The 56027-nt window shown below is 70.4% G+C and carries 54 protein-coding genes and 1 pseudogene (1 of these 55 cut by a window edge); 26 read left to right on the forward strand and 29 right to left on the reverse strand.

All coding sequences use genetic code 11. The features are described from left to right. Nucleotides 1-160: 160 nt before the first annotated feature. Nucleotides 161-1000 carry a L,D-transpeptidase family protein gene (locus ACIBK3_RS07425; RefSeq protein ID WP_399362806.1) on the reverse strand — a complete coding sequence of 280 codons (840 nt, stop codon included), beginning with the start codon at nt 998-1000 and terminating at the stop codon, nt 161-163. Between the two features lie 280 nt (nt 1001-1280). On the opposite strand from ACIBK3_RS07425, the gene ACIBK3_RS07430 reads away from it, so the two are divergent. Next, nucleotides 1281-2861 carry a methylmalonyl-CoA mutase gene (locus tag ACIBK3_RS07430; protein WP_399362808.1) on the forward strand — a complete coding sequence of 527 codons (1581 nt, stop codon included), beginning with the start codon at nt 1281-1283 and terminating at the stop codon, nt 2859-2861. A 93-nt stretch (nt 2862-2954) separates the two neighbouring features. Next, nucleotides 2955-3536 carry a Uma2 family endonuclease gene (locus ACIBK3_RS07435; RefSeq protein WP_399362810.1) on the forward strand — a complete coding sequence of 194 codons (582 nt, stop codon included), beginning with the start codon at nt 2955-2957 and terminating at the stop codon, nt 3534-3536. A gap of 20 nt (nt 3537-3556) precedes the next feature. On the opposite strand, the gene ACIBK3_RS07440 is transcribed toward ACIBK3_RS07435, so the two are convergent. Continuing rightward, nucleotides 3557-4090: a phenolic acid decarboxylase gene (locus ACIBK3_RS07440; protein ID WP_399362812.1), complete on the reverse strand. Its 534-nt coding sequence runs from the start codon at nt 4088-4090 to the stop codon at nt 3557-3559. Between the two features lie 70 nt (nt 4091-4160). On the opposite strand from ACIBK3_RS07440, the gene ACIBK3_RS07445 reads away from it, so the two are divergent. Next, nucleotides 4161-4652, forward strand: a complete 492-nt coding sequence (locus ACIBK3_RS07445) for a MarR family winged helix-turn-helix transcriptional regulator (RefSeq protein ID WP_399362813.1) — start codon at nt 4161-4163, stop codon at nt 4650-4652. Between the two features lie 20 nt (nt 4653-4672). On the opposite strand, the gene ACIBK3_RS07450 is transcribed toward ACIBK3_RS07445, so the two are convergent. The 3 genes from ACIBK3_RS07450 to ACIBK3_RS07460 all read right to left on the reverse strand — a co-directional run bounded on the left by ACIBK3_RS07450 (nt 4673) and on the right by ACIBK3_RS07460 (nt 8446). Then, nucleotides 4673-5809 carry an acyltransferase family protein gene (locus ACIBK3_RS07450; protein ID WP_399362815.1) on the reverse strand — a complete coding sequence of 379 codons (1137 nt, stop codon included), beginning with the start codon at nt 5807-5809 and terminating at the stop codon, nt 4673-4675. A gap of 319 nt (nt 5810-6128) precedes the next feature. After that, on the reverse strand, nt 6129-7460 hold the full coding sequence (locus ACIBK3_RS07455) for an alpha-2,8-polysialyltransferase family protein (RefSeq protein ID WP_399362817.1): 1332 nt from the start codon (nt 7458-7460) through the stop codon (nt 6129-6131). Further along, nucleotides 7460-8446 (reverse strand): glycosyltransferase family 2 protein, encoded by a 987-nt coding sequence (locus ACIBK3_RS07460; protein WP_399362819.1) that lies wholly within the window; start codon nt 8444-8446, stop codon nt 7460-7462. Before ACIBK3_RS07460 ends, ACIBK3_RS07455 begins: the two co-directional genes overlap by 1 nt. A gap of 198 nt (nt 8447-8644) precedes the next feature. Between ACIBK3_RS07460 and ACIBK3_RS07465 the strand changes: the two genes are divergently transcribed. From ACIBK3_RS07465 to ACIBK3_RS07480, 4 genes are all read left to right on the forward strand, one after another. Further along, nucleotides 8645-9991, forward strand: coding sequence for a DUF6716 putative glycosyltransferase (locus tag ACIBK3_RS07465; protein ID WP_399362821.1), 1347 nt, complete (start codon nt 8645-8647; stop codon nt 9989-9991). A gap of 23 nt (nt 9992-10014) precedes the next feature. Further along, the gene (locus ACIBK3_RS07470) at nt 10015-11268 is read left to right on the forward strand and encodes a cytidylyltransferase domain-containing protein (RefSeq protein WP_399362823.1); all 1254 of its coding nucleotides are present in this window, start codon (nt 10015-10017) and stop codon (nt 11266-11268) included. A gap of 14 nt (nt 11269-11282) precedes the next feature. Continuing rightward, nucleotides 11283-12221 carry an N-acetylneuraminate synthase family protein gene (locus ACIBK3_RS07475; protein WP_399362824.1) on the forward strand — a complete coding sequence of 313 codons (939 nt, stop codon included), beginning with the start codon at nt 11283-11285 and terminating at the stop codon, nt 12219-12221. Between the two features lie 185 nt (nt 12222-12406). Next, nucleotides 12407-13495 carry a hypothetical protein gene (locus ACIBK3_RS07480; protein ID WP_399362826.1) on the forward strand — a complete coding sequence of 363 codons (1089 nt, stop codon included), beginning with the start codon at nt 12407-12409 and terminating at the stop codon, nt 13493-13495. 203 nt (nt 13496-13698) lie between these two features. On the opposite strand, the gene ACIBK3_RS07485 is transcribed toward ACIBK3_RS07480, so the two are convergent. Together ACIBK3_RS07485 and ACIBK3_RS07490 are read right to left on the reverse strand one after the other, a co-directional pair. Beyond that, nucleotides 13699-14373 (reverse strand): class I SAM-dependent methyltransferase, encoded by a 675-nt coding sequence (locus ACIBK3_RS07485; protein WP_399362828.1) that lies wholly within the window; start codon nt 14371-14373, stop codon nt 13699-13701. Nucleotides 14374-14479: 106 nt separating this feature from the next. After that, nucleotides 14480-14758 carry a hypothetical protein gene (locus ACIBK3_RS07490; protein ID WP_399362830.1) on the reverse strand — a complete coding sequence of 93 codons (279 nt, stop codon included), beginning with the start codon at nt 14756-14758 and terminating at the stop codon, nt 14480-14482. A 333-nt stretch (nt 14759-15091) separates the two neighbouring features. On the opposite strand from ACIBK3_RS07490, the gene ACIBK3_RS07495 reads away from it, so the two are divergent. From ACIBK3_RS07495 to ACIBK3_RS07530, 8 genes are all read left to right on the forward strand, one after another. Beyond that, nucleotides 15092-16345 carry a M20 family metallopeptidase gene (locus ACIBK3_RS07495; protein WP_399362832.1) on the forward strand — a complete coding sequence of 418 codons (1254 nt, stop codon included), beginning with the start codon at nt 15092-15094 and terminating at the stop codon, nt 16343-16345. Between the two features lie 395 nt (nt 16346-16740). Then, nucleotides 16741-17772, forward strand: coding sequence for a BMP family protein (locus tag ACIBK3_RS07500; RefSeq protein ID WP_399362834.1), 1032 nt, complete (start codon nt 16741-16743; stop codon nt 17770-17772). Nucleotides 17773-18167: 395 nt separating this feature from the next. After that, complete coding sequence (locus tag ACIBK3_RS07505; protein ID WP_399362835.1) at nt 18168-19217, forward strand: BMP family protein; 1050 nt, start codon at nt 18168-18170, stop codon at nt 19215-19217. Nucleotides 19218-19344: 127 nt separating this feature from the next. Beyond that, nucleotides 19345-21123 carry an ABC transporter ATP-binding protein gene (locus ACIBK3_RS07510; protein ID WP_399362837.1) on the forward strand — a complete coding sequence of 593 codons (1779 nt, stop codon included), beginning with the start codon at nt 19345-19347 and terminating at the stop codon, nt 21121-21123. Next, on the forward strand, nt 21120-22241 hold the full coding sequence (locus ACIBK3_RS07515) for an ABC transporter permease (RefSeq protein ID WP_399362838.1): 1122 nt from the start codon (nt 21120-21122) through the stop codon (nt 22239-22241). The genes ACIBK3_RS07510 and ACIBK3_RS07515 overlap by 4 nt, the downstream gene beginning before the upstream one ends. Next, on the forward strand, nt 22238-23500 hold the full coding sequence (locus tag ACIBK3_RS07520) for an ABC transporter permease (RefSeq protein WP_399362840.1): 1263 nt from the start codon (nt 22238-22240) through the stop codon (nt 23498-23500). The genes ACIBK3_RS07515 and ACIBK3_RS07520 overlap by 4 nt, the downstream gene beginning before the upstream one ends. Then, nucleotides 23497-23898, forward strand: a complete 402-nt coding sequence (locus tag ACIBK3_RS07525; protein ID WP_399362842.1) for a cytidine deaminase — start codon at nt 23497-23499, stop codon at nt 23896-23898. Before ACIBK3_RS07520 ends, ACIBK3_RS07525 begins: the two co-directional genes overlap by 4 nt. Nucleotides 23899-23988: 90 nt before the next feature. After that, nucleotides 23989-25272, forward strand: a complete 1284-nt coding sequence (locus tag ACIBK3_RS07530; RefSeq protein ID WP_399363957.1) for a thymidine phosphorylase — start codon at nt 23989-23991, stop codon at nt 25270-25272. Nucleotides 25273-25408: 136 nt separating this feature from the next. Here the strand turns inward: ACIBK3_RS07530 and ACIBK3_RS07535 are convergent, their stop codons facing one another. Then, a complete protein-coding gene (locus tag ACIBK3_RS07535; RefSeq protein WP_399362844.1) occupies nt 25409-26332 on the reverse strand; it encodes an AEC family transporter in 924 nt (307 codons plus the stop codon). Between the two features lie 248 nt (nt 26333-26580). Here ACIBK3_RS07535 and ACIBK3_RS07540 point away from each other — a divergent pair, with 248 nt between their 5' ends. Continuing rightward, the gene (locus ACIBK3_RS07540) at nt 26581-26925 is read left to right on the forward strand and encodes an STAS domain-containing protein (RefSeq protein ID WP_399362846.1); all 345 of its coding nucleotides are present in this window, start codon (nt 26581-26583) and stop codon (nt 26923-26925) included. Here the strand turns inward: ACIBK3_RS07540 and ACIBK3_RS07545 are convergent. Together ACIBK3_RS07545 and ACIBK3_RS07550 are read right to left on the reverse strand one after the other, a co-directional pair. Next, entirely contained in the window at nt 26809-27822 is a 1014-nt protein-coding gene (locus tag ACIBK3_RS07545; protein ID WP_399362848.1) for a sigma-70 family RNA polymerase sigma factor, read from the reverse strand. The two genes, ACIBK3_RS07540 and ACIBK3_RS07545, sit on opposite strands and share 117 nt — an antisense overlap. A gap of 274 nt (nt 27823-28096) precedes the next feature. Beyond that, on the reverse strand, nt 28097-29374 hold the full coding sequence (locus tag ACIBK3_RS07550; RefSeq protein WP_399362850.1) for an MFS transporter: 1278 nt from the start codon (nt 29372-29374) through the stop codon (nt 28097-28099). A gap of 63 nt (nt 29375-29437) precedes the next feature. On the opposite strand from ACIBK3_RS07550, the gene ACIBK3_RS07555 reads away from it, so the two are divergent. Beyond that, nucleotides 29438-30391 carry a LysR family transcriptional regulator gene (locus tag ACIBK3_RS07555; RefSeq protein WP_399362852.1) on the forward strand — a complete coding sequence of 318 codons (954 nt, stop codon included), beginning with the start codon at nt 29438-29440 and terminating at the stop codon, nt 30389-30391. A 174-nt stretch (nt 30392-30565) separates the two neighbouring features. Here ACIBK3_RS07555 and tnpA read toward each other — a convergent pair whose 3' ends face one another. Further along, nucleotides 30566-30994, reverse strand: coding sequence for an IS200/IS605 family transposase (gene tnpA, locus ACIBK3_RS07560; protein WP_399362854.1), 429 nt, complete (start codon nt 30992-30994; stop codon nt 30566-30568). 23 nt (nt 30995-31017) lie between these two features. Between tnpA and ACIBK3_RS07565 the strand changes: the two genes are divergently transcribed. After that, nucleotides 31018-32298, forward strand: coding sequence for an RNA-guided endonuclease InsQ/TnpB family protein (locus tag ACIBK3_RS07565; protein WP_399362856.1), 1281 nt, complete (start codon nt 31018-31020; stop codon nt 32296-32298). A gap of 34 nt (nt 32299-32332) precedes the next feature. Here ACIBK3_RS07565 and ACIBK3_RS07570 read toward each other — a convergent pair whose 3' ends face one another. Beyond that, entirely contained in the window at nt 32333-33094 is a 762-nt protein-coding gene (locus ACIBK3_RS07570) for a prolyl oligopeptidase family serine peptidase (RefSeq protein ID WP_399362858.1), read from the reverse strand. 113 nt (nt 33095-33207) lie between these two features. On the opposite strand from ACIBK3_RS07570, the gene ACIBK3_RS07575 reads away from it, so the two are divergent. Both ACIBK3_RS07575 and ACIBK3_RS07580 read left to right on the forward strand, forming a co-directional pair. Beyond that, a complete protein-coding gene (locus ACIBK3_RS07575) occupies nt 33208-34371 on the forward strand; it encodes an adenosine deaminase (RefSeq protein WP_399362860.1) in 1164 nt (387 codons plus the stop codon). Nucleotides 34372-34510: 139 nt separating this feature from the next. Continuing rightward, nucleotides 34511-34927 (forward strand): ATP-binding protein, encoded by a 417-nt coding sequence (locus ACIBK3_RS07580; RefSeq protein WP_399362862.1) that lies wholly within the window; start codon nt 34511-34513, stop codon nt 34925-34927. Nucleotides 34928-35007: 80 nt separating this feature from the next. On the opposite strand, the gene ACIBK3_RS07585 is transcribed toward ACIBK3_RS07580, so the two are convergent. The 5 genes from ACIBK3_RS07585 to afsQ1 all read right to left on the reverse strand — a co-directional run bounded on the left by ACIBK3_RS07585 (nt 35008) and on the right by afsQ1 (nt 38795). After that, nucleotides 35008-35211: a PspC domain-containing protein gene (locus ACIBK3_RS07585; protein WP_030682813.1), complete on the reverse strand. Its 204-nt coding sequence runs from the start codon at nt 35209-35211 to the stop codon at nt 35008-35010. Nucleotides 35212-35304: 93 nt separating this feature from the next. After that, complete coding sequence (locus tag ACIBK3_RS07590) at nt 35305-35856, reverse strand: VanZ family protein (protein WP_399362865.1); 552 nt, start codon at nt 35854-35856, stop codon at nt 35305-35307. A gap of 82 nt (nt 35857-35938) precedes the next feature. Next, entirely contained in the window at nt 35939-36550 is a 612-nt protein-coding gene (locus ACIBK3_RS07595; RefSeq protein ID WP_399362867.1) for a hypothetical protein, read from the reverse strand. Beyond that, a complete protein-coding gene (locus ACIBK3_RS07600; protein WP_399362869.1) occupies nt 36550-38121 on the reverse strand; it encodes an ATP-binding protein in 1572 nt (523 codons plus the stop codon). The genes ACIBK3_RS07595 and ACIBK3_RS07600 overlap by 1 nt, the downstream gene beginning before the upstream one ends. Further along, nucleotides 38118-38795, reverse strand: a complete 678-nt coding sequence (gene afsQ1, locus ACIBK3_RS07605; protein WP_399362871.1) for a two-component system response regulator AfsQ1 — start codon at nt 38793-38795, stop codon at nt 38118-38120. The genes ACIBK3_RS07600 and afsQ1 overlap by 4 nt, the downstream gene beginning before the upstream one ends. A gap of 276 nt (nt 38796-39071) precedes the next feature. On the opposite strand from afsQ1, the gene ACIBK3_RS07610 reads away from it, so the two are divergent. Beyond that, on the forward strand, nt 39072-39815 hold the full coding sequence (locus ACIBK3_RS07610; RefSeq protein WP_399362873.1) for a SigE family RNA polymerase sigma factor: 744 nt from the start codon (nt 39072-39074) through the stop codon (nt 39813-39815). 232 nt (nt 39816-40047) lie between these two features. Here ACIBK3_RS07610 and ACIBK3_RS07615 read toward each other — a convergent pair whose 3' ends face one another. Next, nucleotides 40048-40683: a uridine kinase gene (locus tag ACIBK3_RS07615; protein ID WP_399362875.1), complete on the reverse strand. Its 636-nt coding sequence runs from the start codon at nt 40681-40683 to the stop codon at nt 40048-40050. 130 nt (nt 40684-40813) lie between these two features. On the opposite strand from ACIBK3_RS07615, the pseudogene ACIBK3_RS07620 reads away from it, so the two are divergent. After that, nucleotides 40814-41020 (forward strand): annotated as a pseudogene (locus ACIBK3_RS07620) (hypothetical protein); the annotation flags it as partial. Nucleotides 41021-41141: 121 nt separating this feature from the next. Here ACIBK3_RS07620 and ACIBK3_RS07625 read toward each other — a convergent pair. Genes ACIBK3_RS07625 through deoC form a run of 3 tightly spaced genes read right to left on the reverse strand, consistent with a single transcriptional unit; the run spans nt 41142 to nt 44450 of the window. Continuing rightward, nucleotides 41142-42053 (reverse strand): aldehyde dehydrogenase family protein, encoded by a 912-nt coding sequence (locus ACIBK3_RS07625; RefSeq protein WP_399362877.1) that lies wholly within the window; start codon nt 42051-42053, stop codon nt 41142-41144. Beyond that, complete coding sequence (locus ACIBK3_RS07630) at nt 42046-43482, reverse strand: aldehyde dehydrogenase family protein (protein ID WP_399362879.1); 1437 nt, start codon at nt 43480-43482, stop codon at nt 42046-42048. The genes ACIBK3_RS07625 and ACIBK3_RS07630 overlap by 8 nt, the downstream gene beginning before the upstream one ends. A 5-nt stretch (nt 43483-43487) precedes the next feature. Next, entirely contained in the window at nt 43488-44450 is a 963-nt protein-coding gene (deoC, locus tag ACIBK3_RS07635) for a deoxyribose-phosphate aldolase (protein WP_399363959.1), read from the reverse strand. A gap of 179 nt (nt 44451-44629) precedes the next feature. Here deoC and ACIBK3_RS07640 point away from each other — a divergent pair, with 179 nt between their 5' ends. Then, nucleotides 44630-45328 (forward strand): PH domain-containing protein, encoded by a 699-nt coding sequence (locus ACIBK3_RS07640; RefSeq protein ID WP_399362881.1) that lies wholly within the window; start codon nt 44630-44632, stop codon nt 45326-45328. A 223-nt stretch (nt 45329-45551) separates the two neighbouring features. On the opposite strand, the gene ACIBK3_RS07645 is transcribed toward ACIBK3_RS07640, so the two are convergent. From ACIBK3_RS07645 to ACIBK3_RS07655, 3 genes are all read right to left on the reverse strand, one after another. Further along, on the reverse strand, nt 45552-47183 hold the full coding sequence (locus ACIBK3_RS07645; protein WP_399362883.1) for a phospho-sugar mutase: 1632 nt from the start codon (nt 47181-47183) through the stop codon (nt 45552-45554). A 407-nt stretch (nt 47184-47590) separates the two neighbouring features. Further along, complete coding sequence (locus ACIBK3_RS07650; RefSeq protein ID WP_399362885.1) at nt 47591-48415, reverse strand: purine-nucleoside phosphorylase; 825 nt, start codon at nt 48413-48415, stop codon at nt 47591-47593. Between the two features lie 105 nt (nt 48416-48520). Further along, a complete protein-coding gene (locus ACIBK3_RS07655) occupies nt 48521-48958 on the reverse strand; it encodes a gamma-glutamylcyclotransferase (RefSeq protein WP_030682781.1) in 438 nt (145 codons plus the stop codon). 109 nt (nt 48959-49067) lie between these two features. On the opposite strand from ACIBK3_RS07655, the gene ACIBK3_RS07660 reads away from it, so the two are divergent. Beyond that, nucleotides 49068-50516 (forward strand): NAD(P)H-quinone dehydrogenase, encoded by a 1449-nt coding sequence (locus ACIBK3_RS07660; RefSeq protein ID WP_399362887.1) that lies wholly within the window; start codon nt 49068-49070, stop codon nt 50514-50516. A gap of 177 nt (nt 50517-50693) precedes the next feature. Continuing rightward, nucleotides 50694-51656, forward strand: coding sequence for a DeoR/GlpR family DNA-binding transcription regulator (locus tag ACIBK3_RS07665; RefSeq protein WP_399362889.1), 963 nt, complete (start codon nt 50694-50696; stop codon nt 51654-51656). Between the two features lie 256 nt (nt 51657-51912). On the opposite strand, the gene ACIBK3_RS07670 is transcribed toward ACIBK3_RS07665, so the two are convergent. Continuing rightward, nucleotides 51913-53685, reverse strand: a complete 1773-nt coding sequence (locus tag ACIBK3_RS07670) for an acetyl/propionyl/methylcrotonyl-CoA carboxylase subunit alpha (protein ID WP_399362891.1) — start codon at nt 53683-53685, stop codon at nt 51913-51915. A gap of 376 nt (nt 53686-54061) precedes the next feature. Between ACIBK3_RS07670 and ACIBK3_RS07675 the strand changes: the two genes are divergently transcribed. Then, nucleotides 54062-54559 carry a hypothetical protein gene (locus ACIBK3_RS07675; protein WP_399362893.1) on the forward strand — a complete coding sequence of 166 codons (498 nt, stop codon included), beginning with the start codon at nt 54062-54064 and terminating at the stop codon, nt 54557-54559. Here ACIBK3_RS07675 and ACIBK3_RS07680 read toward each other — a convergent pair whose 3' ends face one another. The 4 genes from ACIBK3_RS07680 to ACIBK3_RS07695 form a co-directional block, all read right to left on the reverse strand. Continuing rightward, on the reverse strand, nt 54560-55180 hold the full coding sequence (locus ACIBK3_RS07680) for a Maf family protein (protein ID WP_399362895.1): 621 nt from the start codon (nt 55178-55180) through the stop codon (nt 54560-54562). A gap of 34 nt (nt 55181-55214) precedes the next feature. Further along, the gene (gene mmpB, locus ACIBK3_RS07685; protein ID WP_107056570.1) at nt 55215-55343 is read right to left on the reverse strand and encodes a morphogenic membrane protein MmpB; all 129 of its coding nucleotides are present in this window, start codon (nt 55341-55343) and stop codon (nt 55215-55217) included. Nucleotides 55344-55507: 164 nt separating this feature from the next. After that, nucleotides 55508-55717 (reverse strand): acyl-CoA carboxylase epsilon subunit, encoded by a 210-nt coding sequence (locus ACIBK3_RS07690; protein WP_399362897.1) that lies wholly within the window; start codon nt 55715-55717, stop codon nt 55508-55510. A 17-nt stretch (nt 55718-55734) separates the two neighbouring features. Beyond that, a protein-coding gene (locus tag ACIBK3_RS07695) for an acyl-CoA carboxylase subunit beta (protein ID WP_399362899.1) crosses the window boundary here: on the reverse strand, nt 55735-56027 show its end. It continues 1345 nt past the right edge of the window; 293 of the gene's 1638 nt are visible here — the last part of the coding sequence; its start codon lies beyond the right edge, outside the window; its stop codon occupies nt 55735-55737.

The raw sequence follows: 56027 nt of genomic DNA on the forward strand, positions 1-56027 counted from the left end.
TGCTTTGCCGGCCTGGCGGCACCCGTTATTTTGGCGCCCTAGTGTACATGCGCCTAGTAAATCGGGGGGGGGCCCCCCCCCCCCGGGGGGGGGCCCCCGGGGGGGGGGGGGGCCCGGGCCCCCGGGCCCCCCCCCCGCCCCACTTTCCTCCACTGCCGGTCTACCGGTAGACGACGACCGTGTCGCCGTTCCTCACCTGCGCGAACAGACCCGCGATCGCCGCCTCGTCCCGTACGTTGACGCAGCCGTGCGAGCCGCCGGAGTAGCCGCGGGCCGCGAAGTCGTACGAGTAGTGCACGGCCTGGCCGCCGCTGAAGAACATGGCGTACGGCATCGGGGAGTCGTAGAGCGTCGACACATGGTGGCGGGACTTCCAGTAGACGCTGAACACACCTTCGCGGGTAGGCGTGTACTGCGAGCCGAAGCGGACCGGCAGCGTCATGGCCGTGCGGCCGTCGATCATCCAGCGCAGCGTGCGGCTCGACTTGCTGATGCACAGCACCCGGCCGGTCAGACAGCGCGGATCAGGCGCGGCGGCCGGCTGGCCGCCCATCAGGTACAGCTCCCACTTTCCCGGCTCGCGCGTCATCCGCAGCAGCCGTTGCCAGGTGACGCTGTCGGTCCGCCCGGTCGCCGGCAGCCCCCGCTTGCCCTGGAACCCCTTGACCGCCTGCTCGGTCAGGTCGTCGTACGACCCCGTCGGCCCGTCGAACAGCCAGTCGACCTGCCGCAGCCGGGCCTGGAGCTCGCGGACGTCGGGCCCGCTGTCGCCCCGGGACCACAGGACGGCAGGAGCCGGGGCGGGAGCGTCGGCGGACGACGGGCCGCCGGATTTCTCGTCGGCCGGTGGCGTACGGCTGACCTCGATGCGGACCGGTGAACGGGCCTTGCCGTCCCCGTCCGGGGCCTGGAAGGTACAGCCGCACACCGTCACCAGGGCCGCCGTGCCCGCCAGGACGGCGATCAAGCCCCGCATCCCCGTCCCCGTCAGCATCCCCATCCCCGTCCCCGTCCCCGTCCTCATGCCCGCCCACCGACCCCCACCCGTCCCCCCACGTCCATCCCCTTGCCTGAGATGTTCCCCGCGAATGACGGCGCGCGAACCGCACGGCATTGTTGTGACGGGGACCGCATTCACCCTGTGAGCAAGGTCCCAGCGTGCTCCTTCCACCGGACGCACGCACCCCACTACAGTCCGTCGAAAGGGTCGGAACGTAGTGGCTGACAGCTGAAAACTGCTGGTAACTGGCGAGCAACTGCTCAGCGGGAGGCATCACACCATGGCGCGCGAGTCGGAGTCCGGGCTGCCCATCGAGCCGGTGTACGGTCCGGAGGCCCTTGAGGGCTGGGATCCCGCGGAGAAGCTCGGGGAGCCGGGGAAGTATCCCTTCACCCGGGGTGTGTATCCGTCGATGTACACGGGCCGGCCGTGGACGATGCGGCAGTACGCCGGTTTCGGTACGGCGACCGAGTCCAACGCCCGCTACAAGCAGCTGATCGCCAACGGCACGATGGGCCTGTCGGTCGCCTTCGACCTGCCGACCCAGATGGGCCACGACTCGGACGCCCCGATCTCCAGCGGCGAGGTCGGCAAGGTGGGCGTGGCGATCGACTCGATCGACGACATGCGGGTGCTGTTCGGCGGGATCCCGCTGGACAAGGTCTCCACGTCGATGACGATCAACGCCCCGGCCGCGCTGCTGCTGCTCCTGTACCAACTCGTCGCCGAGGAACAGGGCGTCAGCGCCGACCAGCTCACCGGCACGATCCAGAACGACGTGCTGAAGGAGTACATCGCGCGCGGGACGTACATCTTCCCGCCCAAGCCATCCCTGCGGCTGATCGCGGACATCTTCAAGTACTGCAAGGCCGAGATCCCGAAGTGGAACACGATCTCGATCTCCGGCTACCACATGGCGGAGGCGGGTGCCTCCCCCGCGCAGGAGATCGCGTTCACGCTCGCCGACGGCATCGAGTACGTCCGTACGGCCGTGGCCGCGGGCATGGACGTCGACGACTTCGCGCCCCGCCTGTCCTTCTTCTTCGTCGCCCGTACGACGATCCTGGAGGAGGTCGCCAAGTTCCGCGCCGCCCGCCGGATCTGGGCGAAGGTGATGCGGGAGGAGTTCGGTGCGAAGAACCCCAAGTCGCTGATGCTGCGCTTCCACACCCAGACGGCGGGCGTGCAGCTGACGGCCCAGCAGCCGGAGGTGAACCTGGTCAGGGTCGCGGTCCAGGGCCTGGCGGCGGTCCTCGGCGGCACCCAGTCCCTGCACACCAACTCCTTCGACGAGGCCATCGCGCTGCCGACGGACAAGTCGGCCCGCCTGGCTCTGCGTACGCAGCAGGTGCTGGCCTACGAGACGGACGTGACCGCGACGGTCGACCCGTTCGCCGGCTCGTACGTCATCGAGAAGATGACCGACGACGTCGAGGCGGCGGCCATCGCGCTGATGGCGAAGGTGGAGGACCTCGGCGGCGCGGTCAACGCGATCGAGCACGGCTTCCAGAAGAGCGAGATCGAGCACTCCGCGTACCGCATCGCCCAGGAGACCGACTCCGGCGAACGGGTCGTGGTCGGCGTCAACCGCTACCAGCTCGACGAGGAGGAGCCGTACGAACCCCTCCGCGTCGACCCGGCCATCGAGGCCCAGCAGGCCGAACGCCTCGCCAAGCTGCGCGCCGAGCGCGACCAGACGGCGGTGGACTCCGCCCTGGACGCCCTGAAGAAGGCGGCCGAGGGCGAGGACAACGTCCTCTACCCGATGAAGGACGCGCTTCGGGCCCGGGCGACGGTGGGCGAGGTGTGCAACGCCCTCCGCGGGGTGTGGGGGACCTACGTGCCGTCGGATGCGTTCTGAGCTGGGCGGTTACTCCGTATGAGTGATCATCGGCAGGATCCGCCTGGCCCCGGTTACGCTCGTTGCAGAGTGGGCCCCGAAAAGGAGGACGCCATGGCCGTACTGCAGCAGGAGCTGACCCTGGGCGAGGCTGCCGACCAGCTTGCCCGTGCACTGCCTGGCCACCGCGTGGAGATTCTCCAGGGGAGGCTTACTGTGACACCGCCGCCCGACGGCTCGCATGCGCTGTCGTTGACGAAGCTGGGCAGGGCGTTCGACCGGGCGGGGATCGTCGAGGCGGGGCATGAGTATGTCCAGGGTGTCGGTCTCTGGCTGCCCACGATGCCCGCGGACTTCGCGATCCCTGACTTCGCCATTGTCGACGCGGACTTCCGGGACGCCCACGTCACGAAGAACTACTACGCTCCGAACGTTTTCCGTCTGGTGGTCGAAGTGACATCGTCGAACTGGTCCGACGACCTCGGCCCCAAGGTCGAGTGCTACGCCCAGGCAGGCATCCCCGCCTACCTCATCGCCGACCGCAAGCACGGCGAGGTTCTCCTCTACACCGACCCGGCCGACGGCAAATACCCCGACCCTCAGCGATTCAAGCGAGGCCAGAGCGTCCCCGTCCCCGAGTCGGTCGGCGTCACCCTGGAACTCTCCGTCGACACCCTCCTCGACGGCGACGACTGACCAGCTCCGAACCGACGCGCTCAGTTCGTCCGGTCCGACCAGCCCTCCGGCAGGTCACCCGGGGCCACGGACACCACGTCCTCGTCGTTCTCGCCGACGTACTCGAAGAGCGTGATCCGGGCGAACTCCGGGACGACGTAGAGCGGGTAGGTCGGGCCCTCGTCGCGGTACTTGCGCATCTCGTCGAGGTGGTCGTTCTGGAAGACGACGGTGCGCTCGCCGTCGGTGCGGATCCAGTCCGGGAAGAAGATCACGCCGTGCAGCACCCGCTCGGCCGGGATCACGTTCACGGACACCGAGGTGCCGGTCGGCTCGGTCCAGGAGACCTTGTAGACGCCCTTGGTCAGCATGACCAGGTCGACCTTCTGGTCCTTCACCCAGCGGCCGCCGACGTGGCCGGAGTGGATGCGGTAGTCGATGGTGGTCGCGTTCTTGACGTACATCTCGTACTGCCAGCCGTTGGCGTACGTGTAGATGAAGCGGTGCCCGACGATGCCGGAGAGGTCCTGCGGGGGAACGGGGTTCTCGATCGTGGTCTCGTACGCTGTGCTCATGCTTCTATTTTGCCACAAAATAGTTTTGTTGCAAAACTGTGGCGGCCGAGGTGCCAGGCAGAATGGGCGCATGGACAGTACCCCCACGGTCGATCGTGACGCGCAGGACGTGGCTCTCGAACTCGGGCGGCTGCTCGGCCCGTTGCGCCGTGCCGTGCTCCGGGCGACCCGTACCACCGAGGGGCTGCCCGACCTGCCCGAGGCGCAGATCGAGCTGCTGCGGGTGCTGACCGCCGACGGTCCGCTCGCGCCGCGCGAGGTGGCGGCCCGGCTGCGGATCGCGCCCTCCACCGTGAGCAACCTCGTGAAGGCACTGGTGGCGGCCGGCCTGGTCGAGCGCACGGCCGACCCGGACGACGCCCGGGCCGTCGTCCTGGCCCCGTCGGCCCGCGCTCTCGACCTGCTCGCCCGTTACGACCGTGCCAGCGCCTCCGCCCTGGCCCGCGCCGTGGCCGACCTCCCGCCCGCCGACCGCGCGACCCTGGCGGCCGCGCTGCCGGTCCTCGACGGACTGGTGCCCGCGTTGGAGGCCCGGACGGTCAACGGAGCGCGAACCTCCTGAGGCACCGTGCGAGCCCGGCCTCAGAGTGTCTTCGACAGCACCGCGCGCAGCCTCGGCGTCAGCGGCTTCTCGACGAACCGATTCAGCAGCCAGGCCAGCAGCAGCATCGAGGCGACGGTCAGGGTGAACACCGCGGCCGACGGCAGCCCCAGTCCGATGTGCAGCTCGTGGATCACCACCCAGCCGAGGTGCTCGTGGACCAGGTAGAACGGGTACGTCAGCGCGCCGGCCACGGTCAGCCAGCGCCAGTTGGCCCAGTTGAGCCAGCCCAGCGCGATGGCCGCCACCGCCACGAAGCCGAAGGCGACGACGGAGACGATGCCGAACGTGGTGCGGTGGGCGAAGGCGTTCGGGTCCGACGCGTTCCAGAGGTCGGCCACCGCGTAGTGCTGGCCGATCAGGAAGCTGATCGCCACGATGCCCCAGGCGTAGGCGTCCCGCCGGTCGCGGTGGACGAGGTAGAGACCGACACCGCCGATGAAGAGGGGGGCGTACTCCGGCATCAGGATCAGGTCGAGCAGGGGCTGGTGCGCGGCTTGGGTGATCGCGGCGGCCAGGGTCCAGCCCGCGCAGAACATGATGACGCGCCGCCGGTTCGCCCCGGGCAGTACGACACAGAGCGCGAACAGGGCGTAGAACCGGATCTCCACCCACAGGGTCCAGCACACGCCCAGCACCCGGTCCACACCCAACGGCTGCTGAAGCAGTGTCAGGTTGACCAGCGCGTCGCTCGGTGCGACGGCCTTGTAGGCGACCATCGGCAGCGCGAACACCGCCGTCACGAGGATGACCGCCGCCCAGTAGGCCGGCATTAGCCGGGACGCGCGGGAGGCGAAGAACGACTTCAGGGGCCGGCCCCAGCCGCTCATGCAGATGACGAACCCGCTGATGACGAAGAAGACCTGTACGCCGAGGCAGCCGTAGGTGGCGAACGAGCTCAGGGTGGGGAACTGCTCCTTCGGCGACGAGCCCCAGGCCCGGGTGACCTCGCCGCCGCGCCCGGCGTAGTGGTAGACCGCCACCATCAGCGCGGCGACCAGGCGCAGCCCGTCCAGGGCGCGGAGCCGGCCTTCCCGGCGCTTCGGCGCGGCCGGGATCGGAATGTTCGGTTCCGTAATCGTCACAGCCGCGGCGGGCTGTGGCTTGGATGTGCTCACGACCGTTTCGGTCACGCTGATACCCCTCGCAGTACGCCGCGGGTTCTTTGGTGCACGTTCCTGACCGAATGCGATACGGATGCGGATACGGCCGGCGTGGGCACCGGAGAAAACGTCAACCGAAATACTATGTCGTCACCCTGAGGGCTTTTGTTCGACAGAATTACCGTTAACGTGTGCGTCACCGAGGATTCACCTTGGTGCGGGCAGTACGTCGCGAACCGGGGTAACGGGGGTAACCGAAGCCGGGGAGCACGGCCTTTTCCCCTGGTGGTCGACCACCAGGGGAACGGCTTCTATCGGTTCTGGGCTCCTGATGTCAGCGCTGTACGGCCTTGCGAATCGCCCGCGCTCTGCGGACGACCCGGCGTGCGGTCGAGTTGCGGGGCAGGAACGCCAGCCGCTGCGGGATCCCGCCCGGCAGGCCGAGCGCGGTCAGCCGCTTGCGCTTGAAGTAGCGGCGGGTGCGCTGGCGGAGGTGCTTCGAGAGGTACCGTTCCGCCGCCGGGCGCAGGGACGGGTAGATCTGCGGCTGCATGCTGAAGCCGACCGCGGTGAGCAGGCCGTCCAGTTCGCCGGCCGGGATCGGGTCCTCGCCCTGCCTGTCCTCCAGGTCCGCCAGCAGGGCGTCGGCCAGCAGCGTCGGCACCCGGTTGCTGTTCTGGTAGGGCGTGAGCCGGTCAAGGAGCAACTCGGTGCCGATGCGGGCGACCGGGAGGTCGTAGAACGCGGAGGCGGTGAACAACGCGGTGGAGAAGCAGCCGACGACCAGTGCGGGCCGGGCCCTCTCGAACAGCACCTCGGCGAGCACCGGAGTGTCCAGGACGGTGAGTTCGACGCCGAGTTTCTCCGCCTCGGTCTCCAGGGCGCGGCTGTAGCGGGCCGGTGCGGTGGGGTGCGGCTTGAACACGACGGACCGGTGCCCGCGTTCGAACGCGCCGCGCATCATCCGTACGTGCAGGTCCTCCTCCTCGTCGGGGGAGAGGATGTTCAGCGCGGACAGGTACTGGCCGAGCAGCAGCGCCGCGTCGTTTGGCACGGTCGGCAACTCCTCGACGGACGAGGTGAGTTCGCCCAGCACCTTCAGGAAGGCGTCCGTGGGCAGCACCTGCGAGGGCACGTCGAACTCGGTCAGCAGCATCGGCGTCAGGCCCGGCACCAGGTCCAGGTGGAGGAGCCGGCGCACCCGGGTGCCGACCAGCGGGTCGATCTTGTTGCGGGTGGGGCCGTAGCTCATCAGGCCGTCGGCGTAGACGTCGACGGGAGCGCCGGTGAACAGCTGGGCCACCGTGAGGGCGGGGGTGACCTGGATGGACTCCAGGGCCAGTTCGACCCGGTCGTCCCCGAGGTTCCACAGCAGGCGCAGGTAGCGCTCGAAGAGGGGGATGTCGTCGGAGCGCGGGGCCCAGGCGCCCGGGTGGAAGGGGCGGATGGCCTCGTTCCAGGACAGCACCTCGTCGAAGTGGCCGCGCAGCGGCTCGAAGCCCGGCATCTCGTCGAGCGACGGGGTGGTCTCCGGCGTCGTGGAGTTGTTGAAGACCAGCAGTACCCTGCGGTCCGGCTCCGTGAACAGGTCGGAGTCGATCGCGGCGGCCAGGGTGGCGGCACCGTACAGCGTCGAGGCGCAGAAGATCTGGGTGGTACGGGACATCAGGCGGCCGCCTTCGCTGTGATGACCCGGCGCCGCAGCCGCCGCAGCGTGGCGGAGCGGTCCATGTCCATGGTCTCGAGTACGTCAGCGAGCGCGTCCTGCGGCATGCGCTTGATCGCCGCCGCGCTCATCGACCGCAGCTGCCTGGCCACGGCCGGTTCCCACTTGGACTCGTCCGACAGATGGTGGGCGATGATCGCGCAGTAGGTGCGCACCGCCTTCGGCAGCAGCCGGTCGGCATCCCGGTCACCGGCCGTCTCGTCGATCACCTGGTCGAACGCGCGGATGAAGTCGAGCTGCCGGGCGTCGCCGATCTGGGTCAGCGAGGAAGCGACCCCGCGCCGGTAGAACAGGCCCAGCAGGCTCACCACGGCGAAGGACTCCGCCTCGCGGTGCAGCTTCCAGATCCACGGCCGGTCCTCGGCCGTGCGCAGCCCGTCGGTGAAGTGCAGCAGGCCCTTGTCCAGCAGCCGGCGGTGGTAGGCGCCGGCCCACGCGAAGGCGTAGTCCACGGAGGTCGTGCGGTCGGCGGGCAGTATCGCCGCGCGCGGGTCGAGGACCTCGCCCCGGCGGCCGACCGGGACCCGGTGCACGGACCGGGCGCGGGCGGTGGCCTGCACATGGTCGGTGCGGACGAAGTCACAGCCCAGCTCCTCGATGGCCGAGACCAGTTCGGAGAGGTAGCCCGGGGCGAGCCAGTCGTCGCCGTCCAGGAACGTCAGGTACTCGCCCTGTGCCGCGTCCAGGCCGGTGTTGCGCGCGGTGGCGAGCCCCCCGTTCTCCTCGTGGCGGATGAGGCGCACCTGGGCGACCTGGGACAAATCCTCGGCGGCACGCTCGAGAATGGCCGGAGTCCCGTCCTTGGATTTGTCGTCGACCAGCACGAACTCGAAGTCCTGCCTGGCGTTCAGGTGAAGACTTCTGAGGGTGTCCGGGGCGTATTGCTGCACGTTGTAGAACGGCACGATCACGGAAAGCTTGGGCACCCGCAAAACCCTAGGAGGGCGCCCGGCTGCGGAACTTTCCGGTACACGTACGGGGGGTGAACTCCATGTGTCGGAACGGTGCATCGCGTGTACTTTCCGCTCTTCGGCGGGCCAGTTCGGCTGCCGGTGGGCTGTTGTTAACTTTTCGTTGAGTCGCGGTTGGGCAGGACCTAGGAATTGCTTCCTAGCGTCGTCGTCGTGCCGTCAAGTACAACGAAGCCCCCGCGAATCGCCGTCCTCGCGGACTCGGACACCCGCTGGAAATGGGGTGCCCTGACCGCGAACCGCATCGCTCCGGGTCCGTCCATGGAAACCGCATCGCGCGAGGACACGCAACCCCGTCCCGCGCTGAGCGGTTTCCTGCTGCGCGGCCGGGCCACGCCCACCGCCCGCCAGCTGGAGGAAGTGGGGGTGCGCGCCGACTCCCTGCGGGAGGTGACGGCCGTCGAGTTCCTGCGCGCCATGGCCGACGAGTCGTACGACATCGTCGTGCTCGCCCTCGTCGGCGGCGGCGTGCAGGCGATGCTGCACGGGCTCGGGCGGGTGTGGGAGGGCCGGGAGAAGCGCCCCGTGGTCGTCACCGGCTACGTCGGCGTCGTCTACGAGAAGCTCGCCGACGGCCTGCTGCTGCGGCACGGCGCCGACCTCGTCCTCGCCAACTCCCGCCAGGACGCCGAGCGTTTCCGCGCGGTGTACGAGGGCGTGCGCGCCGACGCCTCGGCGGTGACCGAGGTCGCCCTGCCGTTCCTCGGCGGGGACGCCTACACCGGCGAACACGACCCCTACACCGTGGTCTTCGCGGCCCAGCCGTCCGTACCGGACAACCGCAAGGACCGTACCTACCTGCTGGAGCGCCTGGTCCGGCACGCGACTTTGCACCCCGAGCGCGAGGTGCTGCTCAAGCTGCGCTCCAAGCCGGGCGAACACACCACCCACATCGAGGAGCTGCCGTACCAGAAGCTGGTGCAGCGGCTCGATCCGCCGGCCAACTTCCGCATGGTGTACGGCAACATGGGCGAGGTCCTCGACCGGACCGACCTGCTGGTGACCATCAGCTCCACGGCCGCCCTGGAGTCCCTGCACCGCCGTGTCCCGACCGTCGTCCTCACCGACCTCGGCGTGCGCGAGACGCTCGGCAACCACCACTTCGTCGGCTCCGGATGCCTCGCCTCCTGGGACCAGCTCGACGACGGGCACCGGCCGGAGCCCGACGAGGAGTGGGTGGCCCGGCAGGGCGTCGTCGCCGACGGCTCGTACGACCACGCCTTCGACGCGGCCCGTGAGCGCATCACCAAACTGCTCGACCGGCCCGGCGGCCTGCCGCCGCTGACGCCGTACTACACCCCCGCGACCGCACCCGGCTATCTGCCCGGCCTTCTCGCCCGCCACCACCTCGGCCCGGACGGCACCCCGCTGCCCGGCGCACCCGCCGCCGACCGGGAGCCGGGCCCCGTCCGGCAGATCGTGCGCCGGGCGGCGCGCGGCGCCTACCGGCACGGCGTGCAGCGGGTCGCCCCCGTCATCCGGCGGATGGGGGAGCTGTGACCTCTCTTCAAGGAGTAGACCCCATGTCCCACCCGGCAGCGGGCCACGGCGCATCGGTGCGCCGCGTGCTCGCGGTGATCCCCGCGCGCGGCGGCTCCAAGGGCGTGCCCGCGAAGAACCTCGCCTCCGTCGGCGGTGTCCCGCTGGTGGCGCGGGCGGTGCGCGAGTGCCGCGCGACCCGGCTGGTGACGGACGTGGTCGTCTCCACCGACGACCAGGCCATCGCGGCCGCCGCCCGTCAGGCCGGCGCGGAGGTCGTGCTGCGGCCCGCCGCCATCGCCGGCGACCTGGCGACCTCGGAGGCCGCGGTCCTGCACGCCATGGACGCCCACGAGGCCCTGCACGGGGCGGCCGTCGACGCCGTGCTGCTCGTGCAGTGCACCAGCCCGTTCATCCTCCGCGAGGACATCGACGGCGTGGCCGGCGCGGTCGTCGAGAACGGCGCCGACACCGCCGTCACCGTGGCCCCGTTCCACGGCTTCATCTGGCGCGACGCCGACGACGCCGTGGACGCGGTCAACTCGGATGAGGCGAGCGGCGGTTACGGCGTCAACCACGACAAGTCCTTCCGCCCCCGCCGCCAGGACCGCCCCCAGGACCTCCTGGAGACCGGCGCCGCCTACGCGATGGAGGCGGCCGGCTTCCGCAAGCACCAGCACCGCTTCTTCGGCCACACCGAACTCGTCCGCACCGACCCGGCCCGCGTGCTGGAGATCGACGACCCGCACGACCTGGCGCGGGCCAGGGCACTGGCCCCGCTGTTCGACGCGGACCGGCCCGGCGCTCTGCCGACCGCCGACGACATCGACGCGGTCGTCCTGGACTTCGACGGCACCCAGACCGACGACAGGGTGCTGATCGACGCCGATGGAAAGGAGTTCGTCTCCGTGCACCGCGGAGACGGCCTCGGCATCGCCGCGCTGCGCGACAGCGGCCTGGACATGCTGATCCTCTCCACGGAGCAGAACCCGGTCGTCGCCGCCCGGGCCCGGAAGCTCAAGCTCCCGGTCCTGCACGGCATCGACCGCAAAGACCTCGCGCTGAAGCAGTGGTGCGAGGAGCAGGGCATCGCGCCTGAGCGCGTGCTCTACGTCGGCAACGACGTCAACGACCTCCCGTGCTTCGCCCTCGTCGGCTGGCCCGTGGCGGTCGCGAGCGCCCACGACGTCGTGCGCGGCGCCGCACGCGCGGTCACCACCGTCCCCGGTGGCGACGGCGCGATCCGAGAGATCGCCAGCTGGATCCTCGGCCCTTCTCTCGACTCCCTCCACAAGTAAGGAATGTTCCTGCCATGAGCACCGACTCCCGTCTGCGTCAGTTCGGTTCGAAGACCGCCGGCCCCGGCCGGCCGGTCTACATCACCGGCGAGATCGGCATCAACCACAACGGTGAGCTGGAGAACGCCTTCAAGCTGATCGACGTGGCCGCCGAAGCCGGCTGCGACGCCGTGAAGTTCCAGAAGCGCACCCCCGAGATCTGCACCCCGCGCGACCAGTGGGACATCGAGCGGGACACCCCCTGGGGCCGGATGACGTACATCGACTACCGCCACCGCGTGGAGTTCGGCGAGGACGAGTACCGCCAGATCGACGAGCACTGCAAGAAGCGCGGCATCGACTGGTTCGCCTCCCCGTGGGACACCGAGGCCGTCGCCTTCCTGGAGAAGTTCGACGTCCCCGCCCACAAGGTGGCCTCCGCCTCCCTGACCGACGACGAGCTGCTGCGCGAGCTGCGCGCCACCGGCCGTACGGTCATCCTCTCCACCGGCATGTCCACCCCGAAGCAGATCCGGCACGCGGTCGAGGTCCTGGGCAGCGACAACATCCTGCTCTGCCACGCCACTTCGACGTACCCGGCGAAGGCCGAGGAGCTCAACCTGCGGGTGATCAACACCCTCCAGGCCGAGTACCCGAACGTCCCGATCGGCTACTCCGGCCACGAGACCGGCCTGCAGACGACCCTGGCCGCGGTCGCCCTCGGCGCGACCTTCGTCGAGCGGCACATCACCCTGGACCGCGCGATGTGGGGCTCCGACCAGGCCGCCTCCGTCGAGCCGCAGGGCCTCACCCGCCTCGTCCGCGACATCCGCACCATCGAGGCCTCCCTCGGTGACGGCGTCAAGAAGGTCTACGAGTCCGAGCTCGGCCCGATGAAGAAGCTGCGCCGCGTCACCGGCGTCGTCGCCGAGGCGGAGATCGCCGCGGCCGCGGGCGAGCCGGTCTCGGTCTGAGCCGGAATCGGTCTGGGCCCGGGCTCGGTTTGGGCCGGTCTGGGTCTGGGCCGGGCTTGGTCCGGGCCGGGCTTGGTCTCAGCCGGTCTCGGCCTGACCCGGGCTCGGTCTGAGTCCACTCCGCCCACTCCGCCACTCGCCCACACCCCCCACAGAATCACTCACGACGGGACGGTCGTCCGTAGATGAGCCCCCGCGCCGGATCCGCCGGCCCCCGCACTCTCGCCTTCGTGGAGAGTCCGGTACAGCTCCTGAACGTGCTGGAATGGGCGCACGAGCACGCGCTCACGCGGGAGCACGCGCACGCACCCGGCGCGGGGCTCACCCTCGTCGTCCTGTCCCCGATCGACCCCATGACCCGCGGCCAGTTGCGCCGCATGTCCGAACTCGCCCGCGAGGACGGCCACGAGGTCCGCTGGGAGGAGGCGCGGGGCGGCGCGCTCGCCCCGTTCCACACCATCGGCGGCCTGACCGGCGTACTCCGGCGCGCCGACCGGATCGTCCTGGGCGACCCCTTCTCCCGTTACGTACAACTGCTGCTGACCATCACCCGGGCCCGCGACCTGGTCGTCGTCGACGACGGCACGGCGACCATGGAGTTCGTCGCCCAGCTCGCCAGCGGTGAGCGCCTGGTGCGCTGGCACCGCAAGGGCGGCCGCCCCGGCGCCCGGGACCTGGTGTTCGCGCCGGTGTCGTCCGTGGCCCGCAGGCGGCTGACACCCGGCGGGAAACGCCGGGTGGAGATCTTCTCCTCCATGCCGATGGAGGAGCCGCCGGCCGGCGTCACCGTCACCGCGAACACCTTCGCCTGGACCCGCGCCCGCTTCGGCCCGCCCCGCATCACCAAGGGAGCCGACATGGTCGGCACCTCCCTGGTGGAGACCGGCGTCGTCGACGGCGACCGCTACCTGGAAGCCGTCCAGGCCCTGGCCAAGGCCCACGGCGCGACCCGCTACTTCGCCCACCGCCGCGAGAGCACCGAGAAACTCCACCGGCTGGCCGTGGAGAGCGGACTGGAGATCGTCCGCCCGGACCTCCCGCTGGAACTGATCGCCCGCCGCGGCCCGGTCGGCCGTACGATCCTCAGCTTCCCCTCGACCGTCGTCCACACCCTCCCGCTCGCCCTGTCCGGCACGGAGGTACGGGTCGCGGTCTGCGACATCGACCCCGAATGGCTCACCGAGAACGCCTCTCCGCGCGCGCAGGGCTTCCTGTCGGGAGTCACCGGGACGGCACGGGACGTGACCCGGTTGTCGACGGTCACGGCGGTCTGAGGAGCGGAGCGCGGGCCTCTCGCCGACGGGCAGGTGCGTCCGTTCCTTGCCGGAACCACGGCCCGCGGCCGTGTCTCGTCGGTACCCCGCTCCCGCGGCAGCGGGGTCCGAGACGGAGACCGAGGTGCATGGGCGTCGGCGGTCGCCTCGGCGCCAAGGCCCGGGGCCCGGCGGTCCCCAGGTCCCCGAGGTCCCGAGGGTTTCTACGGGGCCGGCTTGCGCGCCAGCAGGAACGCTCGCGCCCGCTTCTCGTCCTCGTACGGCTCCCGCAGCATCCGGGCCTCGACACGCAGGTCCGCCTTGGTGAGGTGGGCGGCCACGGTCTCCGGCGTGCGCAAGTGGTAGTCGAGGGAGATCTCCTGGTCGAAGCGCTCGGTCAGGTGCAGTCGCTCGTCGACCTCCCCGTGCTGGAAGGCCAGCAGGACGTGACCACCCGGGACCAGGACGCGGTGGAACTCGGCGAACGTGCTCACCAGGTGCTCGTCGGGGACGTGGATGACGGAGTACAGGGCGGTGATCCCGCCGAGGGTGCCGTCGGGCAGGTCGAGATCGGTGAGCGAGCCCACGTGGAAGCGCAGCTCGGGGTGGGCCCGGCGGGCCAGCTCCACCATCCGGGGGGAGACGTCGACCCCGAAGACGGGCAGTCCGAGCGCGTGCAGCCGTGCGGTGACGTACCCCGGGCCGCTCCCGAGGTCCGCCACGGGGGCCGGCCCGGTCTCGCGGACGAGCTCGGCGAACGCGGTGACCAGGGCACGCTCCAGCGGTCTGCCGCCGAGCCCGTCGGGATGGCGTGCGCTGTAGGCGTCGGCGATCGCGTCGTACGAGCTTCGGGTGGCCTGTATGAAGTCCGGTTCGAAGTCCGGGTTCTCGTCACTCACGCTGTCGCACCCTAGCCCCGGCCGGGGACCTGCGCGGCCAGTTCACCGGCCGCACCCGGGGTTCCCTCACTCGGGGTTTTTAGAAAGCCGGGCCGGGCGGGCCGGGTCAGGGGTCGTCGGAGGTCCAGGTGAAGCCGCCCAGCCCGTCCGGCGGGGGGTCGCCGCCGGACGTGGGGCCGGGGGCCGGGTCCCGCGCCCGTTCACCGCGTCGGCGCAGCAGCCACACCGTCGTAGACAGCAACCAGCCCGCCAGGATCATCACGACGAGCACGGCCACGACCACAGTCACCGTGCCGAACAAGCCGAGCTTCGCCAGCAGCACGGGGATGTGATTCTCGCCGCAGCCGCAGGCCTGCCAGGGGCCCGTCGCGAGGGTGGTCGTCATGGAGGCAGGGTGCCCGCCGCGGGCGGCCGGTACGGGCAGCGTCGCGAAAGAGCCGCCTGGCGGTGATGATTCCGGGATGTGCGCCACTTGCCCGCAGGCGCGGTCCCGACAGGTGAACAGATCGGCTTCTTCCGGCCAAGGCGTGGTATCCGTGGAGGAAGGGATGGGCGCCGTACTGCATCCACTCGGCCGGAAAATCCGGTGAGTGTACCCATCCCGAACGGTACATATGCGTTCGCCGGTCAGATTTTCTGCCTCAAACGGGCTGATCTTTTGGTGATCCAGCTCGGTTGACCGGTCGGGCGTCCTACCCTTCAGAGGGTGAAGCCATTGATGTCCCTAGAGTCCGAGGCCGGTCTTCCCGGGGAAGCGTTGCTTCCCGGAGTGCTTCCCGAAGCGCTCCGTGCCGAGCTCGTCGCCTTCCGCCGCGACCTGCACATGCACCCCGAGCTGGGCAACCAGGAGTTCCGCACGACCGCGGCGATCAAGGAGCGGCTCGAGAGGGCCGGACTGAAGCCGCGCGTGCTCGCCGTCGGGACCGGGCTCGTGTGTGACATCGGCGAGTGGGACGAGGGCCGGCCCATGCTCGCCCTCCGCGCCGACATCGACGGCCTGCCCATCCCGGACACGAAGACGGAGTGCCCGTACCGCTCCACCGTGCCGGACCGCGCCCACGCCTGCGGACACGATGTGCACACGACCGTCGTACTGGGCGCCGGCCTCGTGCTCGCCGAGCTGCACCGCCAGGGCCGGCTGCCCCGGCCGGTCCGGCTGGTCTTCCAGCCCGCCGAGGAGGTGCTGCCCGGCGGTGCCGCCGACGCCATCGACTGCGGTGTCCTCGAAGGCGTCGGACGGATGATCGCCGTGCACTGCGACCCCCGGGTCGAGGCCGGACGGGTCGGGCTGCGCGAGGGGCCCATCACCTCCGCCTGCGACCGGCTGGAGATCGCCCTGGACGGCCCCGGCGGCCACACCGCCCGCCCGCACCTCACCACCGACCTCGTCACGGCCGTCGCCCGGGTCGTGACCGACGTGCCCGCCCTGGTCGGCCGCCGCGTCGACACCCGCGCGGGGCTCGCCGTGACCTGGGGCCGGATCGAGTCGGGTCACGCCCCGAACGTCATCCCGCAGCACGCCGAACTCTCCGGGACCGTGCGCTGCCTGGACATCGACGCCTGGCGGCAGGCCCCCGACATCGTGGTCGCCGCGATCGACGAGGTCGCCAACCTGCACCGGGCAAAGTCGGAGATCAACTACGTGCGCGGAGTCCCGCCCGTGGTCAACGATCCCGGGGTGACCGAGCTGCTGCGCGACGCCATGACGGCCCGCCGCGGCGCCGACTCCGTGGAGGGCACCGAGCAGAGTCTCGGCGGCGAGGACTTCTCCTGGTACCTCCAGCACGTCCCCGGCGCCATGGCCCGCCTCGGCGTCCGTCCCCAAGGCGAACACACCGTCCGCGACCTGCACCAGGGCGACTTCGACGCCGACGAGTCGGCGATCACGGTGGGCGTGGAGCTGTTCACGGCGGCGGCGCTGCTGGACGCGACCGAGGACATGACCGACGCGGGGGACCCGGCCCGCGGCTAGGCCGAACGAATGAGGCTGCCCGGAGTCGAACCGGACAGCCTCATCAGGGGTGCCCGTGCAGATCTCCCGGTCCACCAGCTTTCTCGATCAGCCAGGCGTCTCTGTCCACCAGGGGCGTCTCGATCTGCCAGGTGTTCCGCCGTTCCGGTTGTTCCTCTTCGTCCCCTTGTGTCACCCGGGCGTAACCGAGGGCGCACAGACGTAACCGGATGTCGGCACGGTTCGATAACGCCCCGAGGAACCCCGTTCCCCTGCCCGTCTACGCGCGTTACTGTGCGCCGAAATCGCCACCAGCGGCGGCACTCGGGGAAGCGGGCCGGCGAAGGTGCTGTGGGGACGAAAGGGTGCTTGCTGTGCGTCATTTCTCTCGGAGGACAAGGTTCTCCCAAGCCGCGGTGACCGTAGCGGTCATCGCCCTCGCGGCCGCCGGGTGCGGCAAGTCCAGCACTGAATCCACGGGTGGTAGTCCCTCCGCGGACGGCAAGTACTCCGGCAAGGGCATAGGGCTCGCGTACGACATCGGTGGCAAGGGCGACCAGTCGTTCAACGACGCCGCGTACGCGGGCTTCCAGAAGGCCGAGGACGAGTTCAAGGTCGGCGGCCGGGATGTCGAGCCGAGCGACAACGAGACGGACGCCGACAAGGTGCAGCGGCTGGAGCAACTCGCGAAGTCGGGCTACAACCCGATCATCGGTGTCGGCTTCGTGTACGCGCCGGCTGTGAAGACGGTCGCGGCCAAGTACCCGAAGATCACTTTCGGCATCATCGACGACAACAGCGTGAAGACGAAGAACGTCGCCGACATGGTGTTCCACGAGGAGCAGTCGTCGTACCTGGCCGGTGTGGCCGCCGCCAAGGCGACCAAGAAGAACCATGTCGGCTTCATCGGCGGTGTGGACATTCCGCTGATCCACAAGTTCCAGGCGGGCTTCGTCCAGGGCGTCAAGTCGGTGGACCCGAAGATCAAGATCGAGTCGCAGTATCTGACGCAGACGCCTCAGGAGGGTGGTTTCTCCAGCCCGGACAAGGGTGAGAGCGCCGCGAACGGTCAGATCGAGGCGGGTGCCGACGTGATCTACGCCGCCGCCGGTCTCTCCGGCCAGGGCGTGATCAAGTCCGCCGCCGCGCACAAGGTGTGGGCCATCGGCGTGGACTCCGACCAGTACAAGCAGAGCGCGCTGGCGAAGTACAAGGACTCCATCCTCGGCTCCGCCCTGAAGAACGTCGGCGGTGCGGTGTACGAACTGGCCAAGTCGGTCGTCAACGGCAAGCCGCTGAACGGCGAGGTGCGCGGCGACCTGAAGTCCGGTGGCGTCGGCTTCGCCGACTCCAACCCGAAGTACGTGGCGATGAAGGACGTCGTCGCCGCCGTGGACAAGGCCAAGCAGGACATCATCGACGGCAAGGTCACCGTCAAGGAGCAGTGAGCCTGTCGGCGGCCTCCGACCACTGACGAGAAGCCCCGTGCCGATACGGCACGGGGCTCCCTCATGGATGATGCCGATGCCCGCCGTGGCGGCCGCAGGCCTGTTCGCTGCAGGCTCCTCCCCGGAATGGGGAAAGCGCCGCAGGCCGCCCGGACCCGCGGGAATACGCATCTCGATCACGGGTACTCCACGGCGGTGTCCGCAGAAGATCATTCCCTCGCACTTCTTCGTGCCGGGAGGGCCTGGTCTGTGAGGCTTCCCCAGGGCGGTGACCGATAGTTCGAAACGGTCGGATAACACTCTGGTAAGGCGGGGTTCTCCGATAGGTCTACGCGCGTTACGCTGCGGCGGAACCAGCGCCTGGTTTGGGCGCTTGCACGAAGGAGTCTCGTTCCATGCGCCGGGTGTCCCGTATCGCGATCGCAGGTGCCGCAACCGCGGCCCTGGCCGTCACCGTGTCCGCTTGTGGCAGCAGTTCGACCAGTTCATCCTCCGAGGGCAGCAAGAGCAAGGGCATAGGGCTCGCGTACGACATCGGTGGCAAGGGCGACCAGTCGTTCAACGATGCCGCGTACGCGGGCTTCCAGAAGGCCGAGGACGAGTTCAAGGTCGGCGGCCGGGATGTCGAGCCGAGCGACAACGAGACGGACGCCGACAAGGTGCAGCGGCTGGAGCAGCTCGCGAAGTCGGGCTACAACCCGATCATCGGTGTCGGCTTCGTGTACGCGCCGGCTGTGAAGACGGTCGCGGCCAAGTACCCGAAGATCACTTTCGGCATCATCGACGACAACAGCGTGCAGGCGAAGAACGTCGCCGACATGGTGTTCCACGAGGAGCAGTCGTCGTACCTGGCCGGTGTGGCCGCCGCCAAGGCGACCAAGAAGAACCATGTCGGCTTCGTCGGCGGTGTGGACATTCCGCTGATCCACAAGTTCCAGGCGGGCTTCGTCCAGGGCGTCAAGTCGGTGGACCCGAAGATCAAGATCGAGTCGCAGTATCTGACGCAGACGCCTCAGGAGGGTGGTTTCTCCAGCCCGGACAAGGGTGAGAGCGCTGCGAACGGTCAGATCGAGGCGGGTGCCGACGTGATCTACGCCGCCGCCGGTCTCTCCGGCCAGGGCGTGATGAAGTCCGCCGCCGCGCACAAGGTGTGGGCCATCGGCGTGGACTCCGACCAGTACAAGCAGGGCGCGCTGGCGAAGTACAAGGACGCCATCCTGACCTCGGCCCTGAAGAACGTCGGCGGCGCGGTCTACGACCTTTCTAAGTCCGTCATCAAGGACAAGAAGCCGCTTTCCGGCGAGATCCGCGGCGACCTCAAGTCGGGTGCCGTGGGCATCGCCCAGTCCAACCCGGCCTTCAAGAACAACGCCGACATCCAGGCCGCGATCAAGAAGGCCGAAGAGGGCATCAAGAACGGCACCATCGTGGTGAAGACCTCCTGACCCAACCGCGACCGCTCGGCCGTGGGCCTGTCGGGGGCATGGTCAAAAGGGCGCTGTAATGGCAGCGTTACGGCCACGGAACCGGGCGCGGGGAGCATGGCTCACCGCGCCCCGTTCACGCGGCACAATGCCCGGAACGGATCAGGTACTTGAACGGGAACGATCAGGTCCGGGCACTATTCAAAGCAGGGGCGCTACGCGCGTAGGGCGACCCCTTTCCCGAGGAGAGTGCGCCATCGACGCGTCCAGCAGCCCTCCGCTCACCGCTCAGTCGACAGTCGCGGTAGAGCTCGCGGGGATCACCAAGCGATTCCCCGGTGTCGTCGCCAACCACGACATCCACCTGACGGTGCGCAAGGGCACCGTGCACGCCCTGGTCGGCGAGAACGGCGCCGGCAAGTCGACCCTGATGAAGATCCTCTACGGCATGCAGAAGCCGGACGAGGGCACCATCGCCGTCGACGGCGAGCAGGTGAGCTTCTCGTCCCCGGCCGACGCCATCGCCCGCGGCATCGGCATGGTCCACCAGCACTTCATGCTGGCCGACAACCTGACGGTGCTGGAGAACGTGGTGCTCGGCAGCGAGAAGCTGTACGGCATCGGCGGCGGCGCCCGCAAGAAGATCAAGGAGATCTCCGACCGCTACGGCCTCGGCGTCCGCCCGGACCTCCTCGTCGAGGACCTCGGCGTCGCCGACCGTCAGCGCGTGGAGATCCTCAAGGTCCTCTACCGCGGCGCCCGCACCCTGATCCTGGACGAGCCGACCGCCGTGCTCGTCCCGCAGGAGGTCGACGCGCTCTTCGCCAACCTGCGCGAGCTCAAGTCCGAGGGCCTCTGCGTCATCTTCATCTCGCACAAGCTGGGTGAAGTGCTGTCCGTGGCCGACGAGATCACCGTCATCCGGCGCGGCACGACCGTGGGCACGGCGATCCCGTCCGAGACGACCCCGCGTCAGCTCGCCGAGATGATGGTCGGCAGCGAACTCCCGACGCCCGAGACCGCGGAATCGACCGTCACCGACCGGGCCGTGATCGAGGTACGGAACCTCACCGTCTTCGCCGGCGGCGGCTCTCTCGGGTTCGAGGACGAGCCCTCCGCCGAAGGGCTCACCGAATTCGCTCCCGCCGGGGAGGCGAAGCGCGTCCTCGACGACGTCACCTTCACCATCCACGCCGGCGAGGTCATGGGCATCGCCGGTGTCGAAGGCAACGGCCAGACCGAGCTCATCGACGCCCTGATCGGCACCAGGAGCGCCCACTCCGGCACCATCGCCTTCCTCGGCGAGGACATCACGCCGTGGCCCACCCGCAGGCGCCGCGAACAGGGCGTCGGCTACATCCCCGAGGACCGCCACCGCCAGGGGCTGCTTCTGGAGTCCCCCCTCTGGGAGAACCGCATCCTCGGCCACGTCACCGAGAGGCCCAACGCCAAGGGCTTCTGGCTCGACCCAAAGGGCGCCCAGGCGGACACCCGCCGGATCGTCGAGGAGTTCGACGTCCGCACCCCCGGCATCGACGTCACCGCGGCCTCCCTGTCCGGCGGCAACCAGCAGAAGCTGATCGTCGGCCGTGAGATGAGCCACAACCCGAAGTTCCTGATCGCCGCCCACCCCACTCGCGGTGTGGACGTCGGCGCCCAGGCGCAGATCTGGGACCGCATCCGTCAGGCCCGCCGCGAGGGCCTGGCCGTGCTGCTGATCTCCGCCGACCTGGACGAGCTGATCGGCCTGTCGGACACCCTGCGCGTGATCTACGACGGCAGGCTGGTCGCGGACGCCGACCCTGCCACCATCACGCCGGAGGAGCTGGGCTCGGCGATGACGGGTGCCGCGACCGGTCACCTCGAGCACGTAGAGACCGCCACTGACAACGAGGCAGACGCCGGTCCGGAGGACGAGGCCCGATGAAGAAGTTCGACAAGGAGCGGGTGCTCCTCGCGGTGGCCGGCCCGGTCATCGCGCTCGTCCTGGCGATCCTGCTGACCTCGGTCGTCCTGCTCGCCTCGGGCAAGAACCCGTTCCAGCCGTACGCGCTGATGGTGCAGCAGCTGCCGTACTCGGACATCCAGGTACTGATCATCAACCAGGCGTCGCTGTACTACATCGCCGCCATCGCGGTCGCCCTCGGCTTCCGCATGAACCTGTTCAACATCGGCGTCGACGGCCAGTACCGCCTCGCCGCGGTGATGACGGCCGTGGTGGGCGCCAACGTCGCCCTGCCGAGCTTCCTGCAGATCCCGCTGCTGCTCCTGGTCGCGATGTGCACGGGCGGCTTCTGGGCCGGCATCGCGGGTGTCCTGAAGGTCACCCGGGGCGTCAGCGAGGTCGTCGCTACGATCATGCTGAACGCCATCGCCACCGCCGTCATCGGCTACGTCACCCTCACCAACGTGTGGGGCGTGCAGGTCGGCAACAACGCGACGACCGGCATCATGCACAAGTCCGGCTGGTTCCCTGGCATCAACCTGGGCGCGGACGTCGGCGAGATCTACGGCCTGGTCTTCCTCGCAGTCCTGCTCGGCGTCGGCTACTGGCTCGTCCTCAACCGGACCCGCTTCGGCTTCGACCTGCGCGCCACCGGCGCCTCCGAGACCGCCGCCGCGGCCTCCGGCGTCGACGCCAAGCGCATGGTGCTGATCTCCATGCTGATCTCCGGCGCCATCGCGGGTCTGTCCGGGCTGCCGCTGCTGCTCGGCGACAGCCACACCTACAGCCTGAGCTTCCCGTCGGGCCTCGGCTTCACCGCCATCGGCATCGCACTGCTCGGCCGCAACAACCCCGGCGGCATCGCCCTCGCCGCCCTGCTGTGGGCCTTCCTCGACAAGGCCTCGCCCGCCCTCGACTACGCGACCCCGGAGGCGTACCCGAAGGAGATCGCCACGATCATGCAGGGCCTCATCGTCTTCGCGGTCGTCATCTCGTACGAGTTCGTACGGCAGTGGGGTCTGCGCCGCCAGCAGAGCCGGGTCGGCGCCGAACTGGCCGCCGCCGCTCAGAACACCAAGAAGGAGGTGGCGGCCCGATGAGCACCGCGACCGTAGCGAAGCCGCAGGCACGGCAGCCCGGCAAGCGCAGCCGCCGAGTGCCGCTGCCCGTACTCCTGCTCGTCATCGCGGGCGTGCTGGTGCTGACCTCGATCGTCCGCCTGATCACCGGCGCGGACGGCATCACCTCGACCGGCCAGATGTCCACGGCGCTGGAGCTCGCGGTGCCGATCGGCCTCGCCGGCCTCGGCGGCCTGTGGGCCGAGCGTTCCGGCGTCGTCAACATCGGCCTCGAGGGCATGATGATCCTCGGCACCTGGTTCGGCGCCTGGGCCGGCTACCAGTGGGGCCCGTGGGCGGGCGTGGCCTTCGGCATCATCGGCGGTGCCCTCGGCGCCGTCCTGCACGCCATCGCCACCGTGACCTTCAACGTCAACCACATCGTCTCCGGTGTGGCCCTGAACATCCTGGCCCTCGGCGCCACCCGTTACCTGTCGAAGTTCACCTTCGAGAACGCGCCGCAGGGCTCCTCCAAGCAGTCCCCGCCGATCGACTCGCTGGGCACCTTCAGCATCCCCGGTCTGACCGACTGGCTGGACACCCTCAACAGCAAGCACTGGTTCCTGGTCTCGGACATCGGCGGCCTGCTCGGCGGCCTGGTCACCGACCTTTCGCCGCTCACGGTCATCGCTGTCGCCCTGGTCCCGCTCAGCTGGTGGGTGCTGTGGCGTACGGCCTTCGGGCTGCGCCTGCGCTCCTGCGGTGAGAACCCGGTGGCGGCGGAGTCCCTCGGCGTCAACGTCTACAAGTACAAGTACATCGCCGTGATCATCAGCGGTGGCTTCGCCGGGCTCGGCGGCGCCTTCCTGTCGATCGTCGCCTCGAACGTCTACCTCGACGGCCAGACCGCCGGCCGCGGTTACATCGGCCTGGCCGCGATGATCTTCGGCAACTGGATGCCGGGCGGCCTCGCCCTCGGTGCCGGCCTGTTCGGCTACACCGACAGCCTCAACCTGCGCGGCGGCACGGTGAACGTCCATGCGCTGATCCTGCTCCTGGCGATCCTGCTGGTGTTCGGGTCGGCGTACCTCGCCTGGAAGAAGAAGTACGTCCCCGCCGTCGTCACCGTCGTCATCGCGGCCCTGATGTTCGTCTGGTACGCCACCACGGACGACGTTCCGCGCCAGCTCGTCACGGCCACCCCGTACATCGTCACCCTGCTGGTGCTGTCCCTGTCGGCACAGTCCCTGCGGATGCCCAAGGCCGACGGCATGCCGTACCGGAAGGGCCAGGGCAAGTGACCGGGCCGGCCGACGTCGACTGGGAGGCGCTGCGCGAGCTGGCCCGCCAGGCCATGTCCCGTGCCTACGCGCCCTACTCCGGCTACCCGGTCGGGGTCGCCGCCCTGGTCGACGACGGCCGTACGGTCACCGGCTGCAACGTCGAGAACGCCTCCTACGGCCTGAGCCTGTGCGCCGAGTGCGGGCTGGTCTCCCAGCTGCAGAACACCGGCGGCGGCCGTCTCACGCACTTCACGTGCGTGGACGGCAGGGGCGAGATCCTCGTCCCGTGCGGCCGCTGCCGCCAGTTGCTGTACGAGTTCGGCGGCCCCGACCTGCTGCTGGAGACCCCGGCGGGCGTCCTGCCCCTGTCCCAGATGCTGCCGCAGGCCTTCGGGCCGGGCCATCTCACCAGGTAACTACCGTGCGGCCCCTCAGAGTTGCCCCACAGGGCTGCTCCCGGGGGCCGCGCACTTCTTTGAACGTCCGGAAGGAAAGCCATGGCGCTGTTGTCGATGGATGCCATCTCCGTCATCCGCACCAAGCGGGACCGCGGTGAGCTCAGCGACGAGCAGATCGACTGGGTCATCGACGCGTACACCCGCGGGGAGGTGGCCGACGAGCAGATGTCCGCGCTCGCCATGGCGATCCTGCTCAACGGCATGAACCGCCGCGAGATCGCTCGCTGGACGGCCGCGATGATCGCCTCCGGCGAGCGCATGGACTTCTCGTCCCTGTCCCGCCCGACGGCCGACAAGCACTCCACGGGCGGCGTCGGCGACAAGATCACCCTCCCGCTGGCCCCGCTGGTCGCCGCCTGCGGCGCGGCGGTCCCGCAGTTGTCCGGCCGCGGCCTCGGCCACACCGGCGGCACCCTGGACAAGCTGGAGTCGATCCCGGGCTGGCGGGCACTGCTCTCCAACGAGGAGATGCTCTCCGTACTCGACGGGACGGGCGCGGTGATCTGCGCGGCGGGCGACGGCCTGGCCCCCGCGGACAAGAAGCTGTACGCCCTGCGGGACGTCACCGGCACGGTGGAGGCGATCCCCCTGATCGCCTCGTCGATCATGTCGAAGAAGATCGCGGAAGGCACCGGCTCCCTGGTCCTGGACGTGAAGGTCGGCACCGGCGCCTTCATGAAGACCCTGGACGACGCCCGTGAACTGGCCTCCACGATGGTGGGCCTCGGCACCGACCACGGCGTGAAGACGGTCGCCCTCCTGACGGACATGTCGACCCCGCTGGGCCGCACCGCCGGCAACGCCCTGGAGGTCCGCGAGTCGGTGGAGGTCCTGGCGGGCGGCGGCCCGGCCGACGTGGTGGAACTGACGCTGGCCCTGGCCCGCGAGATGCTGAACGCGGCGGGCATCCGGGACGCCGACCCGGCCAAGGCCCTGGCCGACGGCTCCGCGATGGACGTCTGGCGGCGCATGATCGCGGCCCAGGGCGGCGACCCGGACGCGCCCCTGCCGACGTCGAAGGAACAGCACGTGATCAAGGCGGGCGCCTCGGGCGTCCTGACCCGCCTCGACGCCTACGGCATCGGTGTCGCCGCCTGGCGCCTCGGCGCGGGCCGCGCCCGCAAGGAGGACCCGGTCCAGGCGGGCGCGGGCGTGGAGATGCACGCCAAGCCGGGCGACACGGTGACCGAGGGCCAGCCCCTGCTGACCCTCCACACGGACACGCCCGAGCGGTTCGCGTACGCCCTGCGGGCGGTGGAGGGGTCGTACGACATCGGGGCGGCCGGGACGGAGTTCTCGGCGTCGCCGGTGGTGCTGGAACGTATCGCCTGACGGCTGTCACCGTCGTCGCACAGGTCCGGGAGGGCGGGGCTCAGGACGGCCCCGCCCTGCTCGTGAGTGTCCAGGGCCGCGCAGAGCACGTCGAAGCGGCCGTGGGCTCGGCCGTCCGCGCACCGGATGACCGGTTTCAGCCGAGCAGCGTCGCGACGACCACCAGCACCGGCACCGACAACACCGTCGACACCAGGATCGAGTCCCGAGCCAGCCGTTCGCCCACCCCGTAACGGGACGCGTACGTGAAGAGGTTCTGCGCGGCGGGCAGCGCCGATGTCACCACCACGTCGAGGAGTGGGGACCCGCGCAGTCCGAACACCCCCGCCGCCAGGGCCCAGGCCGCAGCGGGCTGGCCGAACGCCTTCAACGCGACCGACAGCAGCACGAGGTGACGGTCCGGGCCGCGGCCCGGCATCGTGCTCCCGCACAGGGAGATGCCGAAGGCGAGCAGGACCGCGGGGACGGACATGTTGCCGATCAGGGTGACGGGGTCCATGACGGGGGCGGGGACGCGGACGCCGGCCGCCGAGACCGCGACTCCGGCGAGGGAGCCCAGCGCGATCGGGTTGCGAAGGGGGGTGAGCAGGCTTCGCCACATCGGGCCCTGCTCGCCGTCCCTTTCCGACAGGTCCAGGATCGTCAGCGCGACCGGCGTGAGCAGGAGCAACTGGAACAGCAGCACCGGAGCCACCAGCGAGGCGTCACCCAGGACGTACACCGCGATCGGGATGCCGAGGTTGCCCGAGTTGACGTAACCGGAGCACAGCGCGCCGATCGTGGTACGGCCGACTCCCCAGCCCCGTACGACCCCCACGGCGACGAAGACGCCCGCCGCCGCTGCCGTGCTCAGCGCGGTCACCAGCAGGCGGCTGGAGAAGATCACCGACAGGTCGGCCCGGGCCAGCGTGGTGAACAGCAGGGCCGGTGAGGCGACGTGGAAGGCGAGCTTGGTCAGTACCTCGCGGCCGTGGTCGCCGAGATGACCGGCCCGGCCGATGACGTATCCGACGCCGATGACGACCGCGATGACCGCGAACCCCGTCAGCACTCCCTGCACGGCACCTCCTCAGGGGTGAGAAGGCCGTGCGGTATCCAGGGCGGTGCTGATGGTTGGGGCATACAGGTAACCCTCCGGGGAAGGAGGGCCGCAGGTCAATTTGATCCCGTTCCGTGGGCGGCGAGCGGCCGGCGGCTGGCGGTGGGCGGCGGGTAGTGGGTGGCGGGAAGTGGTCATTTGTCAGCCGCGGCCGGGACGCCGACGCGATGAGTTACGCCCGCCTGCCCCGTCTACCGATCGTGGACGCCATGACACCCGCTGTACTCGTACTGACCGGCCCCGTCACCCGTGACGAGGCGGCCGGGCTCTGCGACGACGTGCGGACGCTGCTGGAAGCCCCCCGGGCCGAGGTCGTGGTGTGCGATGTCGCGGGCCTCGGACCGCCGGGGCTCCGGGCCGTCGACCTGCTCGCGCGACTGCAGCTCGCCGCCAAGCGGGCCGGGGGCCGGATCCGGCTGCGCGACCCCGACCCCGCCCTACACGCCCTCCTTGACCTGGTCGGCCTCGGCATCGAGGTGGAGGGGCAGGCCGAACAGCGGGAACCAGCGCTGGGTGTCGAGGAAGCAGTGGAACCCGGTGATCCGCCCGTCTGAGATCTCCAGCACCTGCACCGCCCAGGGAGCGAAGCCGCCCTTCTCCGGGTCCGGCTTGTACTGGGCGAACCCCGGCAGGCCGTTGACCTGGACCGGCAGCAGACGGGAACCCGCGCACGGGGCGCCGAGGGTCGTCATGAAGCCGGTGATGTCCTGGGGGCCGGTCAGCCACAGGTCGAACGGCGGCATCGTCATGATGGCGTCCTCGTGCAGCAGAGCCGTCAGCGCCGTCATGTCGTAGCCCTCGAACGCCGCCACATAGCGCTCCAGCAGCTTCTGCTGCTCCTCGTCCAGCGGATCGGACACGGCCGCGTCGGAGCCGTGCTGCTCCCGCTCGGCGAGCGTCGCACGGGCCCGCTGCAGCGCGCTGTTGACCGACGCGACCGAGGTGTCGAGCAGTTCGGCTACCTCGCTCGCCCTCCAGGCCAGCACCTCGCGCAGGATCAGCACGGCGCGCTGCTTGGGCGGGAGCTGCTGCAGGGCGGCCATGAACGCGAGCCGCACGGACTCCTTGGCCACGGCCGCCTCCGCCGGGTCCTGGACAGCCGGGAGCACACGCGTGTCGGGCATCGGTTCCAGCCAGGTGTGGTCGGGGCGGGGCGACAGGGCGGCCTGGGCGAGCGGAGTGGACTCCGAGAGGTCCATGGGGCGGGCGCGCTTGTTTCCGGCGCTCAGCATGTCGAGGCAGACGTTGGTGGCGATGCGGTAGAGCCAGGAGCGGAGGCTGGAGCGGCCCTCGAACTTCTCGTAGTTGCGCCAGGCCCGGACCATGGTGTCCTGGACCGCGTCCTCGGCCTCGAAGGAGGAGCCGAGCATGCGGTAGCAGTAGCCGGTCAGCTCTTTTCGGTGTTTCTCGAGCCTCACGTCGAGGTCTGTCGTCGTCGTGCCGTTCGTCATCGTCCACCCACCCCTGTGGCCGTTCCTGTCCGTGCGCGTCTTTTGCGCCCCAGCACTCCGGAAGCTACCGCAGCCCACTGACAATGGCCTGGGGAGCGGGGAAAGGGGCAGGTGGAAGGGGTGTTGCGGCCCGAGGGATCCTCGCCCCCCGCCAGAGGGGTCCGCCCTTTTTCAGCCCGTCCGGCGTTTGAGGACGAGGCCCGTTCAGGGCCGAAACGGGGGTCTGGGGGCGGCAGCCCCCAGGGACGGGTAGGGGCGGCGGGGGCGAAAACCCTCAGCTCGCTGTCAGTGCCCCCCGCCGCGCAGCGACCCGCGCCGCCCGCGACCCGAGCACCGTGATCGTCACGACGCCGAACACCGCCAGCAGACCCACGCCCACCGTTCCGGCCCAACCGCTCGCGTGGAAAGCCACCGCCCCCAGCGTGCTCCCGGCGCTCGACCCGATGTAGTACGCCGACTGGTACAGCGCCGACGCCTGCGCCCGCCCCTTCGTCGCGGTCTTGCTGACCGCCGACGACGCGACCGCGTGCCCCGCGAAGAAACCCGCGGTGATCAGCACCAGACCCAGCAGGACCAGCGGCAGCGAATCCGCCAGGGACAGCAGCAGGCCCGCCGCGGTCGTACCGCCGCCCGCGTACAGCGCGCCGCGGCGGCCCAGGCGGCCCACCAGCCGGCCGGCCGTCGACGCCGACACCGTGCCCACCAGGTAGACCAGGAAGATCGAGCCGACGATGCCCTGGGGAAGGTTGAACGGGGCCTCGGTCAGGCGGTAGCCGATGACCGTGTAGACGCCGCCGAACACCGTCATGAACAGCGCGCCGATCGCGTACAGCCGGCGCAGCAGCGGGTTGGACAGGTGGTCGCGGACCGTACGGGCCAGCACCCGCGGCCGCAGCGAGCCCGCCGCGAAGTGCTTCGGCGCCGGCAGCAGCGCCCGGAAGGCCACCGCGCACGCCACCGCGATCACGCCGATCACCGCGACCGCGACCCGCCAGCCCCACTCCTGCGCGACCCAGCCGGTGATGACCCGGCCGCTCATCCCGCCGACGCTGTTGCCCGCGACGAACAGTCCGATCGCGGTGACCAGCGCCTTGGGCGTGACCTCTTCCGCGAGATAGGCCGTCGCCGAGGCCGGCAGACCGGCCAGCGCCGCGCCCTGGACCGCCCGCAGCACGACCAGCGCGGTCAGCGACGGGGCGAAGGGCACGAGCAGCCCGACGGTCACCGCGACCGCGAGCGAGGCCGTCATGACCGTACGGCGTCCGAAGCGTTCCGACAGGGCGCTCATCGGAAGGACGAACACCGCCAGTCCGCCGGTCGCGGCCGCCACCGTCCAGCTCGCCTCGCTCGCCGCCACCCCGAACTCACCGGAGATCAACGGCAGCAGGGCCTGCGTGGAATACAGCAGTGCGAAGGTCGCCACGCCCGCGAGGAAGAGGGCGAAGCTCATCCGGCGGTAGCCGGGGCCGCCCGGGGCCACACGGGAGTCGACGACAGGGGCAGAGGGTGCGGCGCCCACGACGGTGGACGCCCCGGTACTGGCGGGAGACATGCCTCGAAACTACGTACGGCCCCGGTCATCCGTCCAATGCATGAACTTGCCATAATCGTTCCCATGGTGCATCAGCCGAGCTCACAGACGCGCCTGTCACCATCCAGTGACACAGAAGACATGGTGATGTTGCTGGCCCCGCGCCTGGCCTACTTCGCCGGAGTCGCCCGTACCGAGCACGTCACCCGGGCCGCACAGGAGATGCAGGTACCCCAGTCGACGCTGTCCCGGGCGATGGTCCGCCTCGAGCAGGACCTGGGGGTGGACCTGTTCGCCCGCCACGGCCGCACGGTCTCCCTCACTCCGGCAGGCCGCACCTTCCTCGCCTCCGTCGAACGCGCCCTCGCCGAGATCGAGCGCGCCGCCGACGAGGTCCGCGCCGACGCCGACCCCGCCACCGGCAAGGTCGCCTTCGGTTTCCTGCACACCATGGGCGCCGAGACGGTCCCGGGCCTGCTCCACGCCTTCCGCGCCGACCACCCCCGCGTCCGCTTCAGCCTCGTCCAGAACTACGGCGAGGCGATGCTGGAGAAGCTCCGGTCCGGCGAACTCGACCTGTGTCTGACCTCCCCGGTCCCGGACGCCCCCGACCTCGTCGCCCGCCGCCTCGACGAACAGAGACTCCGCCTGGTCGTCCCCGCCGACCACCGTCTCGCCCCCCGCAGACGGGTCCGGCTGGCGGAGGCCGCCGACGAGGTCTTCGTGACCCTCGAACCCGGCTACGGACTCCGCCGCATCACGGACGACCTGTGCGAGGAGGCGGGCTTCAAGCCGAGGGTGGCCTTCGAGGGAGAGGAGGCCGAGACGCTGAGGGGGCTGGTGGCCGCGGGGCTCGGCGTCGCACTGCTGCCTCCGCCCGCCTTCCCCCGCCCGGGCGTCGTGGAACTGACCGTCACCGCTCCCCGAGCGGCACGCGAGATCGGCGTCGCCTGGCTCGACGGCCACCCGGACACACCCCCCGTGGCCGCGTTCAAGAAGTTCCTGCTCTCAAGACGCGGCAACCTGCTCCCGGGCTAGGGCCGCGGAAAACGGCGCGACCACCCACGAACAACCCGCACCCAGAACACGACAGGAGGTCCCGAGCTCTACCTCTGATCTTGGCCAGTGCTCCGCCCTTCAGGGCGGGGGTGAAGGCCATCCTTGGGTCGGAGGCGCGGAGCGCCGGAGTGCTCTGCGCCTCCGGGGTGATGGTCAGGCGGGGCGCTGCTGGTTTTCGATGTACTGCTTGACAATGCTCAGGCGTGCTCCGCCGCACGATCCGGCGAAGTAGGAACCGGACCAGAAGTGTCCGCCCCACAGGTACCGGCGGACGTGGCTGTCGTATTCCTGGCGGAGCCTGCGGGAGCTGACGCCCTTGAGGGAGTTGACCAGCTTGGAGAGCTGGACTTTGGGCGGGTAGTGCACGAGCAGGTGCACGTGGTCCTGTTCGCCGTTGAACTGCTTCAGCTCGGCCTCGAAGTCGGTGCAGACCTCCCGCATGATCTCTTCGGTGCGGATCAGCATGGCGTCGGTGAACGCATTCCGCCTGTACTTGGTGACGAAAACCAAGTGAACGTGCAGGTTGTAGACAACATGGCGACCGGTTCTGACATCGGGGTTAGGGTTCCAGCGCGGTGACATAAACCAATGCTAGGTTCTCGGTTGTGAGTCAAGGCACCCCGGTCAAGCGGCAGTTCGGGCACCGTGCCCGGCTTGCGCTGTCGCCTGCCGGGGTTCGCGCAGCGGATGATCAGGCGCACGCGGCTCGCACCATGTGGAACCTGCTGCACGCCTGGTGGCAGATGATGCCGAAGGAAAAGCGGACTCTCGCGAACGCGGACGCCGCGATTCGCCAGGCCCGCCAGGACATCGGCTTCCTTGCCGTCCTGCCCGCGCAGGCCGCGCAGGCGGTGCTCAAGACGTACGTCCGGGCGTGGAAGAACTGCTGGGAGGGCCGCGCCGACGCCCCGAACTTCAAGGGCCGGTTCCGCACGGTGATGTCCGTGGACATTCCGCAGGGCCGGGACCTGAACATCGTCCGCGCGCACCGCCGGTGGGGCATGGTCAACATTCCCAAGGTGGGCCGGGTGCGGTTCCGGTGGACCAAGGACCTGCCCGTGGGCAAGCACGCCGACGCGGAGAACCGGATCACCGGGGCCCGGCTGATCAAGGACGCGCTCGGCTGGCACATCGCCTTCCGTGTCCAGACCCTTCACAGTAGGCCCGAGCCCCACCAGGGGCCGGACATCGGCATCGACGTGGGCGTCACCGTGCCCATCGCCCTCTCGGACGGCGAAACCTATGAGCACGGCGCATGGCTGACGGAGAAGGAGAAGGCCAAGCTCCTGCACCTGGAGCAGCGTGCCGCGCAGCGTAAGCGGCATCGCAGGCCCGGCGAGCGCACCAGCCGCCGGCTGCACCGTACCTACGACCAGATCGCAGGACTCCGTGCGAAAGCCAAGCGCCGGGCCCTGGACTGGCAGCATCAGACGACCACCGCCATCGCCCGCACATACGGCACGGTCGTGGTCGAAGCACTCACCATCACGAACATGGTCAAGTCCGCCAGGGGAACGGTTGAAGATCCGGGCAAGAACGTGGCCCAGAAATCCGGGCTGAACCGCTCCATCAGCCAGGAGGCCTGGGGCCGCACGGTCACCATGCTGGCGTACAAGACCGCCCAGCACGGTGGCACCCTGGTCAAAGTTCCTGCTCCCGGCACTTCCCGGCGCTGCTCCGCCTGCGGCCACACCACGCCCGGCAGCCGGGAGTCCCAGGCCGTGTTCGTGTGCAAGAACCCGGACTGCGGCTGGTCGGGCAACGCCGACCACAACGCAGCCCGCAACGTCTTGCACCTGTACCGGATGGGCCTCGCGCTCATCCCGGCTGCCGGGAGGGCAGTCGTCAGGCGCGCGCAGCGCGTCAAGCCCGCTGCCGCAAGGTAAGCAGGAATCTCCCGGCTTCAGCCGGGAGAGCACTTCAACGCCGTAACGACTTCCCGAACCCGGCGGCCAACGGCATCCGAAGCCCCAGAGGAGGCGGAGCCGCCAACGCGTCCTCCACCGGCCGGGACAGCGCCCTCCCGAACAACGCTCCCATCACGAAGTCCTGGGCCAGCGCGTGCACTTCGTCCCTGTGCTGATGCAACCCATGCCCGTCGGAATGCACTTCGAACCGGCACACCTCCCGGTTAGCCTTCTTGGCCCGTGCCGCCAGCCGGAACGACAGCTCGGGATCCGTCCGTTCGTCGTTCGTGCCGTGCACGATCAACACCCGCCGCCCCGCGAGCTGTTTCACCGGTTCGGGCGGCGCCGCCACGTCCTCCTCCGGCAGCCAGGGTGCCAGCGCCACCACGGAGTTGACGGCTTCGTGCCCGCCCGCGTGCAGTGCCGCCCGGGCGCCCATGTCGACCCCGGTGAGGCAGACGGGGACGTCGCCGTAGCGTCGTACGGCCTCCTCCGCGGCCCATGCCGCGTCGTGTGCCAGATGCGCCTCGTGGCCGTTCCAGCCGCGGTAGCGGTAGTGGACGACATGGGTCGCGAGGCCCGCCTCGCGGCCCGCTCGGGTGATCCGGCGGCCCAGCGCGCGTACGGACGCGGCCGCCATCATGGGGGAGGGCCTGCGGTGGGAGACCTCGTCGCCGCCCGGGAGCAGCAGCACCACCCCGCTCACCGCCGTCGGCTCCGGACCGAGCGCCCGCCCCAGCCGGGCCGTGCGAACCGGCGTCGCTTGCTGTGCCATGACAGAACAGTGTCAGAAGCGCGGGTGTACGACACTGGTCGGGGCGGTCACCGTTACGTATCGGCGGATTCGTACACCCGGTGATCTACGCGCGTAGGAGTTAGAGTGCGGAAATGACGAGCAAGACTGACCGGATGGGGACCACCCCGAGCTCGGACCAGATCCGCCGGGCGCCCAAGGTGCTGCTGCACGACCATCTCGACGGCGGGCTGCGTCCCGGCACCGTCGTCGACCTCGCCCGGGACACCGGGTACGCCCAACTCCCCGAGACCGACCCGGACAGGCTCGGTGTGTGGTTCCGGGAGGCCGCCGACTCCGGTTCGCTGGAACGGTACTTGGAGACCTTCTCGCACACCGTCGGTGTGATGCAGACCCGGGACGCGCTGGTCAGGGTCGCCGCCGAGTGCGCCGAGGACCTCGCCGCGGACGGCGTCGTCTATGCCGAGGTGCGGTACGCCCCCGAGCAGCACCTGGACGGCGGACTCAGCCTCGAGGAGGTCGTCGAGGCGGTCAACGAGGGCTTCCGGGAAGGGGAGCGGCTCGCTCGCGCGGGCGGCAACCGGATCCGGGTCGGCGCCCTGCTCACCGCCATGCGGCACGCGGCCCGTTCCCTGGAGATCGCCGAACTCGCCAACCGCTACCGCGACCTGGGCGTGGTCGGCTTCGACATCGCGGGCGCGGAGGCCGGTTACCCGCCCACCCGGCACCTGGACGCGTTCGAGTTCCTCAAGCGGGAGAACAACCACTTCACCATCCACGCCGGCGAGGCGTTCGGGCTGCCCTCCATCTGGCAGGCCCTGCAGTGGTGCGGCGCCGACCGGCTCGGGCACGGTGTGCGCATCATCGACGACATCCAGGTCCACGAGGACGGCTCGGTCAAGCTCGGGCGGCTCGCCTCCTATGTCCGGGACAAGCGGATCCCGCTGGAGATGTGTCCCAGTTCCAACCTCCAGACCGGAGCGGCGGCCTCGTACGCCGAGCATCCGATCGGGCTGCTGCGCCGACTTCACTTCCGGGCGACCGTGAACACCGACAACCGCCTGATGTCCGGCACCAGCATGAGCCGGGAATTCGAGCACCTTGTCGAGGCGTTCGGTTACACGCTCGACGACATGCAGTGGTTCTCCGTCAATGCGATGAAATCAGCGTTCATTCCTTTCGATGAACGACTCGCCATGATCAATGACGTCATCAAGCCCGGATATGCCGAGCTGAAGTCCGAATGGCTGTTCCGGCAGACCGCTTCCACCAGCGGTTCTGCGGGCGAAGAGGGCTGATTCCCGGAAAAGCAGCGCACTGAGATGCGGGCGGACTCCCGCCATCCGTCCGCATTTCGATGTTTGCGGCGGCCACCTCGGCATGTTTACGGTCTTGGACCGCTCACATCCGCGTAAACCCATTTCGAGGACGCATTTCATGAAGCAGTCTGCTGCCAAGACCCTCGGTGTCGCCGCTCTCGGTGCCGCCTTCGCCGCCGCCGGTGCGGGCGCCGCGAACGCCGCCCCGGCGGTTCCGGACGCCACCCAGGCGCTGGACACCGTGTCCCACACGCTGCCGGCGGAGCACCTCACCAAGGAGCTGCCGGGCGGCGGTGAGGCGCTGGGCCAGGCGCAGCCCACGCTCGCCGGCGGGCTGTCCGCGGTGCAGCCGGTCGTCGAGAAGAACGTCGCCCAGGGCCCGACCGCCCCGGTCTCCGGTCTGCTCGGCGGTCTCCCGGTCGGTAAGGGCCTTCCCACGCAGGGCCTTCCCACGCAGGGCCTTCCCACGCAGGGCCTTCCCACGCAGGGCCTTCCCACGCAGGGCCTTCCGGTGAACGCCCTCCCGCTGGGCTGACCCGCACCGCCTCTGAACGCGCCGGTGGGGCGCACCCTCCGGACACGGGGTGCACCCCACCGGCGTACGCGCTTTCGCGGTCACCAGGCCGTGCGCGCGGCCTTCTCCTCGGACGGGAACAGGATCCACAGCGCGATGTAGAGCAGGAACTGCGGGCCCGGCAGCAGGCAGGAGAGCACGAAGATGACGCGCATCGTCGTCGCGGAGGTGCCGAAGCGCCGTGCCAGCGCGGCACACACTCCGCCGATCATGCGGCCGTTGGTGGGGCGGGCGAGGCGGGACATTGCGGCTCCTTCGTGAGCGTCTGTCGGAGGCGGTCCGAGTGACCGCCCCGTCTGACATCAAAGCTACGGAGACGAAGGGGACGAAGCGTCGCTCTACGGTGCGATCCCGACCCTGGGAATCGTCGGGGTCCGACCCTGAGACGGGTCCTCCTGGCGGACGGAGCGGAGCTCGGCGCGCTCCTTCCTGCGGCGGATCCAGGAGCGGGCGACCGGCACCAGGAGCGCGTGCGCGAGGGCCACGCCCACCGTGTTCAGGAGCAGCGAGTCGATGTCGACGCGCTGCCCGGGCGCCCCGGTCTGCAGCAGTTCGATGCCCAGCGAGATCAGGGCACCGGCAGCGGTCGTACGGATCAGGGAGGCGAGCGGGGAGACGGCGAGCCTGCCGTGCGTCAGCGGAAGCAGCACACCCAGCGGGGCCAGCAGCCCGAGCCCCCCGGCGATCCGCCGGGCGGCCTCCACGCGGCCCAGCGCCAGATCCGACCGGATACCGGCCAGCGGATGCAGATTGGGCGGCATCACATAGGGCACGTCCAGCGGCCGCAGCGTGTACCAGGCGACGAACGCGAGATGTGCGGCAAGGAGGACACCCCCTGCCACACGGACGCTGATCGCGGCGCTGCCGCCGATGGAGCCTTGACGCTGCACGCCCCCCTAGACGCGGCCTCCGGCACGATCGGTTCCGGGATACCCACAGGTACGTGCATGAGGCTTCCACCACACCCGTACGTCAGCCGCTGGTCACCTCGGCGGACGGCGGCTCCGCGCTGCCCGGCCGGGCGCGGACATCGTTCGTGCACGCGTAGCGGCGCGGTGGCGTGCGGTCCGGGCCGCCGAGGACGACCGAGCCGTCGCCCTCGGCCGCCGCCGAGTCGGAGAACGTGCACACCAGCTGGGCGAGGGCGTAGGAGGTGAGGTCGCCGGGCGGGCTGCTCAGCCGGAGGGCGTCCACCGGGTCCTTGGGGCGCGGTCCGCTCACCGTCATGCCGCCGCGTACGTCCGTGGTGTAGCCGGCCTCCTTCTCCGCGGTCGACGGCGTCGCGGCGAGCTCGTCCAGCAGCCCCTGGGCCACCAGCACCCGCCGCGCGGAGTCCGCCGTACCGTCCGGGACCCGCACGGTACGGTCGACGGCCACCAGGGACGAGCCGCACAGCAGGAACACCTGCACCGGCAGCCCGCGCGAGGCCTGGGTGGAGACGTCCGGTTCGGACAGCGAACACCGCACCCGGGACGGCGCGGGCCCGAAGTCGGTCGGCACCTCCGTGGCCCGGATCCCGCACCCGGCGAGCAGCAGGGGGAGTACGGCGAGTCCAAGGAGCGCCGGCAGGCGTCGTACGGTCATCAGTCGTCCCCCTCGGCCTTCTCGCCCTCGCCGGCCTCGTCCATGAGCGGCGACGAGTCCCGGGGCAGCCACAGCGTGAACACCGCGCCGCCCTTGGGGGAGTTGGCGGCGGTGATGTCACCGCCGTGGATGTGGGCGTTCTCCAGCGCGATGGACAGGCCCAGGCCGCTGCCCTCGGAGCGCGGCCGGGAGGCGCTGGCCTTGTAGAACCGGTCGAAGACGTGCGGCAGGACGTCCTCGGGGATGCCGGGCCCGTGGTCCCGCACCTCGATGACGACCTTCGCACCGTCCTCGTCGGACTCCCGTACGGCGACCCGCACCGGCGAGCCCCCGTGCTTGAGGGCGTTGCCGATCAGGTTGGCCATGATCACGTCCAGGCGGCGCGGGTCGAGGCGGGCGTGGATGCCGCGCTCGGCGTCCAGCTCCACCGCGTCCAGCCAGGCCCGCGCGTCGATGCACGCGGTGATCTGGTCGACGACGTCCACGTCGTCCAGCACCAGCCGGGCGGTGCCCGCGTCGAAGCGGGTGACCTCCATCAGGTTCTCGACCAGGGAGTTCAGTCGCCGTGTCTCGCTGACGACGAGCCGTACGGCGGGCTCGATCATCGGGTCCATGGACCCGGACTCCATCTCCAGCTCCTCCTCCAGCACCTCCGTCACGGCGGTGATGGCGGTCAGCGGCGTCCGCAGCTCATGGCTCATGTCGGCGACGAAGCGGCGGGAGGCGTCGTCCCGGGCGGCCATGTCGGCCACCCGTTTCTCCAGCGCCTCGGCCGCGTTGTTGAACGTCCGTGACAGATCGGCGAGTTCGTCCGTCCCCGACACCCTGAGCCGGGTGTCCAGCTTCCCCTCGCCGAGCCGGCGCGCGGCGACCCCGAGACGCTGCACCGGCTTCAGCACGGTCGAGGCGGCGGCCTGCGCGAGCAGAGCGGAGCCGATCAGCGCGAGCCCCGTGGCGATACCCAGCGACCAGGCCAGCGAGTTGAGGTCCTTCGCCTCCGGCTCCAGCGACTTGACCATGTAGCCGGTGGGCCCGCCGTCGATCACCTTCGTACCCGCGACCAGATACGGGGTGCCGTGGAGCACCACCCGCTGCCAGTAGAGGTGGAACGCGTCCTTGTTGGCGGAGCTGACCGGCTGCTTCCGGTTCACCGCCGCGCGCAGCGACTCGGGCACGTCCTGCACGGTGAACCCGTTCAGCGCACCGGAGTTGCCGTACACCGTCGTGCCGCTCGCGTCCTCGGCGACCAGCACGACACTGAAGCGCTGGCTGCTGTTGGCCATCTGCCCCGCGGTGTGCTGCAGTTCGTCCTGCGAGGGGTTCGGGGGCAGCGCGCCCGCCCGGTTCTGCATCTCCTGCTCGAAGTCGCGCAGCACCGCGTCCTGGGTGCGGGTGAGCACGGCCTCGCGGTTGAGCCAGTACGCGATCCCGGACGCGGACACCGCGGCGGTCAGCGCCACCAGGGCGAACACCACGACCAGCCGCAGCCGCAGACTGGTGAACCGCAGCCTCGACCACACCTTCCTGCGATCCGCGGCCCAGCCCCGGATCCCCCCGTGCGCTTGGGTCACTGAGGAGTGTCCAGCCGGTAGCCGACACCGCGGACCGTACGGATCAGCGTCGGGGACGACGGCACGTCCTCGACCTTGGCGCGCAGCCGCTGCACACAGGCGTCCACCAGCCGCGAGTCGCCCAGGTAGTCGTGCTCCCACACCAGCCGCAGCAACTGCTGCCGCGACAGCGCCTGGCCCGGCCGCCGGCTGAGCTCCAGCAGCAGCCTGAGCTCGGTCGGGGTGAGCTGGAGGTCCTCGCCGTTCTTCGTCACGGTCATGGCCGCACGGTCGATGACCAGCGAACCGAAGGCGGCCGAGTCGGTGGCCTCCCGTTCGCCGCGCCGCAGCACGGCCCGGATCCGGGCGTCGAGGACCCGCCCCTGCACCGGCTTGACGACATAGTCGTCGGCACCGGACTCCAGCCCGACCACGACGTCGATGTCGTCACTGCGCGCGGTCAGCAGGATGATCGGCAGCTGGTCCGTGCGCCGGATGCGCCGGCACACCTCGAACCCGTCGATGCCGGGCAGCATCACGTCCAGCACGATCAGGTCCGGCCGCTGCTCACGCAGCAGCTTCAGGCCGTCCTCGCCGGTGGCAGCGGTGGCAACCCGATGTCCCTGGCGCGTCAGAGACAGCTCCAGGGCCGTACGGATGGCGTCGTCGTCCTCGATCAGCAACAGGGAAGGCACGGGGGTCATTCTGACCCATGGCGGGGCGGGGCTGCGACACCTGGAGGAATACCGGTAGCCACCTGTATTTTCCCGGGCCTTCGGCGCTCCTGTCCGTGGGTGACCGACGGCGGGCTGGACGGGGTCGTGTCCGTGCCCGGGAGCGACCCCTCAGGGGGCCTGTGACAGGTCTGTGACAGTCGGCGGACACGGCGATGAAGTGGCCCCGGCAAGCTTTTCGGCACAGGCAAGGAAGCACGGCGGAACACCGGGGAAGTCCACGACGGGGGGCGCGAGATGAACACGCTGCACAGCACCAGCACTAGCGCAGTGATCACGCGGCTCCACGACGTGAACGGGGGCCGGGGTTCTGAGAAGTCCGGTGTTGTGAGCGGGCGGGGGTGCGCTCGCGGTGCCGGGCGTCAGCACACCGGGTACATGACGGTGGTTGACGCACACACGGGGGAAACGCACGGGGGAACGGCGTACGGGGAGGGCTCGGGGGAGCGTCGCTCGCTGTCGGAGGTGGAGTTCACCGCCTACGTCCAGGAGCGCCGCGCCTCCCTGTACGCAACCGCCTACCACCTGACCGGCGACCGCTTCGAGGCCGAGGACCTGCTGCAGAGCGCGTTGTTCTCGACGTACAAGGCGTGGGACCGGATCAGCGACAAGGCGGCGGTCGGCGGATACCTCCGCCGCACCATGACCAACCTGCACATCAGCGCGTGGCGTCGCCGCAAGCTGAACGAGTACCCGACCGAGGAACTGCCGGAGACGCCCGGCGACACGGACGCGATGCGCGGCACCGAACTGCGCGCGGTCCTGTGGCAGGCGCTGGCCCGGTTGCCCGAACTCCAGCGCACCATGCTGGTCCTGCGCTACTACGAGGGCCGCACGGACCCGGAGATCGCGGAGATCCTCGACATCAGTGTCGGCACGGTGAAGTCCAGCATCTGGCGGTCGCTCCGCCGGCTGCGCGAGGACGAGGTCCTCAGCTTCGACCGTGACGAGCAGAACGCCTTCGGGGAGCTTGTCGCCTGAGGGTGGGGGGAGCAGTAGGTACGGGGGAGCAGTAACTGGGGGGCAACGGGGGTCGCGGGGGACCAACGGGGGAAGCACCAGGAGCGGGACTGGAGGGCCGGGGGGTCCGTCCAGTCCCGCTTTGGTGTGCGCCGGGCGCCTGCATTCCTTTCGCGGGGACCGGTTCACGTTCCTTTCGCGCGGACCGGTTCACGGTCTTGCGGTCCTACGACGGCGAAGGGGCCGAACTCGCTCAGGCGGCCGGGGTCGTCGCCGGGCGGGGGCCCGTCGCGGCCGTGGCCAGGCGGGTCAGGGCCTCGTCCTTGTCGCAGGCGTACGCGCCCAGCGCCGTCTGGCGGGTCACGATGGAACGCTCCGCGCGCATCAGGCGCCAGCCGCGGCGCAGCAGGAACGGCACCGACTTGCGGCCTTCCCTCAGGTCCCGCAGAAAGCGCCGGCGGAAGGTCTTCACCGGGCCGCGGCTCAGGCACAGCGCGTCGGCCAGCACGCCCAGTTCACGGCAGCGCGTGATGATCTCGGCGGCGAAGATGCCTTCCGCGATGAACAGCGGGGTCCGCCCCACGTCGACCGACTCCTCGCCGGTACGGGCGCTGAGCGCGATGTCGTAGACGGGGACCTTCGTGCGGCCCGTGCGGCACAGGTCCATGATCGCGGCGAGCGCCACGTCCGCGTCCCAGGAGTCCGGGTGGTCCCAGTCGATGTCGGAGCTCCCCGCGACCAGTGGCAGCGTCGGGTCGTCGCCCTCCTTGTAGAAGTCGTCGAGGCGCAGCACGGGAAGCCCGGAGCGGGCGGCGACGAGGGACTTGCCCGAGCCCGAGGGGCCGCAGAGCAGCACGACACGGGCGGACGGAGGGGGAAGGATGCTCACGGGACACCAGTTTGACGCATCCCGTACGCCCTGCCGACCCCACGGGTCGGCTTTGAAGCGCGCGTCACACTTCAACTACCGTTCGTGTCAGCTCGATTACCCTGTGCCGGCGAAGTTGGCAGGGCGCATGGTCGGCCACGTCACCGGCCCGGTGACCGGCCTCAAGCCCAACCCGCTCGCCGGCACCGGCGTCGCCCCCCTCGACAACGGCGTCGGCACCCAGGTGGGCGACTTCAAGCCGCTGACCTCGCAGGCGCTCACCGGACCGGTCGCGCAGGCGCGGTCGATCGGTGCGATTCCGGTGCTGGGGGAGGCGGTGAAGGCGCTGGGCGGCTGAGGCCGGCGCACACGGAGGAAGCCGCGCCGCCCCGGACGGAGAGGTGACGCGGCTTCAGGGCCGTCGCGCCGTCGCGTCGACCGCCTCGGTGTCGGGTCCTCAGTACTCGGTATCGGGTCCGTCAGTACGAGGAGCCGGACGCGCCCAGGGCGCCCGTCGGGTGCCAGACCGTCTTCGTCTCCAGGAACGCCGTCATGCGGTCGATGCCGGGTGTCGCCGACCAGTCGTCCACAGGCTGTGGACGCAGGACGCGCTTCAGGTTGTCGGCCGCCGCGATCTCCAGGTCCTTGGCCAGAACCTCGTCGGCGCCCGCCAGGTCGATCGCGTTCACGTCCTGGTGTGCCGCCAGCGGGGTGGCGATCTCGGCCGTACGGCCGGAGAGAACGTTGACGACACCTCCGGGGACGTCGGAGGTGGCGAGGACCTCGCCGAGGGAGAGGGCCGGGAGGGGGGACCGCTCGGAGGCCACCACGACCGCCGTGTTGCCGGTCGCGATCACCGGGGCGATCACCGAGACCAGGCCCAGGAACGACGACTCCTGCGGGGCCAGGACCGCGACGACACCCGTCGGTTCCGGGGAGGACAGGTTGAAGAAGGGGCCGGCGACCGGGTTGCCGCCGCCGATCACCTGGGCGATCTTGTCGGTCCAGCCCGCGTACCAGACCCAGCGGTCGATGCTCGCCTCCACGACCGCGGCCGCCTTGGACTTCGACAGGCCCTCGGCATCGGCGACCTCGTGGACGAACTGGCCCTTGCGGCCCTCCAGCATCTCCGCGACGCGGTAGAGGACCTGGCCCCGGTTGTACGCCGTGGCCCCGGACCAGCCGCCGAACGCCTTGCGCGCGGCGACGACCGCGTCACGGGCGTCCTTGCGGGAGGAGAGGGGCGCGTTCGCCAGCCACTTGCCCTGTGCGTCGGTCACCTCGTACACCCGGCCGCTCTCGGAACGCGGGAACTTCCCGCCGACGTACAGCTTGTAGGTCTTGAAGACGCTGAGTCGCTGCTGCTCGGTCTTGTCGGTCTTCTCAGACATCGAGGTACGCCTCCAGGCCGTGGCGGCCGCCCTCGCGGCCGAAGCCCGACTCCTTGTACCCGCCGAACGGCGAGGTCGGGTCGAACTTGTTGAACGTGTTGGACCAGACGACGCCCGCGCGGAGCTTGCTGGCGACGGCGAGGATCCGCGACCCCTTCTCCGTCCAGATGCCCGCCGACAGGCCGTACGGGGTGTTGTTGGCCTTGGCGACGGCCTCGTCCGGGGTGCGGAAGGTGAGGACCGACAGGACCGGGCCGAAGATCTCGTCGCGGGCGACGGTGTGCGCCTGGGTGACCTTGGTGAAGAGCGTCGGGGCGAACCAGTAACCGGAGGAAGGGAGTTCGCACGCCGGGGACCAGCGCTCGGCGCCCTCCGCCTCGCCCTGCTCGACGAGCGAGGTGATGCGGGTGAGCTGCTCCTCGGAGTTGATCGCGCCGATGTCCGTGTTCTTGTCCAGCGGGTCGCCGAGACGGAGAGTGGACAGGCGGCGCTTGAGGGAGTCCAGCAGCTCGTCCTCGATCGACTCCTGGACCAGCAGGCGGGAGCCCGCGCAACAGACCTGGCCCTGGTTGAAGAAGATGCCGTCGACGATGCCCTCGACGGCCTGGTCGATCGGGGCGTCGTCGAAGACGATGTTGGCGCCCTTGCCGCCGAGTTCGAGGGTCAGCTTCTTGCGGGTGCCGGCGACGGTCCTCGCGATCTCCTTGCCGACGGCCGTGGAACCGGTGAAGGCGACCTTGTTCACGTCCGGGTGCGCGACGAGCGCGGCGCCCGTGTCGCCGTATCCCGGAAGGATGTTGACGACACCCCTGGGCAGGCCCGCCTGGCGGCAGATGTCCGCGAAGAAGAGGGCGGACAGGGGCGTCGTCTCGGCGGGCTTCAGAACGACCGTGTTGCCGGTCGCGAGCGCCGGGGCGATCTTCCACGCCAGCATCAGGAGCGGGAAGTTCCAGGGGATGACCTGGCCCGCGACGCCGAGCGGCCGGGGGCCGGCGCCGAAACCGGCGTGGTCGAGCTTGTCGGCCCAGCCCGCGTAGTAGAAGAAGTGCGCGGCGACCAGGGGCAGGTCGGCGTCGCGGGTCTCTTTGATGGGCTTGCCGTTGTCCAGGGTCTCCAGGACGGCCAGTTCGCGGCTGCGCTCCTGGATGATCCGGGCGATGCGGAAGAGGTACTTCGCGCGCTCGGAGCCGGGCAGCGCGGACCACTTCCCGAAGGCCTTCCGGGCCGCCCTGACCGCCCGGTCGACGTCCTCGGCGCCGGCCTGGGCGACCTCGGACAGCACTTCCTCGGTGCTCGGCGAGACCGTCTTGAAGACCTTGCCGTCCGCCGCCTCCGTGAACTCGCCGTCGATGAACAGCCCGTACGAGGGGGCGATGTCGACGATCGCGCGGGACTCGGGTGCGGGTGCGTAATCGAATGCCGATGCCATGATGATCAGTCCACCGTCACGTAGTCGGGGCCGGAGTAGCGGCCGGTGGCCAGCTTCTGACGCTGCATCAGCAGGTCGTTCAGGAGCGAGGAGGCGCCGAAGCGGAACCAGTGGTTGTCCAGCCAGTCCTCGCCGGCGGTCTCGTTGACCAGGACCAGGAACTTGATGGCGTCCTTGGAGGTGCGGATGCCGCCGGCCGGCTTCACCCCCACCTGTACCCCGGTCTGCGCCCGGAAGTCGCGCACCGCCTCCAGCATGAGCAGGGTGTTCGCGGGTGTGGCGTTCACCGCCACCTTGCCGGTCGACGTCTTGATGAAGTCCGCCCCGGCCAGCATCCCGAGCCAGCTCGCTCGGCGGATGTTGTCGTACGTCGACAGCTCGCCCGTCTCGAAGATGACCTTGAGGCGGGCGTCGGTGCCGCAGGCCTCTTTCACGGCGACGATCTCGTCGTAGACCTTCAGGTACTTGCCCGCGAGGAACGCGCCGCGGTCGATGACCATGTCGATCTCGTCGGCGCCGGCCGCGACGGCCTCGCGGACGTCCGCCAGTTTCACACTGAGCGGGGCCCGGCCCGCCGGGAACGCGGTGGCCACCGAGGCGACCTTGACGTCGGAGCCGGCGACGGCCTGCTTGGCGGTGGCCACCATGTCGGGGTAGACGCAGACGGCCGCGGTCGAGGGGGCCGTCCGGTCGGTCGGGTCGGGGCGGACCGCCTTGGCGCCGAGCGCCCGGACCTTGCCCGGGGTGTCCGCGCCTTCCAGCGTCGTCAGGTCGACCATCGAGATGGCGAGGTCGATGGCGTACGCCTTCGCGGTCGTCTTGATGGAACGGGTGCCGAGCGAGGCGGCGCGCGCCTCCAGGCCGACCGCGTCGACGCCGGGCAGTCCGTGCAGGTGGCTGCGCAGCGTGCTGTCTGACGCGGTGACGTCGGCCAGTGCGTGAGCTGCGTTCGGTGCAGTGGTGGGCATGGTCACCAGACGAGCATATCTACGCGCGTAGCGGCTGTACAGGGTGGGTCGGGTATCGGGGGGACCGGGCCGGGCACCGGGTGGCGGTCGGCGTGCGGGTGTGGGTCGGCTTGGGGGTGCGAGGGGGCGGGGTGGCGTCGGGTGCGGGGGTCGCCGGGGCGTCGGGCAGAATCGGAGTCATGACGACCCCGGAGCCCCAGCCACCCGCGCCGCAGCCGCCGGTACCCCAGTACGACGACCGCGTCCACCGGTCCGCCGCGGGCATCGCCGGCGGGGTTCTGCTGCTCGCCATCGCCTGCTGGCTCGGCATCGACGCGATCGTCGCCGGGAAGGGCAGCACGCCGTGGCGGGCGCTTGCCGCGCTGCTGCTCGTGGTGCCGCTGGTGATCGCCTTCACGCTGCGGCCCGCGGTGTACGTGGGCGACGACCGGCTGCGTATCCGCAACCCGTTCCGGATCATCGTGCTGCCCTGGGGTCAGATCGACGATCTGCGCTCCGGCTACTCGAACGAGGTCCTCACCAAGACCGGCGCGAAGTTCCAGCTGTGGGCCGTGCCCGTCTCGCTGCGGGCCCGCAACAAGGCGGCGCGGCGGGAGGCCCGGCGCAGCGCACAGGAGGGCGGGATGTTCGGGGGCGGGGGCCCGCGAGGTGGCGGGCTCGGCGGGGCACGTGGAGGCCTGTCCGGGAGCCGGGGCGCGGTGCCGGACGGGCCCGTGCGGGCGGAGAGCGACCAGGTCATGGATGACCTGCGCGAGGTGCTGGAGGCGCGGGGGGCGGAGAAGTCGGCGCAGGGTGAGGTCGTGGTGCGGTGGGCCTACGAGATCCTGGCGCCGGCCGGGGCGGGTGCGGTGCTGTTGGCGGTCTTGCTGGCGGTCTGACGTTTTCGGCGGGTGGGGGTGGGGCTCTGTCGGCGTGCGGTGGAGCTCTGCCGGTGTGCGGTCGGGCTCTGTCGGCGTGTGCTGGAGCTCTGCCGGTGTGCGGTCGGGCTCCGTCGGTGTGCGCTGGAATCCTCCCGGCGTGTGGAGGCCGGTCGGTGTCCGGGAGGCCTGCCGTCGTGAGTGATCGTCGGCAGGCGCCCGTGCTGCGGACTGGCGACGGCGGTCAGATCCCTGCCGCGGTGGACAGGTCCCGCTTGATCGCCGAGAGCAGGTCCGTCGCCTTCGCGTGTGCCGCCGGGAGGTCCGCGTGTGCCGCGACCGGGACGACCACCTCCAGGTAGCACTTCAGCTTCGGCTCCGTGCCGCTGGGGCGGACGATGACGCGGGCGCCGTCGAGCGTGTAGCGCAGGCCGTCGGTGGGCGGGAGTGTGTCCGTGCCCTGGGTGAGGTCCTCGGCGCGGGTGACCGTGAGACCGGCGAGCCGGGCCGGGGGCTGCTCGCGCAGGCGCCGCATCGCGTCGGTGATGAGCGACAGGTCCTCCACGCGCACCGAGAGCTGGTCCGTGGCGTGCAGGCCGTGTTCGACCGCGATGTCGTCCAGGAGGTCGAGGAGGGTGCGGCCCTCTTCCTTGAGCGTGGAGGCGAGTTCCGTGATCAGCAGGGCGGCCGTGACGCCGTCCTTGTCGCGTACGCCGTCGGGGTCCACGCAGTAGCCGAGGGCCTCCTCGTAGCCGTAACGCAGGCCCTGCACGCGGGCGATCCACTTGAAGCCGGTGAGGGTCTCCTCGTAGGGCAGGCCGGCCTTCCCGGCGATACGGCCGAGGAGGGAGGAGGAGACGATCGACTCGGCGAAGGTGCCCCGCGCTCCGCGGTGGACCAGGTGGGTGGCGAGGAGAGCACCCACCTCGTCGCCGCGGAGCATGCGCCAGTCGCTGTTGTCCTTGACCGCGACGGCCAGGCGGTCCGCGTCCGGGTCGTTGGCGATGATCAGGTCCGGGTTCGTCTCGCGGGCCTTGGCGAAGGCCAGGTCCGTCGCGCCGGGCTCCTCCGGGTTGGGGAAGGCGACGGTGGGGAAGTCCGGGTCGGGGTCGGCCTGCTCGGTGACGAGAGCGGGGGCCGGGAAGCCCGCGCGGGCGAAGGCGGCGAGCAGGACGTCCTTTCCGACGCCGTGCATCGCCGTGTACACCGTGCGGGCGGTCCGGGGGGAGCCGGGGGCGAGGACGGCGTCCGTGCGGGCGAGGTAGGCGTCGAGGACGCTGTCGTCGAGGGTGTCCCAGCCGGTGTCGGGACGGGGGACGTCGTTCAGGGTGCGGATCGCGTCGATCTCGGCGGCGATCCCGGCGTCCGCCGGGGGGACGATCTGGGAGCCGTCGCCGAGGTACACCTTGTAGCCGTTGTCGCGGGGCGGGTTGTGACTGGCGGTGACCTCCACGCCGGCGACCGCGCCGAGGTGCCGTATGGCGAACGCCAGGACGGGGGTGGGGAGCGGGCGGGGGAGTACGGCCGCACGCAGGCCCGCGCCGGTCAGGACGGCGGCGGTGTCCCGGGCGAAGTCGGCGGACTTGTGGCGGGCGTCGTAGCCGATGACGACGAGGCCGTTGCGGTGGCCCCTGGCGTCGAGGTACGCGGCGAGGCCGGCGGCGGCGCGGATGACGACGGCGCGGTTCATGCGCATCGGGCCGGCGCCCAGTTCGCCGCGCAGACCCGCGGTGCCGAACTGGAGGGTGCCGCTGAAGCGTGCGGTGAGCTCGGTGACGTCTTCGGCGTCGATGAGCTTGGCGAGCTCTTCGCGGGTGTCCGGGTCGGGGTCCTCGGCGAGCCAGGTCCTGGCCCGGGCGATGAGATCGTCGTGCACGGTTCGGTCAGCCTCTCGTTGTCGTTGTGTGCAGGTTCGGTGGGGGCGGGCGTTTTGCGCAGTTCCCCGCGCCCCTGAGGCCTGCGGCAGCCTGCGCGGCTCCGGTGGGGGCTTGTGCAGCGCGTGCGCGTGCGTTGTAGGTCGGGGCCGGGTGGGGGGGTGTCCGTCCTCGGTCCGGCGGCTCGGTCCCTCACGTGGTGCTCGGTGCCGGACGCCTGGTGCTCGGTGCCGGACGCCGGCCGCTGCGGGCGGACACCCCCCACCCTGTCCCCTGCTCGCCGTACTCGGCCAACGGTCCATCGTGGCACGCGTGACCGCACCCACCTAGGGGCGCGGGGAACTGCGCGACCAGCCCCCACGGGCCCGCAGCCGCCGGACGACAGCACCCGGCACCCCTTGGGCAATCCTCAGATCCGCCCGAGCACCTGCGCCAGCAGGGAGCCCATCCGGGTGGCGCTGTCGCGGCCGGCCCGCAGGACCTCCTCGTGGTTGAGGGGCTCGCCCGTCATACCGGCGGCCAGGTTGGTCACCAGGGAGATGCCCAGGACCTCGGCGCCCGCCTCGCGTGCGGCGATGGCCTCCAGGACCGTCGACATGCCCACCAGGTCCGCGCCGATGACGCGGGCCATGCGGATCTCGGCCGGGGTCTCGTAGTGCGGGCCGGGGAACTGGGCGTAGACGCCCTCCTCCAGCGTGGGGTCGACCTCCTTGCACAGGGCACGCAGGCGCGGGGAGTAGAGGTCGGTGAGGTCGACGAAGTTGGCGCCGATGATGGGGCTGGTCGCGGTGAGGTTGATGTGGTCGCTGATCAGGACCGGCTGACCGGGGCGCATGCCTTCGCGGAGGCCGCCGCAGCCGTTGGTGAGGATGATCGTCTTGCTGCCGGCGGCGACGGCGGTGCGGACGCCGTGGGCGACGGCGGCCACGCCACGGCCCTCGTAGTAGTGCGTGCGGCCCAGGAAGACCAGGGCGCGCTTGTCGCCGATGGTGTACGAGCGGATCTTGCCTCCGTGGCCCTCGACCGCCGGCGGCGGGAAACCGGGCAGCTCGGTGACCTGGAACTCGGCGTCGGGAGCGCCGAGGGCGTCCACGGCCGGTGCCCAGCCGGAGCCCATCACGAGGGCGACATCGTGGGTCTCGGCGCCGGTCAGTTCGCGCAGGCGCGCGGCGGCGGCGTCGGCGGCGGCGTGAGGGTCGCCCTGGAGGTCGTCCGGAAGAAAAGATGCGTTCACGCGGATGAGGGTAGCCGGTTCGGGCCTACGCGCGTAGATGACAGAGGGCGCGGGATGGCGATCGTTGCCTTGTCGTTTCCAACCGGTGGGGTCGGCCGGGTGGCTTCAGCAGGGACGTTTGCGCAGTTCCATGACGTAGTCGTGGGGGGCGCCCGCGGATTCCGCGGCGTCGGCGACCTCGCCCAGGTAGCGGGCCGAGGGGAGGCCTCCCTCGTAGGCGTTGAGGACGTACGTCCAGGCCGGTTCCTGGCCGTCGAGGGTGTGGACGCGTACCCGCATGCGGCGGTAGATGTCCAGGCCCACGCCCTCCCAGCGGTCCATCGAGTCCTCGTCCAGGGGGCCGAGCTCGTACAGCGCGACGAAGACCTGGGCGCCGGGGGCCTCGACGATGGTGGCGAGGGCGCCCTCCCAGCCCATGTGCTCGCCGCCGAAGGTCAGCCGCCAGTCGTTCAGCCAGCCCGTCGCACGCAGCGGCGAGTGCGGGGCGCGGCGGGTCATCAGCCGCGCGTCGAGGTTGCCGGCGTACGCGGCGTAGAGCGACATGGGTCGAAGGGTACGGCAGGGGGCCTCGGGAGCCTCAGCGGTCTCGTGAGCACCTGTGGCGGCCGCGGCGGGGGCCCCGGGGCGGAGGCATGGCGGGACGTGCGGGACAATGGAGTACGTGACTCGGATCGTGATCATCGGTGGCGGACCCGGCGGATACGAGGCGGCCCTGGTGGCCGCCCAACTCGGCGCGGAGGTGACCGTCGTCGACTGCGACGGTCTGGGCGGGGCGTCGGTGCTGACCGACTGCGTGCCGTCGAAGACCCTTATCGCCACGGCCGAGGTGATGACCACCTTCGACTCGTCGTACGAGGAACTGGGGATCATCGTCGCCGACGACACCCCGCCCATGGAGCAGGCCGCCCGGGTGGTGGGCGTCGATCTCGGGAAGGTCAACCGCCGGGTGAAGCGGCTGGCGCTGGCCCAGTCGCACGACATCACCGCCTCGGTGACGCGGGCCGGTGCCCGGGTGCTGCGGGGGCGGGGCCGGCTGGAGGGCATGCAGGGACTCGACGGGTCCCGGAAGGTCGTGGTGCGCGCCGCCGACGGGAGCGAGGAGACGCTCGTCGCGGACGCGGTGCTCATCGCCACGGGCGGGCATCCGCGTGAGCTGGCCGACGCCCAGCCCGACGGGGAGCGGATCCTCAACTGGACGCAGGTGTACGACCTGACCGAGCTGCCCGAGGAGCTCATCGTGGTCGGGTCCGGTGTCACCGGTGCCGAGTTCGCCGGGGCGTACCAGGCGCTCGGGTCGAAGGTCACGCTGGTGTCCTCGCGGGACCGGGTGCTGCCGGGTGAGGACCCGGACGCCGCGGTCGTGCTGGAGGACGTCTTCAAGCGGCGCGGCATGAACGTCATGGCGCGCTCCCGGGCCCAGTCCGCCAAGCGGGTCGGCGACCGGGTCGAGGTCACGCTGGCCGACGGGCGGGTCATCACCGGCTCGCACTGTCTGATGGCCGTCGGCGCCATTCCGAACAGCGCCGGGATGGGGCTGGAGGAGGCCGGGGTCAAGCTGCGCGAGTCGGGCCACATCTGGACCGACAAGGTGTCGCGGACCACGGCTCCCGGCGTGTACGCCGCCGGTGACGTGACCGGTGTCTTCGCGCTCGCCTCGGTGGCGGCGATGCAGGGCCGTATCGCCATGTACCACTTCCTCGGCGACGCGGTGGCCCCGCTGAACCTGAAGACCGTCTCGTCCAACGTCTTCACCGACCCCGAGATCGCCACCGTCGGCTACAGCCAGTCCGACGTCGACGAGGGCAAGATCGACGCCCGCGTGGTGAAGCTGCCGCTGCTGCGCAACCCGCGCGCGAAGATGCAGGGCATCCGGGACGGCTTCGTCAAGATCTTCTGCCGGCCCGGCACCGGGATCGTGGTGGGCGGCGTCGTCGTGGCGCCGAAGGCCTCGGAACTGATCCACCCCATCTCGATCGCCGTCGACAACAATCTGACGGTCGAACAGATCGCGAACGCATTCACCGTGTACCCCTCCCTTTCGGGGTCGATCGCGGAGGTGGCACGGCAGCTGCACACCCGGAAGTCCGGCGACGAGGTCTGAGATCCGCCGGACGGCCGGAAGCGATTCCCCGCTGGTCACAGCGAGTTGTCGAGCGTGCGTACGGCATAGGCGGGGGGAATGGTCCCTATACCACTCCCCCTACTGCCGTGCGAACAACTTCTGTTATTCGGCGCAAACTGCTGAAACCAGACGGTCGTTGGGGTTACTGTCAGTTTCGTGTTCGCTGCAGAACGTCGCCAATTGATCCTCGAAATGGTGCGAGCGAACGGGGCCGTGTCGCTCCGTGAGCTCGCCCGCGTCGTCCAGACCTCCGAAGTGACCGTACGGCGGGACGTGCGCGCACTGGAGGCAGAAGGACTCCTCGACCGCCGGCATGGCGGTGCGGTATTGCCGGGCGGGTTCACGCGGGAGTCCGGCTTTCCGCAGAAATCTCATCTCGCGACCGCCGAGAAGACGGCCATCGCCGATCTCGCCGCGAGCTTCGTCGAAGAGGGCGAGGCCATCGTGGTCGGGGCGGGGACCACCACGCAGGAGCTGGCCCGTCGGCTCGCGCGGGTACCCGGGCTGACCGTCGTCACCAACTCCCTGCTGGTGGCTCAGGCGCTGGCCCACGCCAACCGGGTGGAAGTCGTGATGACCGGCGGTACGCTCCGCGGTTCGAACTACGCCCTCGTCGGTTCCGGTGCCGAACAGTCCCTCCAGGGGCTGCGGGTCTCGCGGGCCTTCCTGTCCGGGAGCGGGCTGACCGCCGAGCGGGGGCTGTCCACCTCCAACATGCTGTCCGCGTCCGTGGACCGGGCGCTGGTGCAGGCCGCGGCCGAGGTCGTCGTCCTCGCCGACCACACCAAGCTCGGCACCGACACCATGTTCCAGACCGTGCCGACCGACCTCATCACGCGCCTCGTGACGGACGAACCGCCCGCCCACGACGACCGCGCGGCCACCGAGCTCCAGGCACTCGCCGACCAGGGGGTGCAGATCGCCGTGACCGGGGCGTCGGAGAACCCGGGGGGTGATCAGGCCCCGGCGCGCCGGCAACAGCGCCGGGACGTGCCCCTTCCGGGCCCGCGCCGCGGCCAGGTCCCCGGCGGCGGACCGGGGCTGCGCACCGCCACGGTCCTCGGCGAGCAGCCTCCCGGCGCGGAACGGGCCCGGGTGGCGGACCTCCGGCGGCGTTAGGAGCGCTGGGGGCGTCGGGGGGGCGTCGCGGAAGGGCAGCAGGGGGCCGGGCAGATCGGTCGCCCGGAGCCCGGTCGCGCTATGGGGCGCGGGTGGTGTGTGGCTGGTCGCGTCCACCAAGGGGGCATCCGCTCGAGCGAGCCGAGAGTGGGGGAGGAGCCGCACCTGTCGGGGAACGCCGGACGGGGGAATGAGTCGCCCGGCGGACTGACGGTGAAGGAGCCAGTCCGCCGGGCGTGTCGAACGTACCCGGGTGTCAGTCCTTGATCTCGCAGATCGCCGCGCCGGAGGTGATCGACGCGCCGACGTCCGCGGACAAGCCCTTGATCGTGCCGGACTTGTGCGCGTTCAGCGGCTGCTCCATCTTCATCGCCTCGAGGACGACGATCAGGTCGCCCTCCTTGACCTCCTGGCCCTCCTCGACGGCGATCTTGACGATGGTGCCCTGCATCGGGGAGGCAAGGGTGTCGCCGGAGGCCGCGGGGCCGGACTTCTTGGCCGCGCGCCGCTTGGGCTTGGCCCCGGCGGCGAGGCCGGTGCGGGCCAGTGACATGCCGAGCGAGGACGGGAGGGAGACCTCCAGGCGCTTGCCGCCGACCTCGACGATGACCGTCTCACGGCCCGTCTCCTCCTCCGCCTCGGCGTCGGCGGGGGCGGTGAAGGGCTTGATCTCGTTGACGAACTCGGTCTCGATCCAGCGGGTGTGGACCGTGAACGGGTCGGCCGAGCCGGTGAGCTCGGGGGCGAAGGCGGGGTCGGTGACGACCGCGCGGTGGAAGGGGATGGCGGTGGCCATGCCCTCGACCTGGAACTCCTCCAGGGCGCGGGCGGCCCGCTCCAGGGCCTCCTTGCGGGTGCGGCCCGTCACGATCAGCTTGGCCAGCAAGGAGTCCCACGCCGGGCCGATCACGCTGCCGGACTCGACGCCCGCGTCCAGGCGGACGCCCGGGCCGGACGGCGGGGCGAACGTGGTGACCGTGCCGGGAGCCGGGAGGAAGCCCCGGCCCGGGTCCTCGCCGTTGATGCGGAACTCGAAGGAGTGGCCGCGCAGCTCGGGGTCGCCGTAGCCGAGTTCCTCGCCGTCGGCGATGCGGAACATCTCGCGCACGAGGTCGATGCCGGCGACCTCCTCGGTGACCGGGTGCTCGACCTGGAGGCGGGTGTTGACCTCCAGGAAGGAGATGGTGCCGTCCGCGCCGACGAGGAACTCCACGGTGCCGGCGCCGACGTAGCCCGCCTCCTTGAGGATCGCCTTCGATGAGGAGTACAGCTGGGCCATCTGCTCGTCGGAGAGGAACGGCGCCGGTGCCTCCTCGACCAGTTTCTGGTGGCGGCGCTGGAGCGAGCAGTCACGGGTGGACACGACGACCACGTTGCCGTGGCTGTCGGCCAGGCACTGGGTCTCCACGTGCCGGGGCTTGTCGAGGTAGCGCTCGACGAAGCACTCGCCCCGGCCGAAGGCGGCGACCGCCTCGCGGACCGCGGAGTCGTACAGCTCGGGCACCTCTTCAAGGGTCCGGGCGACCTTCAGACCGCGGCCGCCGCCGCCGAAGGCGGCCTTGATCGCGATCGGCAGGCCGTGCTGCTCGGCGAAGGCGACGACCTCGTCGGAGCCGCTCACCGGGTCGGGCGTGCCGGCCACCAGGGGGGCTCCGGCGCGCTGGGCGATGTGGCGGGCGGCGACCTTGTCGCCGAGGTCGCGGATGGCCTGCGGGGGCGGGCCGATCCAGATCAGGCCCGCGTCCAGGACCGCCTGCGCGAACTCGGCGTTCTCGGACAGGAAGCCGTAGCCGGGATGGATGGCGTCGGCGCCGGACTCGCGCGCGGCGTTCAGCACCTTCTCGATGTCGAGATAGCTGGTCGCGGGAGTGTCACCGCCCAGGGCGAACGCCTCATCCGCGGCGCGGACATGCAGAGCGTCCCGGTCCGGGTCGGCGTAGACGGCCACGCTCGCGATCCCGGCGTCCCGGCAGGCCCGGGCAACGCGGACAGCGATTTCGCCACGGTTGGCGATGAGCACCTTGCGCACGATTGAGGCTCCCTCCTTGAAACAAGCCGAGTTTAGGGACTGCCGACACGGCACTTCGACCCGTCCCCTGTGGTGAGCTTGCCCACACGGAGCGTTATACGAGGCACGCTCGACCCGCGAAATCCCTTGTCGCACCACGGAACGCAGGACTCCTCCGGGAAACCCTAGCCCTCCTGTGTGGTCAAGGTCTCTGTGGTGGCGTGCTGCGGCCCACTCCGATTCTTTGTGGAGTCCCTACGAATGGCCCAATGATTCTTTGCCCGCCACCGGACTCTTGTCCCCGGGTTTACCGGTTAGTAGCGTTCCCGGTGTCTCGAACGTACGTGAGGTCACGGCAGCCTTGCCCGGACCGCAGTCGAAGGTGGGTGGGCCGGTGATGGTGCGCAGGCCGGTGGCGTGGGCCGTGACGGTCGTACTTTTCGTGGAGGCGCTCGGCGTGGTCGCGCTGAACTGGCTCCTCGGGACCGTCGTCGACAACCAGGACATGTCCCTGGCCGGACTCGACCCGGACGTGATGTCCACGTCCTCGAAGATCGGCGGGATCGTCTTCGGTCTCTACTTCGCCCTGTGCTCCCTGGTCGCGCTGCTGGTGGCCCTGCGTGACCGCTCGCCCGTCGGCCTGGGTCGCATCCTGCTGATCAGCGCGGCCGTGGTGCACGGGCTGCTGGGCGCCTTCGTGTGGGGGCTGGCGGGCTGGCAGGCGTTCGTGTTCATGGTGCTGGTGCTGGGCCTGATCGTGCTGCTGCTGATGACGTACGACATCCCGGGCGCGCCCGCGCCGGCCGACGCGCCGCCGTCCTCCGGTGCCTCTCCGGACGGCAGGGGCGACGGAGGCTCGCCGGTCGCCCAGCCGCCGGCGCCCAGCACGCCCTGATCAGTTCTCCCGCGGCGTCCACAACTCGGTGATGCCGACGCCCAGTCGGGCCAGCAGCCGGCGCACGAGCGGCAGGCTGATGCCGATCACGTTGCCGTGGTCGCCGTCGATGCCGTCGATGAACGGGGCCGAACGGCCGTCCAGGGTGAACGCCCCGGCCACGTGGAGGGGCTCGCCCGAGGCGACGTACGCGGCGACCTCCTCGTCGGTCGGCTCGCCGAAACGGACGACGGTCGAGGCGGTCGCTGAGGCGTACCGTCCGCTGGTCGTGTCGTAGACGCAGTGCCCGGTCTGGAGCGTCCCGACGCGTCCGCGCATGGACTTCCACCGGGCCGTCGCCTCCTCGGCGTCGGCGGGTTTGCCCAGCGCCTCGCCCTCCAGGTCGAGCACCGAGTCACAGCCGATCACCAGGGCGCCCCTGACCTCGGGCTTCGCCGCCACGACGGAGGCCTTCGCCTCGGCCAGGGCGAGAGCGAGGTCGGCGGGCGTCGGCGCGGTGACGGCGTCCTCGTCGACGCCGCTCACGATCACCTCGGGGTCCAGTCCGGCCTGGCGCAGCAGTCCGAGCCGGGCGGGGGACTGGGAGGCGAGGACGAGTCGGCGGCGTGGCTGATCAGTCATGCGTTCAGCGTATCGGCGCGGTGCCCGGCGGGGCTCAGCTCAGTCCGATCACGATCATCGCCAGCACCATCGCCAGCGCCATGAGAACGCCCAGCCGCCGCAACATGTCCTGCGTGTCGCGCAGTTCCTTGGGCGGCTCGTTCTCGGGGTCGGACCACAGCATGGTGTCCAGCGTGCGGCGGCTCGGCGGCCGGCGCCTGAGTACGCGTACTCAACTTGCGCGGCCCGCAGTCGGTTCGTTTTCGGCTGCGGGCCGGTGGGGGTTGTTCGCGCCCGTGCGGCACAGCCGCGTATCGAGCACAGCACCGCGCCCCAAGTGGGCAGGGCCTAGCCCGGCCAATAGGTGCGGGCCCATGACGTGGGGCCCGGCTGCGGCAGACGGTGGCTCGCGACCCTTGCCGGGTCGGACCAGGAGTCCCTGTCTCGCGTCGCGCCCGGCGGTATGGAAGCCTCCGCCGCGGCGCGGGCGCGGACCACCGCCAGGGCGGCGGCCAGCTCCTCGGGGGTCGGGTTGCCTCGTACGACCTTGATGTTCATGACGGCTCCCTGCCGGGCTAGAGGGGGATGTTGCCGTGCTTCTTGGGCGGCAGCGACTCGCGCTTGGTACGCAGCTGACGCAGGCCCCGTACGACGTGCCGACGGGTGTCGGACGGCATGATCACGGCGTCGACGTAGCCGCGCTCGGCCGCGATGTAGGGGTTGAGGAGGGCGTCCTCGTACTCCTGGATGACCCGGGCCCGGGTCGCCTCCAGGTTCCCGGCGGCCTCTGCCTCGGCGATGGTGCGCCGGTGCAGGATGTTGACCGCGCCCTGGGCGCCCATCACGGCGATCTGGGCGGTGGGCCAGG

The organism is Streptomyces sp. NPDC050287 (assembly GCF_044459385.1).
Taxonomy (GTDB): Bacteria; Actinomycetota; Actinomycetes; order Streptomycetales; family Streptomycetaceae; genus Streptomyces.

Bases quoted from the DNA above. Each gene is read 5' to 3' on its own strand.
- mmpB (WP_107056570.1), bottom strand. From the start codon at position 55,343: ATGCTGTGGTCCGACCCCGAGAACGAGCCGCCCAAGGAACTGCGCGAC.
- ACIBK3_RS07545 (WP_399362848.1), bottom strand. From the start codon at position 27,822: ATGACGAACGGCACGACGACGACAGACCTCGACGTGAGGCTCGAGAAA.
- ACIBK3_RS07490 (WP_399362830.1), bottom strand. From the start codon at position 14,758: ATGACGACCACCCTCGCGACGGGCCCCTGGCAGGCCTGCGGCTGCGGC.
- ACIBK3_RS07475 (WP_399362824.1), top strand. From the start codon at position 11,283: ATGAGCACCGACTCCCGTCTGCGTCAGTTCGGTTCGAAGACCGCCGGC.
- ACIBK3_RS07680 (WP_399362895.1), bottom strand. From the start codon at position 55,180: ATGACTGATCAGCCACGCCGCCGACTCGTCCTCGCCTCCCAGTCCCCC.
- ACIBK3_RS07470 (WP_399362823.1), top strand. From the start codon at position 10,015: ATGTCCCACCCGGCAGCGGGCCACGGCGCATCGGTGCGCCGCGTGCTC.
- deoC (WP_399363959.1), bottom strand. From the start codon at position 44,450: ATGCCCACCACTGCACCGAACGCAGCTCACGCACTGGCCGACGTCACC.
- ACIBK3_RS07455 (WP_399362817.1), bottom strand. From the start codon at position 7,460: ATGTCCCGTACCACCCAGATCTTCTGCGCCTCGACGCTGTACGGTGCC.
- ACIBK3_RS07570 (WP_399362858.1), bottom strand. From the start codon at position 33,094: ATGGCACAGCAAGCGACGCCGGTTCGCACGGCCCGGCTGGGGCGGGCG.
- ACIBK3_RS07585 (WP_030682813.1), bottom strand. From the start codon at position 35,211: ATGTCCCGCCTCGCCCGCCCCACCAACGGCCGCATGATCGGCGGAGTG.
- ACIBK3_RS07495 (WP_399362832.1), top strand. From the start codon at position 15,092: ATGTCCCTAGAGTCCGAGGCCGGTCTTCCCGGGGAAGCGTTGCTTCCC.
- ACIBK3_RS07625 (WP_399362877.1), bottom strand. From the start codon at position 42,053: ATGTCTGAGAAGACCGACAAGACCGAGCAGCAGCGACTCAGCGTCTTC.
- ACIBK3_RS07610 (WP_399362873.1), top strand. From the start codon at position 39,072: ATGAACACGCTGCACAGCACCAGCACTAGCGCAGTGATCACGCGGCTC.
- ACIBK3_RS07505 (WP_399362835.1), top strand. From the start codon at position 18,168: ATGCGCCGGGTGTCCCGTATCGCGATCGCAGGTGCCGCAACCGCGGCC.
- ACIBK3_RS07435 (WP_399362810.1), top strand. From the start codon at position 2,955: ATGGCCGTACTGCAGCAGGAGCTGACCCTGGGCGAGGCTGCCGACCAG.
- ACIBK3_RS07425 (WP_399362806.1), bottom strand. From the start codon at position 1,000: ATGGGGATGCTGACGGGGACGGGGATGCGGGGCTTGATCGCCGTCCTG.
- ACIBK3_RS07430 (WP_399362808.1), top strand. From the start codon at position 1,281: ATGGCGCGCGAGTCGGAGTCCGGGCTGCCCATCGAGCCGGTGTACGGT.
- ACIBK3_RS07520 (WP_399362840.1), top strand. From the start codon at position 22,238: ATGAGCACCGCGACCGTAGCGAAGCCGCAGGCACGGCAGCCCGGCAAG.
- ACIBK3_RS07690 (WP_399362897.1), bottom strand. From the start codon at position 55,717: ATGAACATCAAGGTCGTACGAGGCAACCCGACCCCCGAGGAGCTGGCC.
- ACIBK3_RS07655 (WP_030682781.1), bottom strand. From the start codon at position 48,958: ATGTCGCTCTACGCCGCGTACGCCGGCAACCTCGACGCGCGGCTGATG.
- ACIBK3_RS07630 (WP_399362879.1), bottom strand. From the start codon at position 43,482: ATGGCATCGGCATTCGATTACGCACCCGCACCCGAGTCCCGCGCGATC.
- tnpA (WP_399362854.1), bottom strand. From the start codon at position 30,994: ATGTCACCGCGCTGGAACCCTAACCCCGATGTCAGAACCGGTCGCCAT.
- ACIBK3_RS07595 (WP_399362867.1), bottom strand. From the start codon at position 36,550: ATGACCGTACGACGCCTGCCGGCGCTCCTTGGACTCGCCGTACTCCCC.
- ACIBK3_RS07515 (WP_399362838.1), top strand. From the start codon at position 21,120: ATGAAGAAGTTCGACAAGGAGCGGGTGCTCCTCGCGGTGGCCGGCCCG.
- ACIBK3_RS07510 (WP_399362837.1), top strand. From the start codon at position 19,345: ATGCCCGGAACGGATCAGGTACTTGAACGGGAACGATCAGGTCCGGGC.
- ACIBK3_RS07445 (WP_399362813.1), top strand. From the start codon at position 4,161: ATGGACAGTACCCCCACGGTCGATCGTGACGCGCAGGACGTGGCTCTC.
- ACIBK3_RS07675 (WP_399362893.1), top strand. From the start codon at position 54,062: ATGGTGCGCAGGCCGGTGGCGTGGGCCGTGACGGTCGTACTTTTCGTG.
- ACIBK3_RS07440 (WP_399362812.1), bottom strand. From the start codon at position 4,090: ATGAGCACAGCGTACGAGACCACGATCGAGAACCCCGTTCCCCCGCAG.
- ACIBK3_RS07550 (WP_399362850.1), bottom strand. From the start codon at position 29,374: ATGTCTCCCGCCAGTACCGGGGCGTCCACCGTCGTGGGCGCCGCACCC.
- ACIBK3_RS07580 (WP_399362862.1), top strand. From the start codon at position 34,511: ATGAAGCAGTCTGCTGCCAAGACCCTCGGTGTCGCCGCTCTCGGTGCC.
- ACIBK3_RS07540 (WP_399362846.1), top strand. From the start codon at position 26,581: ATGACACCCGCTGTACTCGTACTGACCGGCCCCGTCACCCGTGACGAG.
- ACIBK3_RS07575 (WP_399362860.1), top strand. From the start codon at position 33,208: ATGACGAGCAAGACTGACCGGATGGGGACCACCCCGAGCTCGGACCAG.
- ACIBK3_RS07660 (WP_399362887.1), top strand. From the start codon at position 49,068: ATGGAGTACGTGACTCGGATCGTGATCATCGGTGGCGGACCCGGCGGA.
- ACIBK3_RS07480 (WP_399362826.1), top strand. From the start codon at position 12,407: ATGAGCCCCCGCGCCGGATCCGCCGGCCCCCGCACTCTCGCCTTCGTG.
- ACIBK3_RS07640 (WP_399362881.1), top strand. From the start codon at position 44,630: ATGACGACCCCGGAGCCCCAGCCACCCGCGCCGCAGCCGCCGGTACCC.
- ACIBK3_RS07555 (WP_399362852.1), top strand. From the start codon at position 29,438: ATGGTGCATCAGCCGAGCTCACAGACGCGCCTGTCACCATCCAGTGAC.